Source organism: Beijerinckia sp. 28-YEA-48 (assembly GCF_900104955.1).
Classification (GTDB): domain Bacteria; phylum Pseudomonadota; class Alphaproteobacteria; order Rhizobiales; family Beijerinckiaceae; genus Terripilifer.
The window spans coordinates 5,868,794-5,924,003 of the sequence record NZ_FNSI01000001.1; the positions used below are offsets into that span (position 1 = coordinate 5,868,794).

The window sequence follows — 55,210 nt, forward strand, 5'->3', positions numbered from 1 at the left end:
AATCAATATCAGCGCCGCACTGACCTGATTCCCAATCTCGTGGCGACGGTGCAGGGCTACGCGAAACAGGAAAAGGACGTGCTGACCTCGGTGATCGAGGCGCGCGCCAAGGCGACTTCGATCCAGGTCAATGCGTCGCAATTGTCCGATCCGGACAAGATCAAGCAATTCCAAGAGGCGCAGAGCCAGTTGTCTGGCGCGTTGGGTCGCCTCATCGCCGTCAGCGAGAACTATCCTGACCTCAAGTCGAACCAGAACTTCCTCGCGCTGCAATCGCAGCTCGAAGGAACGGAGAATCGCATCGCGGTGTCGCGGCGCGACTACATCGAGGCTGTGCGCGCCTACAATACGGAGTTGAAGACCTTCCCAAGCCTGTTGTGGGCGATGACCGTCTTCCGTGGCAACAAGCCAATGGCTGAGTTCACGGCGGTGGACGGAGCGCAAACGCCACCTCCGGTCAAGTTCTGACGCCAACGGAGCCTGATATGCGATCAGCCTGCGCGGCCTCGTCATGAGCGCTCGTAGAGGCTTGTCCGTCCGTCACCATATCGGCGCGACATGGCTCGGCCTTTTGGCCGCGCTCTATGTCGCGTGCGTTGCCTATGCCTTGACGTTTCCGCCGCTCAGCGGACGGATTGTCGATCAGGCTGGCATCATCGATGCTTCGGCCGAACTCACTCTCGAAACCAAGCTGCGCGAGCTGGAAGATAAGTCCGGCATTCAGCTCGTCGTCGCCACGGTGAAATCGCTCGAGGACAACGACATCGAAACCTATGCCAACCAGCTCTTCCGCACCTGGAAGCTGGGCGAGGCCAAGAACAACAATGGCGTGCTGCTTCTGGTCGCGCCGAACGAGCGCAAGGTGCGCATTGAAGTCGGCTATGGGCTCGAAAAAACCCTGACTGATGCGCTGTCGAAGGTGATCATCGTCAACGCCATCACGCCGCGTTTCAAGACGGGCGATTTCTCCGGCGGCATCACGCGCGGTGTCGACGACATCATCACCGTGCTGACCACCGATGCCTCGGAATGGGAGAAGCGGCCAAGCCTGCGCGCCGAAAGCCAAAGCGATTTGATGGAACAGATCATGCCGTTCCTGATGATCGCGCTGTTCCTCTACGTCATGTATCTGATGTTCAGCACCACGGGCGGGCGGCGTGGGCGCTGGGTGCGTCGCAGTGGCGACACCATTTTCATTCCGTCGTCCGGCGGCAACTGGAGTTCCGGTTCATCCTGGGGCGGTGGTGGTTTGTCGTGGGGCGGTGGTGGCGGATCGTCTTGGGGTGGCGGTGGCGGCTCTTCGGGCGGCGGCGGCGCATCGGGGAGCTGGTAATGGCGATCACAATGACCAGCGTTGATCAGGAGCGGATCGTCACGGCGATCCACAAGGCGGAGACGGCGACGGCCGGCGAGATCGTCTGCGTGCTGGCGCGCGCTTCTTCCGACTATGCCTATGCGCCGCTCATCTGGTCTTCCTTCTGCGCCCTGGTCACACCCTGGCCGCTGATCGCCCTTACGCAATTGTCGGCGGAGCGCATTTTCCTGATCCAACTCGTGGTCTATGTCGCCGCCACGGTGCTGTTGTCGATCACTCCTATCCGGATGTTGCTGGTGCCGCGCCGGGTCAAGCGGGCGCGCTCCTATCGCGCCGCCGTCGAGCAGTTTCATATTCGCGGTCTGGCCCGCACGGTCGATCGCACGGGCGTGCTGATCTTTGTCTCGATGGCCGAGCATTATGCGCGTGTCGTCGTTGACGACGGCATTGCCGCCAAGGTGCCGCAGCATGAATGGCAAAGCGCGGTGAATCTACTTGTCGCTTGCATGCGCGAGGATCGGGTGGCCGATGGCTTCGTCGGCGCGATCGACTATTGCGCGCCGCTGCTCGCTCAACATTTTCCGCCGCGCGCCGACAACATCAATGAACTGCCGGATCGGCTCTGGCTGATCTGAGGATCAGATAGAGAGACTCTTGTTTAGAGATTGCTGCTCTTGCGCGCCGCCAGGATGGGGCCTGGCTTGCCGTTTTCGTAGGACTGCAGCATGACGATCCAGCCGTCAGCGTCATTGCCCAGAGTGTCCGCCTTGGCGATTTCGAACTGTTTGGCGCCGCCGCTCCAATCGCCGATGGGCACGCGGCCGCGGCCGATATTGGTATAGCTGAGCTGTTTGCCGGTGTTGTCGCCGCGCGCCACCTCGACCTCGCGTCGGCTGGCGACACGGACGAGACTGAGGGCAGCGTTGCCGCCGCCGGCACCGACGTCGATCAGCAGCTTGTCGCCGGCATCCTTGATCGTCATCGGAACCGAGAGCGCGCCATGTTTGCCAAAGGCGATCCTGGCTTCCTTGACCAGGGCATTGAGATCGCTGCCGACGACCTGCGCCACGCCGTTAATGACCGCTTGCGGCGTATAGACATGGCTGCCGGGGATCGTCTTGGAATAGCCCTTCTGCCGGCCGGTGTTGCCGTTGGAGGCGAAGGTGTCTTTCCAGCCGAGATAGTCCCAATAGTCCACGGCTAAGGTCAAAGCGATGACATTGGGTTGCCGGGCGATCTGCGACAGCACCCGATCGGCAGCCGGACAGGATGAACAGCCCTGGCTGGTAAAAAGTTCAATAAAAACAGGCTTTTCGAACGTTGGGCCGGACGTTTGGGCGTGGGCGCCGGCGCTGGCTGCTACCAGCGCGGCGCAGGCACCACCGGCCGCAAAAGCGCGACGCGACAGATAGGGCCCCTGGGGGGACCGAGCACTGGTTCGGGACTGGGACATGCTTCTGATTTACGCTTAACGCCCCTCACAGGCCAGTCAATTCGCGGTTACTTTTTCCGTGAGAATCCGTCACCGGCCGCCGCGCAGGGCGTCGAGAACGCGTCCACCCGGCCGCCCGTCACGCTGCAGGCCGCTCCGGCCCTGAAAATCCGCAATTGCCTGCCGGGTCTTGGCGCCGATCGCGCCATCGGCCTCGCCGATGTCATAGCCGCGCCGCAGCAAATGTTCCTGGACTTCCTTGCGCTCGGCCCGCGACAGGCCGCGGTCGTCGGTCGGCCAGGCGGCCTGGATGCCGCCACGGCCGCGCAGCCGGTCCGATAGTAGGGAAATGGCCAAGGCATAGGAATCGGCGCCGTTATAGGCATAGGCGGCGTCGTAATTCTTGAACACGAGGAAGGCCGGGCCGTTGGCGCCCGCGGGAAGCAGCAGGCCGGCGGCGCCGCTGCCGCTTAAGCCCGCGCCGTCGATGCGGCGGATGCCCAGCGCCGACCATTGCGCCAGCGGCGATTTGCGGGTGCGGCCCGAGGGGCCGGAATAGCCTTGCGGCAATTGTACTTCATAACCCCAGCCGGCGCCGGTCACCCAGCCGGATTTGGCCAGGTAGTTGGCGGTGGAATGCAGGGCATCGGCGGTCGAATCGACCAGATCGCGGCGGCCGTCGCCGTCGCCATCGACAGCGAGGCGCAGATAGGTCGAGGGCATGAACTGGGTCTGGCCAAACGCGCCGGCCCAGGATCCCCGCAGTTTCGAGGGGGCGATGTCGCCACGCTCGACGATCTTGAGGGTGGCGATCAGTTCGCCCCGGAAATAGGCCTGCCGACGATTGGCCGAGCAGGTGAGGGTGGCCAGCGACTGCGGCAGCATCCAGCGGCCGGCGATCTTGCCGTAATCGGATTCGACGCCCCAGACGGCGGCGATGGCGTAACGGTCGACGCCGAAGCGCTGTTCGGCGGAGGCCAGCGCCTGGGCATGACGCGACATCATCTGCCGGCCTTCGGCAACCTTCTGTTCGTCGACGAGGGTGGCGAGGTAATCCCAGATCGGGGTTTTGAACTCCGGCTGGGCATTCATCGATTCGATGACTTTGGGGTCCGGCTCGACGCCGGCCATGACCCGATCGAATGTGCTGCCCGAGACGCCCTGTTGGGCGGCGGTGGCGCGGATGCCGGCAAGGCAGGAATTAAAATCGGCCTGCGCACGCGCAATCCCGGTTGTCGCCAGGGTGGCGATACAAAGGGTGGCGGCAAAAGACAGGCGGTACATGGCGATCTTTCCTGTGCGATCTTTCCTGAGATGGACGATCCAATGCGCCCGATTATGTTTAACAAAACATGAAAGCGGGCGTGTCTCCAGTCGTGCTTCTACTCCTGCGACTCAATGCTCTTCTTGACGCTACGCTTCTTGGCTCTTTTTGGCGGTGATCTCGATTTCCACCTTCATCGCCGGGTCGAGCAGGCCGGAGACAATATAGATCGAGGCGGCTGGGCGAACGGTGCCAAGGTATTCGCCGCAGACCTCCATCACGGCCTGCGTGTCGACGGCGCTGGTGACGAAGATCTGAATGCGCGCCACGTCGGTGAGGCCGAAGCCGGCATCGGTAAGTACCCCACAGATGGTCTTGAAGATGTTGCGGGTCTGGACGCCGACATTCTTTGGAATCTGCATGGTGGCATAGTCGTAGCCGGTGGTGCCGGAGATGAAACACATGTCGCCTTGGACCACGGCGCGCGAATAGCCGTAGCGGCTTTCGAACGGCGAACCCGTCGAAATCAGTCGTCGTGTCATGTCTTTCGCCCCCCTAATGTGCTTCAGCGTGGATGTATATGCATGACCAATCGCTTGTCCGGCCGCAAGGTGATGCGTTGCAGCGGGCGCGGTTCCTGGCCCTCGACCAGGGACAGGCGCGCCTGACGAAGGATAGTAGCCAAAACGATGATCGCTTCCATCATGGCAAAACGCATACCGATGCAGACGCGTTGTCCACCGCCAAACGGCAGATAGGCGAAGCGGTCGATCTTATCTCGCGCTTCCGGCAGGAAGCGCTCCGGCATGAATGTGTCCGGCCGTTCCCACAGCAGGTGGTGGCGGTGCAGCAAGTAGGGCGAGATGACCATGAAGGCGCCCTTCGGCACGTCCACGTCGCCGAGCCGGTCGGCTTCCTGCGCTTGGCGGGTCAAGGTGGCGGCCGGCGGATAGAGACGCATGCTCTCTTCGAAAACGGCGCGGATGACAGGCATTTCGTCGAGCCAATTGCCGGGATCGGCGGAGGCTGCATCGGCTTCCGCTTCCGCCTCGGCGCGCCAGTGCGGCGAGCGCGACAGGAGATAGAGCGTCCAGGCCAAGGCGCGCGAGGTGGTTTCATGGCCGGCGACAATGAAAGTCAGCAGATTGGCGATGACGTCTTCGGTCGATAGGCCGACGCCGGTTTCCGGATCGCTGGCGCGCAGCAGCGCGGTCAGAAGATCGTCCGGCGCGTTGTCGTCGGCTGCGATCATCGCTTGCCGCTCTTTCACCATGCGTTCGGTGGTCTTGTTGAAAAAGGCCAGCGACTCGCGGGCGCGGATCGCCGAGACGCGCGGCAGCCATGAGGGGGCGTTGAAAACGTCGAGGGGGTCGATCGTGCCGATGGCATCGAGAAATTGCATCATCGCCCGCTCAAAACCGGCGCTGTCGCCGGCGATGGCATCGGAAAACAGCGTCGCCGACAAGATGTCATAGGTGACGCCGGTCATCTCGCGGTCGACTTCCAGGATCGCGCCGGGGCGGCGGTGCAGCCAGCGCTCGACCCGCTGCTGCGCCAGCCGCTGCATCATCGGGGCGAAGGCTGCGACGCGCTTGGGCGTGAACAGGGGGCTGAGGGTGCGCCGCGTGCGCCGCCAGGCCTCGCCGGTGGCGGTGAACAGACCCTCGCCGCCGGTCGAGCCGGTTTTAAGAATGCGCAATTGCAGCGGGTCGCGCTCGTAATTCGCCACATTGTCGACGAGGACGCGGCGCACCGCCTGGGGATCGTTGACGACCACCGTATAGCCAAACAGCGACGAGGGGCCGGCGAGCATCGGTTTTTCGAAATGCGCCTCGGTCCAGCTTTCCAGGGGATTGCGGGCGAGCAGCCACAAAGTCTTAAGCCGCCCGGCCGGTTTGGCGAGCGGCTTGGGTGCATAGGGGACGAAGGGGCGGGCTTCGGCGATCGTCAAAAGCTACTCCCAGGCTCCGATGTGAAAACGCCCGACGCGAGGCCGGGCGTTTGAGCTTCACATTAGCTCGGAAGGGAGGCCATTCGAAGGCGAGAGTTCGGTGTCAGAATCTCTCGCCTGAAAATACTCTGCTTAGAGCCAGGGACGCTCCGCCTTGGTCTTGCTTTCGAAGCTGCCGATGGTGGCATCCTTGGTCAAGGTGAGGCCGATGTCGTCGAGGCCTTCCAGCAGGCAGTTTTTGCGGAACGGATCGATCTCGAATTTGACCACGCCGCCGTCGGGGCCGCGGATTTCCTGTTTCTCCAGATCGATGGTGAGCGTGGCGTTGGCGCCGCGTCCGGCATCGTCCATCAGCTTGGCCAGATCTTCCTTGGAGACCTTGGCCGGCAGGACGCCGTTCTGGAAACAGTTGTTGTAGAAAATATCGGCGAAATTGGTCGAGATGACGCAACGAATGCCGTAATCGAGCAGAGCCCACGGCGCATGCTCGCGCGACGACCCGCAGCCGAAATTGTCTTCCGCGACGATGATCTGGGCCTTGCGATAGGCCGGCTTGTTGAGAATGAAATCCGGGTTTTCCGAACCGTCCTCTTTGTAGCGCAGCTCCGAAAACAGGCCCTTGCCAAGGCCGGTGCGGGCGATGGTCTTCAGGTACTGCTTCGGAATGATCATGTCCGTGTCGATATTGGTGATCGGCATGGGCGCGGCGACGCCGGTCAGCTTGGTGAATTTGTCCATGGGGCTAGCTACCCGTCCTCGGTTTCATAGCGTTTCACAGTTTGGCTTTCGCCAAACGCCATGAAGACGCGTCAAAATAGAGACCCTAGGCAAAATCGCGTTTCTAACGCGATTTGCCGTTGAGCTGGGGCCTTCTACACCGAACCCATCCGGTTGTCAGCTTTCCTGCAAAAGGTGGGCAGCAGCCATGCATTTAGCCCAACTGTGAACGACCTATCGAACCACGCTGCGGGCCGCTGGACGGTGAAAAAACCGACAGCTAGGGTCGTTCCCGGTGCGTCGGCCGGGAGGGGCATGGTGGCGACGCGCACAAGGTGAGGGAACAGAAGGCATGCAGGCGTCAGCCGCAGCACAAATCGTCGTCGATAAAATCACCCATATGTACCGTCCCGCTCATGGCCAGCCCGTGCTGGCCATCGACGATGTTTCGCTGGAGGTGCGTCCGCGCGAATTTCTCGCCTTGCTGGGTCCGTCCGGCTGCGGAAAATCGACGCTGCTCTATCTGATGGGGGGATTTTTGCCGGTCGAGGCCGGCCGTATTCTGATCGACGGCAAGCCGGTGACGGGGCCGGGGCCGGACCGGGGCGTGGTGTTCCAGCATTTCGCTCTGTTTCCGTGGAAGACGGTGCGCGGCAATGTGCTCTACGGGCTCGAGCGCGCCGGCATTCCAAAAGCCGAGCGGCTGAAGCGGGCGCAGGACTATATCGATATGGTCGGCCTGCAGGGCTTCGAGGACAGCTATCCGTCGCAATTGTCGGGCGGCATGCGCCAGCGCACGGCGATCGCCCGCACCTTGGCCATCGATCCGAATATTCTCCTGATGGACGAACCGTTCGGCGCGCTCGATGCGCAGACGCGCAGCCTCATGCAGAGCGAACTGCTCGCCATCTGGCGGCGTTCCCCCAAGACGGTGATCTTCGTCACCCATGACGTGCAGGAAGCCGTCTATCTGGCGGAGCGCATCGCGGTGATGTCGGCGCGGCCGGGGCGAATCAAAGCCATTATCGAGACCAAGTTCGATCGCAGCGATCCGCATCTGTTCAAACAGCCGGCCTTTATCGAAAAGGTCGACGAGATCTGGGATCTGGTGCGCAACGAGGCGATGCTGGCGCAGCGTTTGGCGGCCGGCTGATGCAACGGCTGATCCGCTATTCGCCCTTGCTGATCCTGGCGGTGCTGTGGGAAGCAGCGGCGCGTTCGGGGCTGGTGGCGCGCAGCGCCCTGCCGCCGTTGAGCGATGTCATCGCCGCCTGGTTTCATCTCGCCGCCACCTCGGATTTCTGGTTCAACGCGGCGGCTTCGCTCTATCGCACCTTCGCCGGCCTGATCCTGGCCGTGGTGATCGGCGCCGTCATCGGCATCGCCATGGCTTCGTCGAAGCCGGTGCGGGCTGTTCTCAATCCGATCGTCGAAGTGTTCTATCCGCTGCCGAAATCGGCGTTGATCCCGGTGACGGCGATCTGGCTCGGGCTCGGCGACGCCTCGAAAATCCTGCTGATCTTTCTGGGCTGCATGCTGCCGGTGACCTTGGGCGCCTATAATGGCGCGCGGGGCGCCGAGCAGACCTTGATGTGGTCGGCCCGCTCGCTGGGCGCCAGCCGGTTGCGCATGCTGTTTGACGTGGTGGCGCCAAGCGCCTTGCCGGAAACGCTCAACGGCATCCGCACGGCGCTGGCGACATCTTTCGTGCTGCTGGTCAGTTCCGAAATGATCGCCGCGCGCAGCGGCCTGGGCTTCATGATCGGCTTCTTGGGCGACGGCGGCAATTTCGACGCCATGTTCGCCGTGGTCTTCACGGTCGCCTTCATGGGCTTCCTCGCCGACCGGCTCTATCAGGCGGCCATGCAACGGGTGCTCAGATGGCGTTGACGCAAGCCTTCGCACGCACGAAGCGACCGCGCCCGTGGCGCTGGGCGACGCTTGGCTACAAAGTCCTGGCCTGGTCGCCCTTGATCATTCTGCTGGTCGCCTGGGAGGCGACGACACGGGCCGGCGTGTTCACGCCCTTCATGCTGCCCTCGCTCTCGTCCATCGCCGGGCGCATCGCCGATGATTACGCCTCCGGCGATCTGATGATGTCGATTGGCACGACCTTGTGGCGGGCGCTCGCGGGCTTTGCCATTTCAGCGGTTGGCGGCGTGCTGCTGGGTGTTCTGATCTCGCAATACCGGGTGGTGCGCTGGTTCTTCGATCCGATCATATCGGTCGGCTTTCCGATGCCGAAGATCGCCTTCCTGCCGATCATGATCCTCTGGCTTGGCCTGTTCGACGTGTCGAAGATCACCATGATCGCCTTCAACGCGATCTTCCCGGTGGTGACGGCGACGATCGCCGGCATCGAAGGGGTCGAGAAACAGATCATCTGGTCGGCGCGCAATCTTGGCGCCAGTCGTAAGCGGCTGATGTGGGACATTCTGTTGCCGGCGGCTTTGCCGCAGATCCTCACCGGCTTGCAGGTGGCTTTGCCGATCGCGCTCATCGTCGGCGTGCTGACCGAAATGGCGATGGGTGGCTATGGCGTTGGCGCGGTGATGCAGACCGCGTCGCGCATGGCCGATTCACCGGGCGTCTTCGCCGGCATCATTGAGATCGCCATCGTTGGCTACGTGCTGGTGCGGGTGATGAATGTGATCCGCCGTAGGTTGTTGCGCTGGCATCCCGAAAGCCTGGATGCGACGGCGGGTTAATCGCTTGACAAGAACGACAGGGCCGACCGACCCTGCGGGGAGGGGAAGCCGCAACGAGGAGGGAAGAATGAGAATAGCCAAATGGATCGCGCTCGCCGCGCTTGCGGCATTGCCGTTCGCGGCACCGGTGCAAGCGCAAGCTCCGGTCAAAATCCGCGTCGCCTGGGTGGTGCCGATCGCCAATTTGCCATCGCTCTTGATGGTGAAGCCTGAACTCATGCGCAACAACGGCAAGACTTATGTGTTCGAGCCGATGCGCTTCCAAGGCACGCCGCCGATGATCACGGCGCTGGCCACCGGCGAACTCGACATCGCCGACTTCGCTTATTCATCTTTGGCCCTCGCCATCCAGAACGCTGGTATGAACGATCTGAAAGTCATCGCCGATGAATCGCGCGACGGCTATGCCGACTATTATTCGGCGCCGTATTTCGTGCTGAAGGATGGGCCGATCAAGGAGATCAAGGACCTGAAGGGTAAGAGCGTCGCGTCGGTCGGCGCGGGCTCGGCGGTCGATATCGCGCTGCGCGCCATGCTGCGTAAGAACGGCCTTGAGGATAAGCGCGATTACAATGTGGTCGAAGCGGGCTTTCCCAACATGGCGGCCATGCTGACCTCGAAAAAGGTCGATCTGATTTCGAGCGTGTTGCCGTTCTCGCTCGATCCGGAATTGCAGAAAGTGGCGCGGCCGCTCTTCACCATCAAGGATGCGATTGGTCCGGCGCAGCTCGTCGTCTGGGCGGCGCGTGAGCCGTTTCTCACCAAGAACCGCGCGGCGGTCTTGGACTTCCTGGAAGATTCCATCCGCGTGCAGCAATGGCTGGTCGATCCGAAGAATCGTGATGAGGTGTTGCAGCTTGCTGGCAAAGTGGCCAATCAGCCGCCGGAACGTTTGTCGAGCTGGCTGTTCACCAAGGCCGACAATTATCGCGATCCCAATCTCGTGCCCGACATCAAGGCGCTGCAGGCCAATATCGATGTGCAAAGCGACTTGGGTTTCCTGAAGGGCAAGATCGACATCAGCAAATATGTCGATCTCAGCCTCGTGCAGGAAGCGGCCAAGCGTTATAGCCAGGGTAAGTAGCTCTCCGTGTCATCCCGGACACTTGCGCAGCAAGTGATCCGGGATCCATAGGCGTGTGGCGAATGCGAGTTAGGCTTGCGCGGCAATCACTTTCGTAATCCTGTCGCATGCCCTTGGGTCGCTTGCGAATGCAAGGGAAGTGAGCGCGGGAGCGGCCTTGACAGCGACCCTGCATGGGGTCGTTCCTCAGAATTGCGCGCCACCCCCCTCCTTGATGAGGCGGAGGCGGGTAGCGAGGTTCCGGCGGGTCGATCAAACCTGGCTCAGAATACGAAGGTAGGGCGGCGGAATTATGCTCTTGCTTCGCTCTTTGAGGCTGGGAGGCGTCCGCAAGACGATACCGACACCTTCGTGTCATTCCCGAGGTGCTGCGTCTGTCTTGGTGTCATCCCGGACGCGCTGAAAGCGCGATCCGGGAGCCAGGGGCAACGGCTTCTATGCTGGCGTAGCGTCTTTCTGTTGGGTGCGATGTGTTTGTTCGTCTCTACCACGCGCCCCTGGGTCCCGGATCACGCTGCGCGTGTCCGGGATGACACGAAGGCTGCGGCATTTAACGACTTGGTGACATCAAGGCCCCGGCAATACAGCCCTAATCCGCCTGTTTTTCTATGTTCTCCATGTCCTCGTCCGAGAAGCCAAAGTGATGGCCGATCTCGTGCACGAGCACATGGCTGATGATGGCGCTCAGCGTCTCGTCATGGGCCGCCCAATAATCGAGGATAGGGCGGCGATAGAGCCAGATCATATTGGGAAATTCGCCGGTCTGTAGCGTGGCGCCGCGCTGGGCGAGGCCGCGGCCCTGAAACAGGCCGAGCAGATCGAATTCGGTTTCGGCCTGCATTTCATCGAGGACTTCGTCGGCGGGAAAATCGTCGATGCGGATGACGAGCCCTTCGCACAGCGCGCGAAATTCTTCCGGCAGGCGGGCGAAGGCTTCATCGGCCATCGCCTCGAAATCTGCGAGCGTGGGCGCCATGGCGTTGCGCCAGTCAGGCTTGTTGGGATCAGCCATCAGAAAAACCAGCCCGTGGCGAGATTGATCGTCAGCACGACGAGGAGGATGAGGCCGATGATGCGGCCGGTGCGCTTGGCCCAAAATTCGATCCGGTCCGTGCCTTCCGAGAGCGGCGGCACGACGGTTTCGAGTTGAGTGGAGAAAAGATCGGCGTCGCGGGGCATTTTACCCCGCGACGGTACGTTCTGTGTGCGGTCTACTTCCACGTCCTGACGTCGACGAAGTGGCCGGCAAGCGCCGCTGCCGCCGCCATCGCGGGGGAGACCAGATGAGTGCGGCCACGGAAGCCCTGACGACCTTCGAAATTGCGGTTCGAGGTCGAGGCGCAACGTTCGCCGGGCGCCAGCTTGTCCGGGTTCATGGCCAGGCACATGGAGCAGCCGGGCTCGCGCCATTCGAAGCCGGCGGCCAGGAAGATCTTGTCGAGACCTTCTTCTTCCGCCTGCTGTTTGACGAGACCGGAGCCGGGCACGACCATGGCGTTGATGCGTTCCGGCACCTTCTGGCCACGGGAGATGGCGATGCGGGCGATATCGGCGGCGGCGCGCAGGTCTTCGATGCGGCCGTTGGTGCACGAACCGATGAAGGCGCGATCGATCGCCAGGTCGGTCATCTTCTCACCGCCCTTGAAGCCCATGTAAGCGAAGGCGCGTTCGAACTTGGCGCGCTGCTGCTCGGTCTTGGCGTCCTCGAGGCGCGGCACGTTACCACCGATGGTGGTGACGTCTTCCGGCGACGTGCCCCAGGTGAGCAGCGGCGGCAACTTGGCAGCGTCGAGCTTCACGTGACGGTCGAAATGCGCGCCGTCTTCGGTGCGCAGCGTATCCCAGTAACGCAAGGCCTTGTCCCAATCGGCGCCCTTCGGCGCTTTCGGGCGGCCCTTCAGGAATTCATAGGTCTTCTCGTCCGGCGCGACGAGGCCGGCGCGGGCGCCGCCTTCGATCGACATGTTGCAGACGGTCATGCGGCCTTCCATCGACAGCGAGCGGATCGCCTCGCCGTCATATTCGATGACGCTCGACGTGCCGCCGGCGGTGCCGATCTCGCCGATGATGGCGAGGATGATGTCCTTGGCGGTCACGTCTTCCGGCAGCTTGCCGTCGACGGTCACGCGCATGTTCTTCGACTTCTTCTGGATCAGCGTCTGGGTGGCGAGCACATGCTCGACTTCCGACGTGCCGATGCCGTGCGCCAACGCGCCGAAAGCGCCGTGGGTGGCGGTGTGGCTGTCGCCGCAGACGATGGTCGTGCCCGGCAGGGTGAAGCCCTGTTCCGGCCCGATGATGTGGCAGATGCCCTGACGGACATCGACACCGTCGTAATATTCAAGGCCGAAATCGGCGGCGTTCGTCGCCATCTGCTCGATCTGGGCCTTGCTCTCGGGATCGTCGATCGGCTTCGAGCGGTCGGTCGTGGGAATGTTGTGGTCGACCACGCACAGGGTCTTTTCCGGCGCGCGCACCTTGCGGCCCGACAGGCGCAGGCCTTCGAAAGCCTGCGGAGAGGTCACTTCGTGAACGAGGTGGCGATCGATGTAGAGGAGGGTGGTGCCATCCGGCTGAGCCTCGACGACATGGTCGTCCCAGATCTTGTCATAAAGCGTGCGTGCCTTGGCCATTGCGGTCGGGTCTCTCTACTTGCTGCCGTGCATCAAAGACGCGCGGATTTTTTCTCGGCGCGACTTCTAGCTGGTTGGATCGGCGGAAGGAAGAGGCCTGCATGGGTCGCAAAGCAGGTATTCCCGGGCCGATTTCAGTTAGATAGGCCCGAGATTGGTAAAATTCCAGAGTGTTAAGGTCGCCCGTAAAGCCGAGCTGGCGCTATTTGCCCAGCAATACTCGATATTTTTCGACTTCCTTGGGCACGAGCTGACGGACATATTCGGACGACAGTTCGTCGCCCGAGGCCGGCAGCGCCGACAGGTCGGTGAGGCGCGACTGCATCGTGTCGCTAGCGACGGCCTTGCGCAGAGCGTCGTTGAGCTTGGCAATAATTGGCTCAGGCAAGCCCGCAGGGGCGAACAGGGCGTTCCAGCCTTCCGCCTGGAAGGTGGGCACGCCGGCCTCCTGCGCCGTTGGCACGTTCGGCAGGACTTTCAGCCGATGGGTGGCGGAGACGACGAGACCCTTCACCTCGCCGCCGTTGATGGCGTTCGCGACCGAGGTGGCGGAATCGCAGATGCCATCGAGATGGCCGCCCATGGCGTCGTTGAGGGCGGGCGAGGCGCCGCGATAGCCGACGAGTGACACCTCGATCGCGGCAGCCTTCAAGAAGCTCATACAGATCAAATAGTTAGTTGAGCCGACGCCGGCATGGCCGAAGCTCATCTTGCCGGGATTCTGCTTGGCATAGGCGATGATCTCGGCCACCGTCGTGCCGGGAAAATTCTTGCGCAGAGCGACCACAGGCGAGGTTTTGGCGATCAATCCGACAGGAGTGAAAGACTCTGGGCTGAACTGCAGGTTCTCGGTCGTCCAATAGATGGCGGCAGCGTTGCCGGCATTGCCTATTGTCACCGTATAGCCATCGGGCGCGGCGCGTGAGGCGCGGGCGAGGCCAACGGCGCCGCCGGCGCCACCGACATTTTCGATGACCAGAGGCTGGCCTAGAGCGCGCGACATTTCTTCGGCGGTCAGACGTGCGATCACGTCCGACGTGCCGCCGGCGACGAAAGGTACGATGAAGGTGATCGGTTTCGACGGATAGGTTTCCGCCGTAGCCAAACCAGAGGACAGGCCACAAGACAGGCTCAAGCCCACCGCTGCAAAAAGACGTCCCGATCCGATCATGCGTTCCCCTCCGCTACACGCAACCAAGTGCTGGGAGGTTATGCAAGGACGCGGGGCATGACAATGCAACGGAAAGCGCAGATCGCGACAGCGCGGCGAACAAAAGCGTGGATGATGGGCGCGGCGCGGGGATTCCGCTCTCCGGCATGCGATAACGGCGTCATGAAATTTTCTCCGCCTCTCGTCCCGGGCCGCCTCGTTCAGCGCTACAAGCGTTTTCTTGCCGATATTGTCCTCGACAGTGGTGAGGAGATCACCGCCCATTGCGCCAATCCGGGGGCGATGTTGGGGCTCATCGATCCGGGTAATCGGGTGTGGTTGTCGAAGTCGAACAATCCAGCCCGCAAGCTCGCCTATTCGTGGGAGATCGTCGAAGCCGATTTCGGTCGCGGGCCGGAATGTGTCGGCATCAATACGTCGCATCCCAATGGCATCGTGTTCGAGGCGATCGGCCGGGGCTTCTTTCCTGAACTCACGGGCTATGCATCGGCGCGGCGCGAAGTGAAATATGGCCGCAATAGCCGGGTCGATATTCTGCTTGAAGGCAATGGTCGGCCGCTGTGCTATGTGGAGATCAAGAATATCCACATGATGCGCCAGCCGGGCCTCGCCGAATTCCCCGATTGCGTCACCGCGCGGGGCACCAAGCATCTTGTCGAACTGGGTGACATGGTCGAGGCCGGGCATCGCGCCGTCATGGTCTATCTGATCCAGATGCAGGCCGACCGCTTCACACTGGCCGCCGATATCGATCCGACCTATGCGAAAACCTTCGCGCAAGCGCGCGCGCGTGGCGTCGAGGCCATGGCCGTGTGCTGCTCGGTCAGCCCGCAGGCGATCGAAGTCGATCGTCGCGTTGAGGTGGTGTTTTAAAGGTCAGGGCCTGGTGTCATTCCCGACGCGCCGTAGGCGTGAGCGGGAATCCAGAGCGTGCGGTAAAGCGTTGCATCATTGCTGCACAGCATCTTAATGCCCTGCGTTAGTCAGCGCTCTACCACGCGCTCTGGATCCCCGCTCAGCCGCTATGCGGCTGTCGGGGATGACACCAGGGGTTTTCCGCGACCTCTCAGAGTCCAAAAACCCGCGCGGCATTGCCGCCGAAGACCGCGGCTTTGTCGGCCTGCGAGATCGACAGCGCCTCGACATGGGCCGGGCTCGCGCCGATGAACGGGTCGTCGGTGCCAAACAGCAATTGGCTTGTGCCAATGGTGCTGAGGGCGAAATCGAGAGCGTTCTTTCCGAAAGCCGTCGTGTCGTAATAAAGCCGGCTCGCATATTCGCTCGGCAGTCGTGAAATATGCTGGCGGCAATCGGGAAACAGACGGTAGCCGTTGTCGAGCCGCTCCAGCGCCATCAACAAAGCGCCACCCGTGTGAGCCAGGATATAGGGAAAGTTTGGGTAGCGTTCGAATAGGCCCGAATAGATGAAGCGCGTGGCGGCGAGCGTTGTGTCGAAGATCATGCCCAGGCGCAGGGGCAGTTCGTAGCCTTCGAACCCGTCGTTGCTTCTGGGGAACATCGGATGTTCGAACACCGGCAGCCTGAGACGATCGATCTTCTCCCACAGCGGTGCGAAGTGCGGAGCGTCGAGATAGGCGCCATCGACATTCGAGCCGATGATCACGCCTTTCATGTCCAGCTCTTGAATGGCGCGATCCAGCTCGATGAGCGAGGCTTCGACGTTCTTAAGGGGCAAGCTGGCGAGGCCGATGAAACGGTCGGGATGCTGCTTGCAGATGCGGGCTAGGGCGTCGTTGATGTGTCGCGCCATGGCGATCTGGTCAGGCTCGTCCCACAGATAGACGTTTGGCGTGCTCAGCGAGAGGATGCGCTGGTCAATGCCCTTGCTATCCATGGTCTTGAGGCGACCGCCGATGTCGAACATATCTTCCCGCGACCAGGCGATCGTCGCGCCGCGATGGCGGAAGAGCAATTGTCCATCGTCGGTTCTTTCCGTCTCAAGCGCCAAGGTGGACGAGAGTTCGTCCAGGTAGCGTCGGTCGACGATATGGGCGTGGACATCAATCTTCACGGGCATCGTCCATCGAGAGGTCCGAGCCCCACAGGCGGTGCGCCTGTGCCTGTAGTTTTTCGATCATGTTTTCAAACTCTCGGCGCTCGCGATCCGACAGAGCGGCCATGAGCGAGCGCTGGTGTTCAAGCGCGATCGGCACGATCTGATCGTAGATGCGCCGGCCCTTGGCGGCGAGCTTCAGCACATTGAGGCGCCGGTCTTGATCTGAAATGGAGCTCAGCACGAGACCCGCCGCGACGAGCCGTGTCACGGCGCGATTGACCTTGGCTTTGTCCATCTCGGTGCGCAGGCAAATGTCGCCGGAGGAGCAGGTGCCGACCTCTGCCAGATGGGCGATGACGCGCCATTCGGGAATGCTGATGCCAAGCGAGCGATATTGCTTCGCCAGGGCGGCACTGACGCCGCGCGCCAGCACGGCGATGCGATAGGGCATGAAGTGCTGCAGGGCCAAGTGGCCCGTCGCTGTCAGGGAGGGACGCGTGTTGTTGGCGGGGGGCATTTTCGTGTTCGTTGACCGGGCCGGAGAACTGTGTAATTGTTTCGATTGAAACGATATGATATGCATCTGTCAAGCGTGATCTGGATCACGCAACTGGGGAGGGGTGTCATGAAGCTAGGTACTATGACCGCCGTTGCGGCGATGGTTTGGATGACAAGCGCTGTCGCCCAGCAGGCTGGTGCTCCCGCAACCTCTCAGCCCAGCCCGCCGCCCGCGCCGCCCTTTGGCGCGCCAGTCACACTCGATCAAGCGATCAAAGCCGCGACAGCGGCGATGGCCAAGGCAAAAGACATCAACGTGCCCAATGCGGTCGCCGTCGTCGAACCCTCGGGCGACCTGGTTTATTTCGCCAAGATGAATGGCGCGCCCTATTCGGCGGTCCAGCTCGCGCAACAGAAGGCCGTGGCCTCGGCGCGTTATCGCCGGCCGACGAAGGTTTTCTATGACGCCATCGAGGGCGGCCATCCGTTCTATCTGACCTTCCCCGGTGTCGCTGGCGCGCCTGGCGGTGTTCCGCTGATCGTCGATGGCAAGCTGATCGGCGCGATCGGCGTCAGCGGCGGCAATGGCGATCAGGACATGCTGGTGTCGGGCGCCGGAGCCGATGCCCTGAAGTGATTTGAGTTGCAGTGAAGCGTTGCGTGAAGAGAGAGTGCCTGTGATCAATCCAGTAACAAAGTTTTTCGCTGCCGTTGGCGGCGCCTGCCTTATCGCGATGGCATCGCCGGCGGTGGCCGATAGCTATCCCTCGCGTCCGATCAAGATCGTCGTGCCATTCGCTGCTGGCGGCGGCAATGACGTGTTGGCGCGGCTCATCGCGCAACAGCTTTCCGAGCGTCTGAAACAGGGCGTGGTGATCGAGAACCGTCCGGGCGCCGGCACGCAGATCGGCGCGGAGGTCGTGGCGCGCGCTGAGCCGGATGGCTACACGCTGCTGTCGACGTCGATGACGACCTATGTGCTCAATCCGTTTCTCTACAAAAAACTCTCCTACGATCCGTTGAAGGATTTCGCGCCGATTTCCCTCACCGGTAATTTCGACCTGATGCTGGTGGCGCATCCGTCGTTTCCGGCTGGTTCGCTGGAACAATTCGTGGCGCTCGCCAAGGCGAAGCCGGGCGATCTTTCCTATGCCTCGGCCGGCCCCGGCAGTCCGCATCAATTGGCCATGGAACTGCTGATGCGTCGCGCCGATCTCAGCATGGTGCATGTCGCCTATCGTGGTGCCGCGCCGGCGCTGCAAGATGTCCTTGCGGGTCATGTCCCCATTATGATGCTGGACGTGGCGACGGCGCGGGAGCCTGTCAAAGCGGGCTTGCTGAAGGCTTTCGGTGCGGCGTCGTTGACGCGCTTTGCCGATTTCCCCGATCTGCCGACCATCGCCGAACAGGGCTTTCCTGGCTATCAGGCGTCCGCCTGGCAAGGCATTGTCGCGCCGGCGAAAACGCCGCCGGAGATCGTCGAGAAGCTCGGCAAAGAGATTGGCGCGGCGCTAGCTGACGCGCAGGTGCGCGAGAAACTGCGCGCGGCGGGGATCGAGCCGATCGCCAGCACGCCGGCCGAATTCACAGCATTCATGACCAGCGAAACGGCGAAATGGGCGGATGTCATCAAGGCGGCGAAAATCACGCTCGACTGAGATACCGGATTGAATTCGCGCTATTTTATTGAGCGAAAAGCAGCGCGCCGCGACCAGCGGCCGCTTTATTCGCGATCCGCATAGAGCGATGCACGATGCTCATTCGTGTTCGACACGTCAAAGAGTTACGGCAATCCTCATGAAAGAGGAGACGAACTCATGTTTGAACGCACCGTATCGGGGGTTACGTCACGGCGTTCTCCGTCTAACCCTTCGGCCGTAGCGCCACAGCCTTCAGGATCGGCGCCGCCGCTGGAAGCGCGCGCCGTCAGCCGCGTGATCGGCGATAAGGCCATCGTCAACAATGTCACCATCACGCTTCACCCTGGCGAAATCGTCGCCCTATCGGGGGCGAGTGGGGCGGGCAAGTCGTCGTTCCTGCGCCTGCTCAACCGGCTGGATGAATCGACCGGAGGCGATGTTCTGGTTGATGGCATCAACTACCGTCAGTTGAAGCCCAGTGAATTGCGCCGCCGTGTCGGCATGGTGATGCAGGCGGCGCATCTGTTTCCGGGAACGGTGAACGACAACATCCAGTTTGGCCCGCGCCAGCAGAACCTGTCGGTGTCCCGTGCGGATGTGGAGGCCTTGCTGGAGCGGATTGGACTGCCGGGCTACGCGGATCGCGATGTGCAGAATCTCTCGGGTGGCGAGGCGCAGCGTGTTTCGATCGCCCGAACCCTGGTCAATAATCCGAGCACGCTCCTGCTCGACGAGCCGACATCGGCGCTTGATGAAAATGCCGCGCGCGAGATCGAAGCGCTCGTCATGGGCCTGGTCGAGGAACGGCAGATGGCCTGTCTCATCATCACCCACAATATGCCGCAAGCGCTTCGCATCGCCCCCAAGGCGATGGTTCTAGCGGCCGGCGCCCTGGTTGCCGTTGGCGCGACGGAGGAGGTTCTTCATGCTCGCTGAACTCACGAATATTTCGCCCAGCGTCATCATTCTGGGGCTTGAGCAGACGGCGGCGGCGATCGCTATTTGTGCTGTTGTCGTGTTCCTGTGCCTGCGGGTGGGCGTAGATGTCCGGCGTGAGGCTGTCCTGTCGGCCGCACGTGGCTTCTGTCAGATGGTTGCTGTTGGCGCCTTGCTCGTCCTGCTTCTGCACGGCTCTTTGTTGATTGGCGCCTGCATTCTGTTCGCGATGGTGATCGCTGCGGCGGTGACGGCCTCGCGTCGCGGCAAGGGCGCGCAAGGCGCCTTTCTGACCTGTGTCTATGCGATCGGCGCAGGTGCTGGCGTCGTGCTTGTCGTGATGCTTTTGACCAAGGCGTTGAGTACGGATGTGGCGGTTCTCGTTCCGGTCGGCAGCATGATCATCGCCAATGCGATGAATTCCTGCGCGCAGGCGATGGAAAGGTTGAGGGCTGACGTCACCAGTCACGTCGGTGAGATCGAGGCGGCTTTGTCGCTCGGCGCGACACCGGCGGTGGCGGTGCGGCCATATGTCAACAATGCGGTTTATGCGAGCCTGCTGCCCCGGCTCGACATGCTCAAATCCTTGGGCCTGGTTTGGATCCCCGGCGTGATGGCCGGCATGATGGTGTCGGGCGCCAATCCGATCTACGCCGGGATCTATCAATTCGTCATCGTGGCGATGATCCTCGCTGCCTCCGGCATGACCGGCCTGATCGCCACGGTGTTGAGCCGCCGCGCCGCCTTTTCGGTGGCCGATCAACTGTTGCTGCGGCGCGCCTGACGGGCGCCGCCGATAGTGCTTTGGCGCGCGCCTGCCTATGATGGTTTCCAGAGTTGGAGGCCGTCATGGCAGGTCAGGCGCCGAACTGGCGAAATTTGGATTTGAATCTTCTCGTCGTCTTCCAGGCTGTCATGGAGACGAAGAGCGCGACGGCGGCGGCGGGCAAGCTCAATATCAGCCAACCCGCCGTGAGCCATGCGCTGACCCGGCTGCGCGGCAGCCTCAACGACGAACTGTTCGTGCGCACGCCGGGCGGGTTGGAGCCGACGCCCTTCGCGCTCAATCTGTCGAAGGGTGTGCGCACCGCGCTCGATGAGCTTCAGGTGGCGCTCGACGGCGCGGCCGAATTCGTGCCGGCGACGGCCGAGCGGGAGTTCACCATCGCGCTCAATAACCATGCCGCCCTGGTGCTGGCTGCGCCGCTTGCGGCGGCCATCGCCAAAGAGGCGCCAGGGATTGTGCTTAATCTGCGCCCGAGTGGGACGCTCGACATCGCCGAGGCGCTCGACCGTGGCGACATCGATGGCACGATCAGCCAGCTGGCGGCGCCGGCGGAGCGATTTGCCGATGTTAAACTGTTCGATGAGACCTTCGCCGCCATCGTTCGCGCTGACCATCCCTCCATCGGGCAGGCCGATCAGATCTCTCTCGAGGCTCTGAGCGCACTGCCGCACCTTCTCGTCACGTCGACGGGCGAGAATACGGATTTCGTCGACAAGGCGCTGCGCGAGAGGGGGCTTTCCCGCAAGATCGTCCTTCGCGCCCCGCTGCTCGCGACAGAGAGCATTCTGCTGCGCTCGGACATGGTGGCGATCGTCGGCCGGCGCGCGGCGCAGGCATTCGCTCTGAACGCCTCGCTGCGCGTCCTCGATCTGCCCTTCGAGACGCCGTCGTTTCCCATCGCGCTGCTGTGGCACCGCCGCTTCGACCATCTGCCGGCGCATCAATGGTTGCGCGGGCTGATTATCGGCGTGGCGAAATTGGCGCGTCGGTAAGCCCGCGCAGGCTGGCGTGAGCATCATGGCCGAGACAAATAATCTCACTGGAGTTGGCTAATGCTTTTGGCGTCTGATGATGTGACGCAAGTCGGTGCTCAACGCATCCAGAACGATACGGATTTTCGGGGGCACGAAGCTCCGAGACACGTATGCAAGCGTAACCGTCAGCCCCTCAGGACGAAATTGCGGCAACAGACGTTTGACTTGACCCGTACGAAGCTCTTCTTGGAACAGCCATTCAGGCATCAGCGCAATCCCTCCGCCACTGAGGCAGGCTTGTTTGACGACATCGGCGTTGTTCGACTGCAATCGGCTCGTGACCGCTATCCTGCGTCGTCCGGACGGCGCGGCGAAAGTCCAGTCCGATCCCGCATCTGGATTTAAGTAAACGAGACATTGATGGCTCGTTAGAGCTTCCGGTGTCATGGGCTCACCGGCGCGATTGAGATATTCCGGGGATGCGACGAGCACTCGCGTAGCATTGCCGACGCGCTTGGCGATCATGCTGCCGGAGACCGTTCCGAAACGGATGGCGATGTCTATCCCTTGCGTGACAAGGTCTTCTGCGAGATCGCCCGTAACGATCTCGAGACGGAGCGCGGGATATTTATCCAGGATGCGGTTTGCGCTCTGGACGAGGTAACGTCGCGCGAAAGCCGAAGGACTGCCTATTTTTACAAGACCGCTCGGCAGACCGCTCGCGCTACCAATTTGGGCTTCGACTTCGGCGAGACCGTCCAGCATACGAAGAGCGAAGGTCAGGAAATGGCTGCCCTCTTCGGTTAGCCGCACGCGACGGGTTGTTCGGCTGAGCAATCTGACGCCGAGGCGTGTTTCCAGCATCGTGATCTGCTTGCTTACGCGAGACTGCGTGACGTCGAGTTCCTCTGCGGTGCGAGAAAAGCTGTGAGACTGTGCCACCCGTACGAAGGCACCGACAGCGGCAAGGAAATCCATGATGTCTCCAACTCATTCCAAATAGGAATATATATTAGTTCTCAATCCATCTTTTTTGGCAATCCATGGCTGTTCATTGTCGCTGGGGCATCGTTCTTGGAGGCGACATGGTCATGCTGACGCTCTATCACCACAACATCTCGGTCTGCGCACAAAAGGTGAGGATCGCGCTCGACGAGAAGGAGATCGCTTACGTGGGGCGGGAGGTCGATTTGATGGCAGGCGAGCATCTGGAGCCTGCGTTTCTCGCCATCAATCCCAAAGGTCTGGTGCCCGTTCTTGTCCACGACAAGGAAACGATTTGCGAGTCGACCGTCATTCTCGAATATCTGGAAGATGTTTTTCCTGAGCGCCCCCTGCGTCCCGTCGCGCCGGCTGCGCGCGCCAAGATGCGGACGTGGACCAAGGTGCCCGACGAAGGGCTTCATATTGCCTGCGCTTCGGTGACCTATGCGTCCGCCTTCGTTCATCAATTGCGCGCCCACCATGATAAAAAGCAATGGGAAGAGCGGATCGCCAAGTTGCCAGACCGGTTCAGGGCGGCACGGCAGAAGCAGATCCTCGAACAGGAGTTCGACGCGCCGTTCGTCCGGGACGCGATATTGCTCCATGACAAGATTTTGAAAGACATGAACCTGACGCTCGACAGCCAGTCCTGGCTCGCGGGCGAAGAGTTTTCTCTCGCCGATGTCGCGATCATTCCCTATGTCACGCGACTTGAACGGCTGGGTCTTTCCGGCATGTGGGCGGATCGGCCGAATGTCGCGCGGTGGTTCGAGGCCATGCGGGCGCGTCCGACTTTCGACACCGCGATTACCGCCTTCCGCTCCAATGCATACGACGACGAACTTAAGAAACATGGGGTGGACGTTTGGCCCTTGGTTGAACGGCTACTTGCCGCGTGAGCTGAGAATGGCAGGGGAACATCCGCCTCGACGGAAAAGTCCCCAAAGCAGACTTGAACAACCACTCAAGCGATCGGGAGACAGCTCCATGAGAGCATTGCGAATTGGCGCGATGGCGGCGGTTTTGGCTTTGGCAGCGCCTGTGCAAAGCCACGCTCTTGAAAAGATCAATTTTCTTATCGCTGCGCCTTTAGCCCTGCCGGCATTCGGTCCGCTGATCATGGCGGAGGAAAACGGCTACTACAAAGACGCCGGATACGAAGTGGAATTCCATACCGCACGGGGCGGACTCGATATCGCCAAGCAAGTGGGGGTTGGAAACGCTGAATTCGGATTATCGCTGGGAGATGCGCCGATCGTCGTTCGTGGCAATGGAATTCCAATTAAGGTTGTGGCCACACTTGGTGGCGGTGCGCTCGGAGTTTTCGTCGCGCGTAAAGATCGCAACATCGAGAAAATCGAAGACCTACGGGGTAAAAAAATATCCGTAATGTCATTCCAGGAAGCGAATTTCTATGCCGCCTTGGGGGCTTTGGAAAAGGTTGGTATCAGAAAAGATGATGCCAATATTCAGGCCGTTGGACCTGCTGGCGTGGTGGGTTTGGTGATCGCGGGTGCGGTTGACGCCTGCATTTGCACGCCGGATTGGGAGGTCGCGGTACAAGACGGTGTCGCCCAGACAGTCTCAATTCCTCTCAAGGATCATACAGCGACTACGGCGCAGGCTATTGTTGCATCAGACGAGATGATTGCGAAGAAACCCGACATGGTTCGAGCGATTGTTCAAGCCACGTTGAAGGGCATGAAGTTCATTATGGACAACCCGCAAGCGGCAACAAAAATCTATATCCGCAAGGTCCCCTCTTTTGAAGGGAGGGATGATGTGGTTCTCCGCATGTTCAAAAATTTTATTGAGCGCGCCTACAAAGGACAGCAGGTTGTCGGTGAAACCGACCCGAAGCTTCTGAAGCAGATACAGAAGAGCTACATGGATCTTGGCCTGGTCAATATGGAAGCGCCCGTGGAGACATTTTATTCAAACGCATTTGTAAAGTGACGAGAGTCTGTTGGCGCGCGCGGGTATCTTTGTCGTGGCGCGGCCTTGCCGCAAGGTCCCAGCGTTGAGGTGATTGTGTCAGATGAGCTTCAGCGCGCGCAGGCTGGCATGACCATCGCGGCCGATGATGATGTGGTCGTGCAGGGCGATGCCGAGCGATTGGGCGATGTTTTGGATGTCGCGCGTCACCGTAATGTCGGCTTGCGAGGGCGCGGGATCGCCTGAAGGATGGTTGTGGACCAAAATAATTGCCGTGGCGGCGAGCTCCAGCGCCCGGCGCATCACTTCCCTGGGATAGACCGGTGTGTGGTCGACCGTGCCGGTGCCATGCACCTCGTCGGCGATCAGGCCGTTGCGTTTGTCGAGAAAGAGGATGCGGAATTGCTCGCGGTCGGCGAAGGCCATGGCGGCGCGGCAATAGTCGAGCACATCCTTGCCGGAGGCGAGCACGCGTTTCTGCTTCACCTCGCCCAGCGCCAGGCGCCGGCCGGCGGCTTCGACGATTTTCAGATCGGTCGCGGTGCTGTCGCCAACGCCGGAGATTTCGAGGAGACGTTCGCGCCGGGCGCCGAGCACTTCGGCGAAAGAGCCGAAGCGGGCGATCAGCGCTTTGGCGAGCGGCTTCACATCACGCTGCGGGATCGAGCGCATGAGGATGAGTTCGAGCAGTTCGTAGTCGGGCAGAACTTGATTGGATTGCCCTTGATCGCCGCCCTCGATGAAACGGGCGCGCAGGCGCTCGCGATGGCCTTTGTAATGCGGCTCTTCGCTCACGCCGCCGGCAGGATATAGGGCGGCTGGGTAAAGCCGGCGGGCGAGTTGGTGAAGATTTCGACGCCGGTCGCCGTCACGCCGACGCTGTGCTCGAACTGCGCCGACAGCGAGCGGTCGCGTGTCACCGCCGTCCAGCCGTCGGAGAGGATTTTCACCTGCGGCCGGCCGAGATTGATCATCGGCTCGACGGTGAACAGCATGCCTTCGCGCAACACGATGCCTTCGCCGCGCCGGCCGTAATGCAGGATGTTCGGCTCGTCGTGAAAGAGCTGACCGAGGCCGTGGCCGCAGAAATCGCGCACCACCGAGCAGCGCTCGCCTTCGGCGAATTCCTGGATGGCGGCGCCGATGTCGCCGGTGGTGGCGCCGGGGCGAATGACGGCGATGCCGCGCATCATCGATTCATAGGTGACTTCGATCAGGCGTTGGGCGCGGCGGTTGACCTCGCCGACGCAATACATGCGGCTGGAATCGCCGTGCCAGCCATCGACGATCAAGGTCGCGTCGATGTTGACGATGTCGCCGTTGCGCAGCGGCTTGGAATCGGGAATGCCGTGGCAGACCACATGGTTGATCGAGGTGCACAGGGACTTGCGATAGCCGCGGTAGCCCAGGGTCGCCGGATAGGCGTTGTGATCCATGGCGAACTCGAACATCAGGCGGTCGAGTTTGTCGGTGGGGGTGCCCGGTTCGACGTGGGCGCTCAGCATGTCGAGGGCGGCGGCGGCCAATTGGCCGGCCTTGCGCATGGCGGCAAAGGCTTCCGGCCCGTGCAGCTTGATTTGTCCGGTTTTTCGGGTGGGCGCGCGGGCCGCGTCGACGAAGGTCATGGCTTCCAGTATTTTCGCAGTGTTTTCGAGCGAGACGAGAGATTTAAGCAATTTGGCCGGCGGCGCAAGGGTGTGCGGGACGGGTGGCAACAGGGCAGATTGCCCCATGGCAGCGGGGTGGTGGTCCTTCCGGCTGGCTTTTGGCCGGATCCGCGTGCTATGGCCGCGCCCATGAAGCCTTATCCTAACGACACTGGGCCGTTCGGCGCCTATGCGCCCGGCGCATTGGTGGCCAGCATTATTGCCCGCACCCGTCGGGCCTCCCTGAGCTGGGCCGGCCGGCGCGGCGCCTATGCCCTGCGCAAGCTTGGCCTGCGCCTTCTGGCGGGCCGCCCGGTCGATACCGAAGCGCTTGGCGCCCGTATGCGGCTCTATCCCTACAATAACGTTTGCGAAAAGCGCATCCTGTTCACGCCGCAATATTTCGACGAGCCGGAGCGGGCGCTGTTGGCAGCGGCTATGAAGCCAGGGTTCATCTTCATCGACATCGGCGCCAATATCGGCGGCTATACCCTGTTCGTCGCGGCGACGGCGGGGCGCGATGCGCGCATCCTGGCGATCGAGCCGCAGCCGGAGATTTTCGAGCGTCTCGTCTACAATATCCGCCAGAACGAATTCGCCTCGGTGAAGGCGCTCGATTGCGCGGTGTCGGATAAGGATGCCGAGATCACTCTGTTCCTGCCGACGCACAATCGCGGCGAGACCTCGATGCGGATCGTCAATTCCGATGCCAGCGGCCAGCAGTTGCGGGTGATGGGGCGCACGCTGTTGGGCCTGGTTCAGGACGAGGGCTATAACCATATCGACGCGATCAAGCTCGACGTCGAAGGCGCGGAAGACCTGATCCTGGAGACGTTCTATCGCACGGCGCCGAAGGCGTTGTGGCCGAAGCTTGTGCTGATGGAATATTCCAACGGCCGCTGGGCGATCGACCTGCCGCGCATCATGCGCACCAACGGCTATCGGGAAACGCTGCGCACCAAGTCGAACGTCGCCTGGGTGCTGGATTAGCTTTTGGCCGTCCGTAGAGCAGCGAGGGCGTCGGGCGTATCGACGTCGGTGGCGATGGCTTCGTTGTCCATCGTTACATAGATGATGCGCTCGTTCTTGGCGGCGGCGTCCAGGATCGGCCGGGCGCCTTGGTCGCCTTTCAATTGCATGATCGCAGGAAACAGCGCCTGGGCGAGCAGCACCGGATTGCCGCGCGTGCCGTTATAGACCGGGACGATCGCGTCGGCATCGGGATGGCTGATGAAGATCTCGATCAGCCGGTTGATGATGGCCGCCGACACTTTCGGCATATCGGCGAGAAGGACGATGGCGCCCTGGCTGTTGACCGGCAGGCGGCCGATGCCGCGTTTCAGCGAGGAGGCGAGGCCGGTCTCGTATTCGGGATTGTTGACGAGATTGACATCGGCGTCGGCAAGAGCCGCTTCGACCGCCTCATGGGCATAGCCGGTGACGACCACGATCGGCGCGCAGCGCGAACACAAGGCTTCGTCGATGACATGGCGGACCAACGGCCGGCCGTCGAGATCGGCCAGCACTTTGGAGACGGTATTGGCATCTTGCGCCCGGTAGCGGGTGCCAAGGCCAGCGGCGAGAATGACGGCAGCGATATGAGCCATGGGAGAGGGGGTCTTTGTTTTGACGCGTCTTCATAAGTTCGGCGTCGCCGAACACTGAAACGCCGAACCTGAAACGCTATGTATCAGTCCGACGGCGGGATGGCACGTGGCTGGCCGCGCTGGACGATTTCCATGAGCAGGCCGCCCGCACCCATGCGGCGGATGTCGCGGGCCTTCACGTCCAGGCCGGCGAGCAGGCGTTGCAGCACCCAGTCGAAACCATTCTCCTTGGGCGAGCGGGCGCAACCTGGCGCGCCGAGCACGGGCTTGCGTTTGCCGTTGTCGTCGATATCGCCGACGAGCAGCAGATTGCCGGGATCGACCGGCATGCCGAGTTGTTCGATGCGGCCGCCGGCCGCTTCCAACGCTGCCGGAATGACGTCGCGCCGGTCGGTGATGGCCGAGGCGCCGAAGACGACGATGATATCGCTCTCGTGCTTGACCTCGTCGATCGCCGCCGCCAGCGGTGCCGGCTCATGCGGCACCCGCAGGTCGGCCACGAGGGTGGCGCCGGCAGGCGCAACGCGCTCCTGCATGACACGCAGGGTCTTGGCGACGGTCGCTGGCTTCAGGCCAGGCAGAATCGTCGAGACGACGCCGATCCGCATCGGCCGATAGGCGGCGACGCGCACTGGCGCTTCCTCGGCCGCTGTGATGGCTTTCAACAGCAGGGTTTCTGGCACGGCGAAGGGAATGATCTTCACGGTGCCGATCATTTCGCCCTGCACCACGGCCCGCCACGGCTCCAGCGTCGCGACGGTGATGGATTCGTCGATATCATTGATGCTGTCGATGGCGGCTGTGTCGATCATCAACACGCCGGCCTTGTCGGCGAATAGATTGGAGCGGCCGGTGAACGGTTTTTCGACGGTGACGTGATCGCCGGCCACGGTCTTGGCCAGGCGCAGGGCGGCATCGTCTTCGCCGACGTCGCCGGTTTCAGCCTGGGCGACAACGATATCGGACACACCGGCGGCCTTGAGTGCGTCGATCTGGGCGGCGCCGATGGTTTCGCCCTTCTTGAGGACGAGGCCATCCATGCGCACCGCATGGGCAACGATGCCGCCCAGGGCTTTATCGACCGGGATGGCACCAAATTTCACGCCGAGGCTCCGATCGCCGCGCCCGCCCGCTTATCCGTTTCTGTACGGAGCGGTTTCTTGCGCAAGGACAGGATGATCTCGGCCAGAACCGAGACAGCGATTTCAGCCGGGCTGACCGCGCCGATATCCATGCCGATGGGGGCGCGGATGCGGGCGATCTGTTCTTCGGTGAAGCCTTTGGCCTGCAAGCGTTCGACGCGGCGCGCATGGGTTTTGCGCGAGCCGAGCGCGCCGACATAGAAGCAGTCGGCCGAGAGCGCCAGTTCCAAGGCCGGATCGTCGATCTTCGGATCGTGGGTGAAGCAGGCAAGGCCGCTATAGCGATCGAGCTTCAGGCCGGGCAGGACATCCTGCGGCCATTCAGCCAGCAGCTTCACGTCGGCGAAGCGCTCGGGCGTGGCGAAGGCGGTGCGCGGATCAATGACGGTCATGTCGAACCCAGCGACACGGGCGAGCGGCGCCAGCGCTTGCGAGGCATGTACGGCGCCGATGACGAAGAGCCGCACCGGCGGCACCTGCACGGTGAGGAAATAGTCCTTGCCGTTCACTTCCACCGTGCCGCTCTTGCCGGAGCGCAGCGCTGCGTCCAGCACATAGGCAAGGCTGTCAGTGGCGATGTCGGCGCCTTTCACAAGGCGCTGCGTGCCATCGGCGGCATCGGTGACGAGAATGCAGGCCCGACGCGCGGCGCGTTCAACATTCATGGCGGAAAGAAGCGCGAGGTCCATTAGTCCACCTTTTCCACATAGACCTTGATGCGGCCGCCACAGGACAGGCCAACGCGCCAGGCGGTCTCGTCGGCGACGCCGAACTCAAGCGTGCGGGACTTGCCGTCGCCGATCACGTCGAGCGCCTCGGTCACCACTTCGCCCTCGACGCAGCCGCCGGAGACGGAGCCGAGAAACAGCCCGTCCTCGTCGATGACGAGATGGCTGCCGACGGGGCGCGGGGCGGAGCCCCAGGTTTGGGTGACGGTGGCGATGGCGACGCCTTTTCCGGCCTTCCGCCATTCCTCGGCTTTGGCGAGAATGTCTTCATCGGTTGCGAGCATGGTGATCCTCACATGTCGGTCGGCGAGCGCGGCCTTGGGGCCGCTATATACCCAAGTATATAGCGTGGCGATGGAAAAATTTCCACCCAGGCCATAGCGTTTCACAGCTCGGCGGAAAGGCCGAGCGCCATGAAGACGCGTCGAAACAGAGGTTATAAGCAAAATCGCGTTTCCGTCGAAACGCGATTTGCGCCAAGTCTAGCCCTTGCGGCCATAAGCGGCGAATTGCGCGAGAACTTTCTTCATCTCGGCCTTGTCCAGGATAACAGGTTTCAGGCCGGCCGCGAGCAGATCGAGATATTCGCCGCTGAGATTTTCAACTTCCTTGGCGACGGTGAGAGCGGCCTCGAGCGTCGTGCCGAGGGCGATGACGCCGTGGTTCGACAACAGGGTCGCTTTGCGGTCTTTCAGGGCGCGAACCGCATGATCGGAGAGGGCTTGCGTGCCGAAGGTCGCATAGGGCGCGCAGCGGATGTCGTGGCCGCCGGCGATGGCGATCATATAGTGAAAAGCCGGCAGGCCGCGCCGGGCGCAGGACAAGGCCGTGGCGCGCGGCGAATGGGTGTGAACGATGGCGTTCACCTCCGGCCGGGCGCGATAGATGGCGGCGTGAAAGCGCCATTCGGACGAGGGCGGTTGTTTGCCTGCTAAAACCTTGCCATCCAGATCGAGCAAGACCAGATCGGCGGGCTTGGTCTGGGCATAGGGCAGGGCCGAGGGCGTGATCAAAAGGCCGTGAGGCGCGCGCGCCGAGACATTGCCGGATTTCGATGGCGCGAAGCCGAGATGATCCATCTCCTGCGCGATGCGGATGATGTCGCGGCGAAGGGACGTATCCGTCGTCATACGCGCTCGGCCTGGGGGTAGAGCGCGGCGAGCCCCGCTGCTGTCGCCGGCGTCACACCACGCTCGGTGATCAATGCGGTGACGAGGCGGGCGGGTGTGACGTCGAAGGCGGGGTTCGCGGCATTCGATCCGGGCGCGACAATGCGGATGGTGCGCCGCGTGCCGTCGGCATCGATGCCGGTCATGTCCGTGACTTCGCCGGCGGCGCGTTCCTCAATGGGGATTTCGTTGATGCCGTCACCAAGCGACCAGTCGATGGTCGAGAATGGCAGCGCCACATAGAAGGGCACGTGATTGTCGAAGGCAGCGAGGGCCTTGAGATAGGTGCCGATCTTGTTGGCGACATCGCCCTGCGCGGTCGTGCGGTCGGAGCCGACGATACACAGATCGACCTCGCCGTGCTGCATGAGATGGCCACCGGCATTGTCGGCGATGACGGTATGTTTGATCCCGTGGGCGCCCAGCTCATAGGCGGTCAGGGACGCGCCCTGGTTGCGCGGGCGGGTTTCATCGACCCAGACATGCACATCGATGCCAGAATCGTGAGCGAGATAGATCGGCGCCAGCGCCGTGCCGTAGTCGACGCAGGCGAGCCAGCCGGCATTGCAATGGGTGAGAATGTTGAGGGTGGCGCCATCTTTGCGTGCCGCTGCTTGACGCAACAAGGGCAGGCCTTGTTCGCCGATGGCGCGGCAGGTGGTGGCATCCTCGTCGCACAGATTGATGGCTTCAATGCGGGCGCTTGCGGCGCGTTGTTCTGGTGGGAGCGGCAGCAGCACGCTCTGCATGCGGCGCAGCGCCCAATGCAGGTTCACCGCCGTCGGCCGTGTCGCGCCCAGCGAAGCGAGGGCATAGGCCAGCGCCGCGTCGGAGGGATCGTCGCGCATGGCAAGGGCAACGCCCCAGGCGGCGGTGGCGCCGATCAGCGGCGCGCCGCGCACGATCATGTCCTTGATTGCACGCGCCGCGTCGGCGGAGGTTTTGAGCGTGAGGGTTTCCAAGGCGAACGGCAGTTTCGTCTGGTCGATGACGACGACATTTCGCCGTTCGTCTTCCCAAATGGTGCGATAGTGCCGGCCGCCGATCTGCATCAGTGACCGTCGAAAGTCATCAAGGTGCGCACGGGCACGCCAAGCGCCCGGATCTTTTTGGCACCACCGAGATCCGGCAGGTCGATGACGAAGCAGGCGGCGACCACATCGGCGCCGATGGATTTCATCAGTTTCACCGCGGCTTCCGCCGTGCCGCCGGTGGCGATGAGATCGTCGATGATGATGACGCGCTCGCCAGCGTGGATGGCGTCGCTGTGCACTTCCATTTCATCGACGCCATATTCGAGCGAATAGGCGATGGAGGCGGTCTTGTGCGGCAGCTTGCCCTTCTTGCGGATCGGCACGAAGCCGGCCGACAATTGATGCGCCACGGCGCCGCCGAGGATGAAACCGCGCGCCTCGATGCCGGCCACTTTGTCGATCTTGGTGCCAGCCACGGGCTGCACCAATTCATCGACGGCGCGGCGGAAGGCCCTGGCATCGCCGAGCAGAGTGGTGATGTCGCGGAACTGAACTCCAGGCTTGGGATAATCCGGAATAGTGCGGATCGCCTGTTTCAGATCGTTCGAATAAGGTTCGTTCATCGAGGTTCCAGTTGCGGTTTAGGCGGCAGTCGTGCGCGCCAGGATGATTTTCAGTTTGTCGAGTAGAGCGGGATCGCGCGCCGAGGGCGCGGTGATCAGGGCCGCGTCCAGCGCCCGGTCGGAGCCGATCGGGCAGGGTTCGTGTTCGGCCGGGAAATCGCGCAACACACGCGCCAGAAGTTTCGCGGCCTTGCCGGCGTTTTCATGGACGGTTTTGATCACCGAGGCGACATCGACCGCATCGTGTTCAGGATGCCAGCAATCATAATCAGTCACCATCGCTATGGTGGCGTAGGAGAGTTCCGCTTCGCGCGCCAGTTTTGCTTCGGGCATCGCGGTCATGCCGATGACGTCGTAATTTTGCGCCTTATAGGACAGGGATTCCGCATAGGAGGAGAATTGCGGCCCCTCCATGCAGACATAAGTGCCGCCCTTGATGACCGGCACGTCTTCTGCCTGCGCCGCCTGGAGTATGCGTTCGCGCAAGAGTGGCGCGACTGGGTGGGCCATGGAGACATGGGCGACGCAGCCATTGCCGAAGAAGGTCGAGGCGCGGCCATGGGTGCGATCGACGAATTGATCGACGAGGACGAACAGGCCTGGCACCAGTTCCGGCTTGAACGAGCCGCAGGCGGAGACGGAAATGACATCGGTCACGCCGACCTGTTTGAGCGCATGGATATTGGCGCGATAATTGATGCCCGAGGGGGACAGCACATGGCCACGCCCATGACGCGGCAGGAAGACCGCTTCCGTCGCGCCGATCCGGCCGAAACGCAGCGCGTCCGACGGGTCGCCGAACGGGGTCGTCAGCCTTTCCTCGCGCAGGTTTTCAAGACCTGGCAGGTCATAAATGCCCGATCCGCCGATAATGCCAACAATCGCTTTGGTCATGGGTTCCGCCTCGTCCGCCGAGTTATCCCGTCAATCGCGCTCGAATCAAGCGCTATGGGCCACCGAAGAAGCCAGCGATGACAGCCTCGTGACACCAGCTTCGGCTTCGTGATTTGCCGTGAACGGCGCTGGGTCTTAGATTCCGGGCCGGAAAACGGGCCTATTCGCGCATCCAAGCAGGCATTGCGCGCAAAAGCCCATCGGAGGCCGTTATGAACGTCATTCACCGTCGCGGGTGGGAGATTCCCGAACGTGAGGCGACGCCGGAACATTTGTTTTTCGATCGCCGTAATCTGTTGAAGGCCGGGCTGACCATCGGCGCGGGGTCGATGCTGCCGAATGTGGCCGCTGCGCAAGCTGAGAATCCATCGGCGGCGTTGTTTCCCGCCAAGCGCAACGAGACCTATACGCTCGATCGGCCGCTGACGCCGGAAGACACCGCGGCGCGCTACAATAATTTCTATGAATTCGGCCAGGTGAAGAACATCTATCAGGCGGCGCAGCGTCTGGAGACGCGGCCGTGGCTGATCAAGGTCGACGGCCTGGTCGAAAAGCCCTTCGAGATCGGCATTGACGATTTGATGGCGAAGATGGGGCTTGAGGAACGGCTCTATCGTCTGCGTTGTGTCGAGGCCTGGTCGATGGCCATTCCCTGGACCGGTTTTCCGATGAAGAAACTGGTCGAGCTGGCGAAGCCGCAATCGGGCGTGAAATATATTCGCATGGAAACCTTCCTCGATCCGAAGGTGGCGCCGGGACAACGGCAGGTCTGGTATCCTTGGCCCTATGTCGAGGGCGTGACCATGGCGGAAGCGATGAACGAGCTGACGTTCGTGGTGACGGGCGCTTATGGCAAGCCGCTGGCGAAACAGCATGGCGCGCCGATCCGTTTGCATTCACCGTGGAAATTTGGCTTCAAGGGCGTCAAGTCGATCAAGCGCATCAGCTTCACCAATGAGCGACCGAAGAGCTATTGGGAAGCCTTGCAGGCGTCTGAATATGGCTTCTGGGCCAATGTGAATCCGGAAGTGGCGCACCCCCGCTGGAGTCAGGCGACCGAGGAAGTGCTCGGCACTGGCAATCGCGTGCCGACTCTGAAGTGGAACGGCTACGGCGACTATGTCGCCGACATGTACAAGGGGCTGGAGGGCGAGAAGCTCTATATGTGAGCGATCAGGTTCGCCATCTTGGTGTCATCCCAGACGCGCGCAGCGCGATCCGGGAACCAGGGGCGACAGTTGAAGGCTCTGTTAGGTTTGCCCTTCTGACGCATCAATCAGCAGCAGTGGGCCTTTGACTCCTGGATCCCGGATCACTTGCTGCGCACGTGTCCGGGATGGCACCAAGCTGTCGGGTATGGCTCGGAAGCCGCTTACTTCTCACTTTCCGCCAAAAGATCCGCCTGATGCTGGGTGATCAACGGATCGATCACTTCGTCGAGCGCTTCGCCGGTGATGATCTTGTCGAGCTTGTAGAGCGTCAGGTTGATGCGGTGGTCGGTGACGCGACCCTGCGGGAAATTATAGGTGCGGATACGCTCGGAACGGTCGCCCGAGCCGACCTGCGATTTGCGATCGGCGGCGCGGGCGTTGTCGAGTTTCTGGCGCTGCTCGTCGTAGATGCGGGAGCGCAACAGCGCCATGGCGCGGGCGCGGTTCTTATGTTGCGAACGTTCCTCCTGCACGAAGACGATCGTGCCGGTGGGAATGTGGGTGATGCGCACGGCGGAATCGGTCTTGTTGACGTGCTGGCCGCCAGCGCCCTGGGCGCGCATCGTGTCGACCTTGAGATCGGCTTCGTTGATATCAATGTCGACCTCCTGCGCTTCCGGCAGAACGGCGACGGTAGCGGCCGAGGTGTGAATGCGTCCCTGGGTTTCCGTGTCGGGCACGCGCTGCACGCGATGGACACCGGATTCGAACTTGAGCTTTGCGAAGACGCCGCGCCCTTCCACCTGGGCGACGATTTCCTTGAAGCCGCCGGCCGTGCCTTCGCTGGTGGAGAGAACTTCCATCTTCCAGCCATGCAGTTCGGCGTAGCGCTGATACATGCGAAACAGGTCGCCCGCGAAGAGGGCGGCTTCATCGCCGCCGGTGCCGGCGCGCACTTCCAGGATGGCGCCGTGCTCGTCGGCGGCGTCCTTGGGTAACAGCGCCAGGCGCAAGGCCTGTTCAATCTGCTCGAGCCGGGCTTGCGCGTCGCGCTTCTCCTCCTCGGCAAGGGCGCGCATTTCGCCGTCGATGGCGGGATCGGCCAGCATGGCTTCGACGCCGGCGATGTCCGACTGGGCCGTGCGCCAATTGTCGACGGCGGTGGCAACCGGATCGAGCTCGGCCAGTTCGCGCGACAGCGCGACGAATTCCGCGCCGGTGGCGCCGCCGGCAAGGCGTGCGGAAATCTCCTGGTGGCGGCGGGCAATGAGATTGAGTTTGTCGGCGGGCAGCATGGAAAAACCTGAAGGCTGAGAAAAGAGAAAAGCCTGGGTTCACAACCTAGGCGCGAGACTGGGACGAGCGGAAGTAGCGTCGCTACAGCGGCACGCCTTTGGCCTCGGCGAAGGCGATCAGGTCGGGGCGCAGGGAGGTCTGGCCGGTGCGCCGATCGAGCAAGTCGCCGATGAATTCGGTGATCTCGCCGGCATTGAGCCCAAGCAGCATGGCTTTCACTGGGCCGATGCTCGCCGGCGACATGGAAAGCGAGCGATAGCCGATGCCGATGAGGGCCATGGCTTCGAGCGGCTTGCCGCCGATTTCGCCGCAGAGCGTGAGCGACTTGCCGGCCAGATTGGCGCGATCGGCGATGCGCTTGAGGGCGCGCAGCGCCGGCGGGCTCATGGGATCGTAGCGCGATGACACGCGCTTGTTGTCGCGATCGGCGGCGTAAAGATATTGCATCAGGTCGTTCGAGCCGACCGAGAGGAAGTCGGCGCGCTGCAGCAATTCATCGAGCTGCCAGAGCAGCGACGGCACTTCGATCATGACGCCGAGTTTGAGATCGGACGGCATGATATGGCCATGGCGGCGCAGATGGTCGATCTCGCGATAGACGCAGGCGCGCGCCGCATCGAACTCCTCGACCGAGGCGACCATGGGAAACATGATGCGCAATTGCCGGCCGGCGCCAGCCCGCAAAAGGGCGCGCAATTGCAGGCGCAACAGGCCGGGGCGATCGAGGCCAATGCGGATGGCGCGCCAACCCAGCGCCGGATTCTCTTCCTCGAAGGTCTTCATATACGGCAGAATTTTATCGCCGCCGATGTCGAGGGTGCGGAAGGTGACGAACCCATCCTGCACCTGTTGCATCACCGCGTTGTAGAGCGCGTATTGCTTTTCCTGGCGCGGAAACTGCGGCGCCAGCATGAATTGCAGTTCGGTGCGGAACAGGCCGATGGAGGCGACGCCGGCTTCCGCCATCAGCGGCAGATCGACCAACAGGCCGGCGTTCATATGCAGGCCGATGTCGACACCGTCCTGGGTTTTCGAGGGTGTGTCGCGCAAGGCGCGATACTGTTCCTGGCGGCGGGCACGCAGCCGCGCCTTTTCGCTATAGGCCAGTTCGACGTCGTGCTGCGGACGTAGCTGCACTTCGCCGACACTGCCATCGACGATGATGGCGTCGCCTTGTTCGACCAGGCTAGTGATATTGGCGACATCGCCGATGGTCGGAATGCCGAGCGCGCGGGCGACGATGGCGACATGGCTCGACGAGCCCGCATCTTCGAGCACGAGGCCGCGCAGACGCTTGCGATCATAGTCGAGCAAAGCAGCCGGTCCCATGCTGCGGGCAACGAGAATGGCGTTGTCGGGTAGGTTTTCGGGTGCGGTGACGAGTTCCTGCCCGGTGAGCTGATGCAGCAGCCGGTTGGCCAGTTCATCAAGGTCGTGCAGGCGCTCGCGCAGATAGGGATCGGCCTGGCGTTGCAAGCGGGCGCGCGCTTCGTTCTGCACGCGCTCGACAGCGGCCTCGGCGGTGATGCCGCCGCGCACCGCTTCGCGCAGGCGACGCAGCCAGCCGCGATCGTTGGCGACCATGCGGAAGGTTTCAAGCACTTCGCGATGTTCGCCGCCGCCCATGCCGTCGTTTTCGAGCAGTTCGTCGAGGTTGGCGCGCATCGCCTCGATGGCGGTGTTGAGGCGTTCTTCCTCGCGCTGCGTGTCCTCGGCGATGATCTGGGTAACGATGACGCGCGGCTCATGCAAAACCACATGGCCAAGGCCGACGCCTTCGGAAATCGCCGTGCCGCGCAACGCCATGGGGCGGCGATTGCCGATGTCGATGCCGGGACGGACGATCGACTGTAATTCACCCGACGCGATCATCTCGGCCAGCAGCATCGAGATGGTTTCTAGAACCTCGATCTCTTCTTCCGAATAGGTGCGCCGCGCGCGGTTCTGGACGACGAGAACGCCAAGCGTGTTGCCGCCGCGCAGGATCGGCACGCCGACGAAGGACTGGTAAATTTCTTCGCCCGTTTCCGGCTTATAAGAGAAGGCCGGATGAGCCTGGGCGTCGGTCAAGGACAGCGGTTCAGCGCGCTGGGCGATCAAGCCGACGAGACCTTCGCCAATGCGCAGGGTGGTCAGATGGACGGCTTCGCGGTTCAGACCTTCGGTGGCGAAGAGTTCGAGCCGGCCGTCGTCGCGAAGCACATAGACCGAGCAGACTTCGGCCACCATGTTGGAGGCGATCTGAACGACGATCTTGTCGAGGCGCGCCTGTGCCGTCACCGGCTCCGCCATGACCTCGCGAAGCCGGCGCAGCAGAAGGCGGGGCCCGCCAATCGCGCCGCGCGTCGTCATACGGTTAACGCCCTCACATGCGGCCCAAAATCGGCCAAATCCCGCCAATCTCTCGAAAATCGTCGACGGTGCATCGATTCACCGTCCAGATAGGAGGACTGCCCGGCCCGTATAGCATGCAAGAGCCGTGCGGCAAGTCGTCGACCAAGCGCGGATTGCCGCCGGTGAACCCGACAATTGAACCATTTTTAGTCTTTTGCGTTGCAGTGACATAGGGCCAGCCACCTTTGTCTTATATCGACTTTCGGTGGGTCACGTGTAAACTACTGATGCGGTCGGAAGGGGCCCAGAGGAGACTTCCATGAAGAGTATTTACGGTCTTGCCGTCGGCGCTTCGCTCGCAGTCGCGGCTTTTGCGTCTGCCCCGGTCGCGGCCATGCCGTTGTCCGCGGGTATGGCGCCTTCAGTTGCCGATGCTCATGCTTCGGCCTTGACTGAGCAGGTGCAATATCGCCGCGGTGGCCCGCGCGCCTACGGCGGCCGGGTGGTTGTCGGCCCGCGCTATTATGGCGGCCCGGGCTATTATCGCCGTGGTGGTATCGGCCCGGGTGGGGCGATCGCCGCTGGCGCCGCGATTGGCATTTTGGGTGCCGCTGCGGCGGCTTCCGCCGCGCCGAGCTATTATCCGGCTCCTGCCTATGGTTACGGCGGCTATCCGGCCTACGGCGGTGGCTGTTATTGGGAACGCCGGCCGGTTTATGACGCGTGGGGCAATCCGCGCGGCACGCATCCGTTCCAAGTTTGTCGCTGATTATCGGCGCATTGTAGTGGCAGGCCGCTGTTATCCGACAGCGGCCTGCTTTTTAGTTTAATCGGAACGAATGTTCTTCCCACGGGTTTTGACCGTGACGCCTACGCGTCGGGGGGTACCCCTGGAGGAATTATGAATATTTTCGCAAAAGCCGCCGTCGCTCTCTCTTTCCTGGCGGGCGCATCCGTCGCCAGCTTAGGGATCGCGCAGGCCGCGCCAGCAAGCCCCAGCGTTGGCGGTTTCGAGGCTGGATTGGTTCAGCCCGTTCAATACTACAACCCCGGATACCGCCATGACCGCGAGCGCCACGAAATGCGCCGCCACATGATGCGCCGGGAAATGCATCGCGAGATGAGGCGCGAGGGCATGCATCGCGATATGCGGCATGACCGGATGCGGCGCCAGATGTATCGCGGGATGTAATTTAATAAATTCAATGAGTTAATGGCGCTCCGGCCGAGGGTTGGGGCGCCCTTTTCCTTTTTGGCAACACGGCGCGAGCAAATTGACGTGCTTTCCGCGCTCTGCGGCTTTCCGCCGAGCTCTGCATCTATTACATAACTGGGACGCCTCAGCGGCCGGTCAGGCCGCCCATTCCCCGTTTTCATGCATTCCGAGCCCATAAGATGAGCAATAAGCAAGTTCCCCAGCATGCAAAAATGATCATCGTTGGTTCCGGCCCTGCGGGTTACACCGCCGCCATCTACGCCGCGCGCGCGATGTTGGAGCCGGTCATGATTTCGGGCTTCGAGCCCGGTGGTCAGCTGATGATCACGACGGATGTCGAGAACTATCCGGGCTTCGCCGATCCGATCCAGGGTCCGTGGCTGATGGAGCAGATGAAGGCGCAGGCCGAGCATGTCGGCACGCGCATGGTCTCCGACCACATCACCGCGGTGGATCTGTCGCGCCATCCGTTCCGCCTCAAGGGCGACAGCGGCGTCGATTACACCTGCGATACACTGGTGATCGCCACGGGTGCGAAAGCCAAATGGCTCGGCATTCCCTCCGAGGAGAAGTTCAAAGGCTACGGCGTTTCGGCCTGCGCCACCTGCGACGGCTTTTTCTATCGCGGCAAGGAAGTGATCGTGGTCGGCGGCGGCAATTCGGCGGTCGAGGAAGCGCTTTATCTCGCCAATCTCGCCTCGAAGGTCACGGTCGTGCATCGCCGCGACGGGTTCAAGGCCGAGCGCATCCTGCAGGAGCGGCTGTTCAAACATCCCAAGATCGAGGTGGTCTGGGATCACGCGCTCGACGAAGTGACCGGCACGGCGACGCCGCCGGGCGTGACCCATGCGCGCCTGCGCAACGTTAAAACCGGCGAAGTGACGGAGAGGGCTGTCGACGGCGTTTTCGTCGCCATCGGCCATGAGCCGGCGTCGGAACTGTTCAAGGGGCAGATCGAGATCAAGCCGAACGGCTATATTCGCACCGCGCCCGATTCGACGGCGACCAATATTCCAGGCGTTTTCGCCGCCGGCGACGTGACCGATGACATTTACCGCCAGGCTGTCACAGCAGCCGGCATGGGCTGTATGGCGGCCCTGGAAGCGGAGCGCTGGCTTGCCGCCCACGAAGTGACCAAGGTGGCGGCGGAGTAAGCGCAGCGGGCAATCTGAAGGGCTGACACGGTGGACTGGGACAAACTGAGAATATTCCACGCGGCGGCAGAGGCCGGGTCGTTTACCCATGCCGGCGAGGCACTGGGGCTGAGCCAGTCGGCCGTTAGCCGTCAGATCAGCGCGCTCGAGGCCGATCTGCAGGTACCGCTGTTCCACCGCCATGCCCGAGGGCTGATCCTGACCGAGCAGGGCGATGTTCTGTTTCGCACGGTGCGCGATGTCGTGGTCAAGCTGGACGCCACCCGCACCCGACTGTCGGACAGCCGGGAGCGGCCGCACGGCGACTTGCGCGTCACCACGACGGTGGGAATCGGGACCAATTGGCTGACGCCGCGAATCGGTGAGTTCCTGGAGCTTTATCCGGACATCAAACTGTCGATTCTATTGTCGGACGATGAGCTTGACCTGTCGATGCGTGAGGCCGACGTAGCGATCCGGGTGCGTGAGCCGGTGCAGGCCGACATCATCCGCCGACGCATTTTTACGATGCATTTTCATGCTTATGCATCAGTGGCTTACCTGAAGCGTTTCGGCGAGCCGAAGTCGCTCGAGGATCTCGATCACCACCGCATCCTGACCTATGGGGTGTCGGCGCAAAACTACTTGAGCAGCGTCAACTCCCTGCACTTTGCCGGCCGTGATGCAAAGAACCCGCGTCCCTCGACGCTCACCGTCAACAATATCTCGGCCCTGCGCCGGGCTGTGGAAAACGGTGTCGGCATCGCGGTGCTGCCCGACTATATCGCGCTCGCCGACACCCAGCTCGTTCGCATCCTGCCGCAGGCGGATATGCCCGAGCTTGAGTGCTATCTCGCCTATGCGGAAGAAATGAAGAATGTCGCAAGGGTTCGTGTGTTCAGGGACTTCCTGGTCGCGAACGCGCAGCGGTGGGACTATTAAGCCTGTGCATGGCTGGAGCCAAGTTTGGTTACTCGCTATGCATTATCTGCACAGGCACCATGCACATTGCGGCGTTGCGACGCACGACTGCACCGCGCAATATGTCTGGGTCGGCTGAGGTTTGAGCCAAGCCCCCTCCCTTCCGGTGAGGCTCACAAAAGAACTTCATGCCGTTCCCCTCTGGAGACATCCGGCTTCCCCGCTGGATTGTCGGCCGGGCAGCAATGCCCGGCCTTTTTTTATGCAAAATTTCCCTCAAATGCCTCCGTTTGTGCGGTGTACGACTTGTCCGCTCGAAAATTCATGCTAGCGATCGCGTTGGTATGAAGAGGGAGGGAAAAGTTATGACGATGCATAGCTCGCTCAGCGACAAAACGGCTGCGTTTGTCACGCGACTGGTCGGAGCGACCGTCATTCTGGCGTTCGCCGGCAGCTTATCGGCAGCCCAAGCCCAAAGCCGCGAGGAATGGATCGCGCTCGGCACCCGCGTGCACGGTGGCTTCGGCGCGTTCATTCCCGTTGGCATTCGCATCGGGCTCGATGCCCTCCAGAAGCTCAACGCCAAGCCGCGTGAGGTCAATGTGACCTTCTGGGCCGGGCCGAAGGCGCCTTGCGCCTGCCCAGCCGATGGCATTCTGATCGCCACCACCGCCAGCCCCGGCCAGGGCTCGCTCACCGTGGCGTCGGACAAGGCGCCCGAGGGCCTGTTTGCCGTCGCGGTCATCACCCACAAGCAGAGCGGCGCCTCGGTGAAATATACGATCGCTGAGAGCTGGATGCCCCGCCTGGTGGAGATGAACAAGACGCTCGATCCGGCCGGCCGCTTCGATGCGGTGATGCAGGCCGAGGGGCTCTTTCAAGCCGAGCTGACGCCGGCAAAGCCATAGCTCAGTCAAAGCCCGCGCTGTCTGGGCTTAGGCTGTCTGTAGCCACGGTCTTGCTGGACCCGATGATCCTGCCTGGGATATGAAATAAAGACCAGGGGAGGACAATCATGATCACCAGACGCGCATTCGCGCTGTCGGGTGCGGCGGCAGCGACAACGCTGGCCGCGCCCGCGCTCGCGCAAGGTCCCACCAAAGTCAAACTCGGCGTCCCAAACGCAGCCACGGATGTGGGCTATTTCGTTGCCCATGCACGCGGCTATTTCAAAGACGAAGGACTCGACGTCGAGATGATCCCCTTCGACTCGGCGGCGCGCATGATCGCGCCGATGGCATCCGGCGATCTTCAAGTGGCGGCGGGCGGGCCGTCGGCCGGGTTCTATAACGGCTTCACGCGCGGCCTCGACATTCGCATGGTCGCCGACAAATCGCGCAACATCGTCAACCGCAGCAGCATCCGGCTGATGGTGCGCACGGCCTTGGTCCAGTCAGGGCGGGTCAAGACGATCGCCGATCTGAAGGGGCTGACCTATGCCAATGGCGCACCGGGCAGTTCCGCCAGCACGCTGTTCTACCTGCTGTTCAAGAAGGCCGGCATCCCGATGGACCAGGTGCGGGAAACGTCCATGAGCTTCCCGCAGCAGGTGGCGGCGTTGGAAAGCGGCGCGATCGATTTCGCCATGCCGCCCGATCCGGCCGGCACGCTGGCGGTGAAACGCGGGGCGGCGGTCGCTTTGATGCCGAGTTGGGAATTGATGCCGTCGCAACAAGTGGCAGTGACGCTTTATGGCGGCAAGTTCATCAAGGAGCAGAGCGAACAGGGCAAGCGCTTCCTGCGCGCCTTTCTGCGGGGCGTGCGCGATCATAATGACTCGCTCGACGACACCGGCAATTTCTCGGGCGCCAAGGGCGATGCGATCATCGACATCCTGGTGAAATACGGGCCGTTCCGCGACCCGCAGATCTATAAGTCCTTCGTGCTCGCCTATTGCGATCCCGACGGCAAGCTCGACATGCAAGCGCTGCAGACCGACATCGACATTTTTGGCGAACTGAAAATGCTGGAGCGACCAGTGGAGCTCGCCAAGGTCGTGGATATGAGCTTTCTCGATTGGGCCCTGCAGCAGCTCGGGCCCTACAAGAAAGCGGCCTAAGCGTTGAGCGTGGAGCAGATATGATGCGCGGGCGTTTGAACGTTCGCGCATCATCTATCTATAAGAATGCGTGGTGATCATCCAACAACAACAAACGCCACGATAAAAACAGGAGGAAACGATGCAGAACTTGTCTCGCCGGCACGTCATCCAGGGATTGTCGGCCGCGACCGCCATGCCCACACTCGCCGTTCCCCTTCTGACCTTGCCGGCCATCGCCCAGGATTATCCGACGCGCGATGTGAGTTTTGTCTGCGCCTTTCCAGCGGGCAGCGGCGCCGATGTCATCGTGCGCTGGTATGCGGAGAAAATGCGGCCGCTGCTCGGGCGCACTGTCATCGTCGAAAACAAGGTTGGCGCCCTCGGCAATCTGGCAACGGAATATACGGCCCGCTCAAAGCCCGACGGGCACACGATCTACGTGCATGGGGCGACGGCGCTGGCAGCCAACATGAGCCTGTTCAAAAAGCCGCCGGTCGATGCCGAAAAGGAAATCCAGATCGTCGCCACCATCAACAGGCAGCCGACCATGCTGGTGGTGCGCCCCGACGCGCCTTGGCAGACGCTGGCCGAACTCACCGCTTTTCTGAAGCAGAAGGGCGCCAAGGCGAGCTATGGCACGTCCAATCCGCTCGGCCGGGTGATGGGCTCGATCTATAACCAGACCATGGGCCTTGAGGCCGTGGAGGTCATCTATCGCACCGCCGGCGATTCATTGAACGACCTGACCAGCGGCGCGCTCGACTTCGCCACGCTCGACAATATTTTCAGTATCTCTCAAGAGCGCGAGAAGCGGGTCCGCATTCTGGCGATCAGCCCGCCCGAGCGGATGCAGGTGGTGCCGCAGTTTCCGACCATGACGGAGCTTGGCGTGCCGATGAAGATCGTCGGGTGGTTCGCGGCGATGGTGCCGATGGCGACGCCGCGCCCGATCGTCGAGCGGCTGAACCAGCTGTTCAACGAAGTCACCGGTAGCGCCGAAGGCAAGGTCTTCCTCAACAGCGTCGCCAGCGATCCCTGGATCACGACACCGGACGAGGGCCAGGCTTTCCTGCGCGAACAAATCGTCGACTGGAGAGCCTGGATCGACCAAGCGAAGATCGAGCCGCAATAATGCTCGGTCTTCGCTGAATGATGTCGGGCTGTTTGGGGATCAGCCGCGGGCGAGGCGGACGGCGACGCCGCTGACGATAACGCGCTTGAGATCGCAGGCGGACAGATCGCAGCTCTTCACGCCATCGACGGTGTAATCAACGTCGACGATGGCGTCGGCTTCGTAGTCCTTGGCCTGGTCGATGAGACGCTTGAGGGCCTGGGCTCGCAATTCCTCCGAGGTGGCACTGACCGTACCGCCCCAGCTGGTAGCCGCCGAAATGCGCCCGATCTCCCGGACAACGCGGCTGCCTTGGATTTCATGACTCGAACTGACTAACACGATACTTCTCCTGAACCCCCAACCATGCTGCTACGCGCAGCTGGTTTCTATCCCATTAATGGCAAGTTTGCGTCCGCAGTCGGTGCGAAGCCGCACCGTGCGATCACTAATAGTGAATGTGCGTGAACCGGGCCTGAACGCTGCATAGCGTTTCGCAGCTCGGCGGAGCCGCCGAGCGCCATGAAGACGCGTCAAAATAAGAGAATCTCGGCAAAATCACGTTTCTACCGAAACGTGATTTGCTCTAGTGCCGGAAGTGGCGATGTCCGGTCATCACCATGGCGAGGCCAGCCTCGTCGGCGGCCTTGATCACCTCGTCATCACGCATCGATCCGCCCGGCTGGATGATCGCGGTGGCGCCGGCTTCGGCTGCCGCCAAAAGCCCATCAGCAAAGGGGAAAAATGCATCGGAGGCGACGACCGAGCCCTTCGCCAGGGTCTCGGATAGGCCGGCCGCCTTGGCCGCTTCTGCGGCTTTCCAGGCGGCGATACGCGAGGAATCGACCCGCGACATCTGGCCCGCGCCGATGCCGACCGTGGCCCCGTCTTTGACATAGACGATGGCGTTCGACTTCACGTGTTTACACACTCTGAAAGCAAATTTGAGGTCGATCAGTTCGTGTTCGGTCGGCGCGCGCTTGGTCACAACGCGTAGATCCATGTCGTCGACCACCGCATTGTCGCGGCCCTGGACGAGCAGGCCGCCGGCGACGGTGCGTACTGTGAGCCCCAGGGCGCGCGGATCAGGCAGGCCGCCGGTCACCAGCAGGCGCAGGTTCTTCTTGGCGGCGACGAGGGCGATGGCCTCATCGTCGGCTTCCGGCGCGATGATGACCTCGGTGAAGGTCTTGACGATCTCGCGGGCCGCTTCGGCATCAAGCCGGCGGTTCAGCGCCACGATGCCGCCAAAGGCCGAAACCGGGTCGCAGCGCAGGGCTTTTTCATAGGCCTCGCGCAGCGATGCGCCCTCGGCGACGCCGCAGGGATTGGCATGTTTGATGATGGCGACGGCGGCGGTGCGGGCGGGATTGAACTCGGCCACGCATTCGAAAGCGGCGTCGGTGTCGTTGACGTTATTGTAGGAGAGCGTCTTGCCCTGCAATTGCCGGGCGGTGGCGACGCCGAAGCGGCTGTCGGGCGTGCGATAGAAGCCGGCCGACTGGTGCGGGTTCTCGCCATAGCGCATCTTCTCGGCGAGCTGGCCGCCGATGGCGCGATAGTCGGGTGCTGTTTCGCCGATGGCATTGGCGAACCAGTTGGAGATCGCCGCATCATAAGCAGCGGTGCGCGCGTAGGCTTTTTGGGCGAGGTGCTGGCGCAGCGCCAGCGTGGTGGCGCCGTCATTGGCCTTCAGCGCGTCGAGCACCGAGGCATAGTCGGCGACATCGACGATGACGGCGACATCGGCATGGTTCTTGGCGGCGCCGCGGATCATCGCTGGACCACCGATGTCGATGTTCTCGACGCAATCGTCATAGCCCGCGCCCTTCGCGACGGTCGCCTCGAACGGATAGAGGTTGACGACGAGGAGATCGATCGGGGCGATGCCATGGGCCAGCATGGCCGCCTCATGCTCCGGGTTCTCGCGAATGGCGAGCAGGCCGCCATGGACCTTCGGATGCAGGGTCTTGACCCGCCCGTCCATCATCTCCGGGAAGCCGGTGACGTCGGAGACGTCCTGCACCTTGATGCCCGCGTCGGCGATGGCCTTGCAGGTGCCGCCGGTGGAAATCAGCTCGATGCTAAGGCCGGTGAGGGCGCGGGCGAAATCGATGAGGCCGGTCTTGTCGGAAACGGAAATAAGCGCGCGGGCGACGCGGCGAAGATCGCGGGGCATGGCGGGGGATCTCGGGCAGCAGGGTGAAGCAATTGGTGGCCGGCGCTTAGCATGCGCCGGAGCCGGGGGAAAGCTTGGCTATTACGGTTACTGTTATTGTGACCGGCTCAGCACCCAGGGCACTTCCGACTGGGTGGCGGCATTGCCGTGTATGACGATCTGGGTGGTGGCGCGGGGGCCGTCGAAACCGGCGAAAAAGACGCTTTCTTCCAGGGCCAGGGGCAGGCCGGAGGCGTGGAAAATCCAGGCTTCGCCGGTGGGAAGGGCGAGCAGCACGCCCTGGCCGTTTTCGATCAGTCCAGCCCGAACCTGGGGGTGCAGGTGAAAGCGCAGGGCATAGTCGACGGAATCGAGGCCCTGGGCGTTGTTCTTGCCGATCCGCGACAGGGTGTCGGCGCCCTCCAGCCGCCAGCCGTCAGCGGCCAACGTCAGCCGGCGGCGGTGTAGGGCGCGGAAAGCGGCACTGTAGCCATCGTGGCTGACGTCGATCTCGCTCGCCAGCTCATCGTCGTTGCGACGGGTTTCGACCTGCGAGGGACCGGCGACAATGAAAGTGTCGCAGATGGCGCGGGCGAGGCTGCTGGTGGCGAAACGGCACGATGAGGTATCGGCGAGAATCAAGGTCGAATGGGCGGCCGTCAGGCGCGCCGCCTCGCGCATCGCGCCACGCATCTGGGACGGCGCGCCGCAATTGACGATGATGCGCTGCCCCTGGCTCGACAATTCAAACGACAGCGTGCCGGCATGCGCCCGGCTCGAATATTCCGGCGGCGGCGGCGCGCCAGCGTCGCAGACGACGATGGTGGTGCCACCTTCGAGCCGTTGATAGCCGGCATAATGAGCATTCAGCACGGGCTGGGCACGGGCATCGTCATAGGCGAGCACGGTGGCCAGCGTATCAGGCGCCGTCACGCCCATGCCATTGAAGAGCGCCAAGGTCGCATCGCCATGGCGCATCATGCGCAGCATCGGCATCACGCGGTCGACGCAGGAGATGAGTTCTTGCGGGATCGACAGACCACGCGCGGCGAAGGCCTGGCGCAGCGGCAGGAGATCGAGCAGGAGATCGACCAGAACCTGCGGGTTGCGCGAGATGTGGCCTCCGTCCGGCAGCACCTGGGCCTGTAGCGTGTTGACGAGCAGTTTCTCGAATTTGCGCCGGGAGCTTTCCAGGCCCGTGGCGCAAAGGCTTGCCTGCATCAGGGCCAGAACGACAGTGAGCTTTGCTTCGCCACCGAGCCCGTCGGCCACTTGACGCGACAGGAAGGTGACGTGGCGGCCGATGCTCTTCATGAAGCGGCGATAGAAATTGGCGTCGGCGCCTTCGAGCAACAGCGGCGAATGGGACAGCCAGGAGATAAGCCGGCGTGCCGCTACCTGCGGCTGCCAAGCGATGCCGCTGGTCTGGCGATTTTGTCGCGTGATCCATTCGTCGACGAGCGAGCGGGCGTTGGCGCGCGCCAGCGCGGTTTCGGCGGCGCGCAGATGGCGCAGCCAGGCAAAGCCCATCAGCGCCGTTTCCCATTCCTGCGGCGCTTCGGTGAAATCGAAGGGTGACGTGCCGTGTGAATCGACGATGCGGCCGGCGAAATGGAAGTGACCGGCGTAGATGTCGTCGGCGATGGCCGGGTCGGTGGTGCGGATGTCCTGCGGTGCGATCGCCAGGGCGCGGGGGCCCCGGGTGCTGAAATCGGCGATTTTACGGCCTGGCCACGCCAAAGCGCGCCGCGTTGTACGCAAGCCAATTCCCCACGCCAGACGAGCAACCGTCAGGCGTTCAGCAACAGACACCGCCGTCACCGCGCCAAACCTCCTTCGCAACCAGGCTGAAAGATCACCATGACCCTCTTGTCTCGACGACTCAGAGCCATTTTCTTACCTGATTGGAGGGCATTGGGCGAATGGAAGCAAATCAAGCTGGTGAGAGAAGCTGTCAGCTCGGCCGCCGTTGCAGACGAACGGCGAAGAATCCGTCAAGCCCGGCCATTCGCTTGTCCGCATGGGGCAGATGCGATGGCAGCGTGCGCACTTCGCCATCGGCATTGATGCACTCCGCCAGTCCGCCGATCTCGTCCGCCGTCACCGGTGCGCGCAGCATATCGGGATTGCGACGCAGCAGGGCGGCAATGTGCTGTTCGCCCTCCTCGGGTTCGAGCGAACAGGTGCAATAGACCAGACGGCCACCGGGCTTGAGCAGGCCGCAGGCGCGATCGAGCATTTTGGCTTGTAGCGTCGCCAGCGCGGTGATGTCGCTGATGCGCTTGGTCCAGGCCACATCAGGATGGCGGCGGATGGTGCCGGTGCTGGAGCAGGGGGCATCGAGCAGAATGGCATCGAACGGCGCTGCATCGAAGCTCAGCGCATCGCCGATGTGCAGTTCCGCCGAAAGGCCAAGGCGGGTGAGATTTTCGGCGACACGCTTCATCCGTTCGGCGGAACGGTCGAGCGCCACCACATGGGCGCCGTGAAGCGCAAGCTGGGCGGTCTTGCCGCCTGGCGCGGCGCAAAGATCAGCAACGCGTTCGCCAACGGCGACGCCGAGCAGGCGCGCCGGCAGGGCAGCGGCTGCATCCTGCACCCACCACTCGCCATCGGCATATCCGGCCAGCGTCTCGATCGGCGCATGGGTGGAGAGACGCACCGAGCCGGTCGGCAGAGCGATACCGCCAAGCCTTTGCGCCCAGCCTTCGGCGTCGGATTTCACCGTGAGATCGAGGGTCGGTTCCTGCCCATGCATCGCGGCGATGGCCTGGGCGGTCTCCTCGCCATAGATCTTGTTCCAGCGCACGGCGAGCCATTGCGGCGTGTCGACGAATGGATCGTCCTGCACGATCTCGCCGGCTTCGTTGGCGCGGACGATGGTGCGCAGAACCGCATTGGCGAGGCCCGCGAAGGCGGCCGAACGGGGATCGCGCTTGACCGCATGCACGGCTAGATCGACCGCGGCACGGTCAGGCACGTCCATAAAGAGGATTTGCGCAACGGCGGTGACAAGATGCCATTCCAGGGCGCCCGACTTCTTCGGCAGGCCTTTCTCAAGTCCCTGAGCCAGGCGTGCGCGAATGGAGCCGAGATGGCGCAAAGCCGTCGTGGCGATGGAGCGCGCCAGTGCGCGGTCGCGGGCATCGAGTTCCGATGTGCGGGTCGCGGCGAAGCGATCTTCAACCGCATGTCCCGAAGCCAGGATATCGGCGAGCGCTTGAGCGGCGGTGAGGCGTGCGGACAATCCGGGTGGCGGCGGTGGCACCGGCTCGGCAGAACGAGCACCAAATCCACCGGAACGCTTTTTTAAGTCTGGCAACCCGCACCGTCCTACAAAGTCTGTCCCGGCATCATGTGCGGGGACGGGTGAAGAGGCCGGTTGACGAATCAACTCCGCTCACCGGTTCAATCATGTTCAAGCTCTTGCGCGAAAGGCAACGCGTTGCGCCGTGTTTTGTTCCCGCTGGAGCCAATATGCACGCATCATCGGCGGTAAGTCAGGCCCATTTGTGACCAGCTGCGAAGTTGCACCCGCAATTCGCAGCTATCCCCAAGGTCCTGCTCCAAGCTCTTGCTCCAAGCTCTTGCTCAAGGCTGTAGCTCAAGGACGCTGCAAATGCGGGCACGTGATTCAAATCACAGGCAATTATCCCCAGGGTCGACTATCCCCAAGGTCCTCGACGCGGGGCCAGTGGATCGCCACCGCCCAGAAAGCCGCCGGAACGGGAAGGCGGAGGAGCGCCACGGCCGATGCCCATGCGCTGCGCCAACTCATCGAGCGCAGCGATGCGGTTTTCCACATTGGGATGGGTGGAGAAGAGATTGTCCATGCCCTGGCCGGTCAGCGGATTGACGATGAACATATGCGCCATCGCCGGATTGGCTTCCGCCGCTGCGTTGGGAATACGTTCGGCCGCGCCGGAAATTTTCGCCAGCGCCGAGGCCAGCCAGCGCGGGTTGCCGCAGATTTCCGCGCCAAGGCGGTCGGCTTCATATTCCCTCGACCGGCTGATCGCCATCTGCACGATCATGGCGGCGAGCGGCGCCAGAATCATCAAGGCGATCGAGCCGATGATGCCGAGACCGTTATTGTTGCGGTTGCCGCCAAAGAACATGCCCCACTGGGCGATGGACGAGATGGCACCGGCCAATGTGGCGGTGACGGTCATCGTCAACGTGTCGCGATGTTTGATATGCGCCAGCTCATGGGCGATGACGCCGGACAATTCCTCGCGGCTGAGCATGTTGAGCAGCCCGGTGTGCACGGCGACGGCGGAATTTTCCGGATTACGGCCGGTGGCGAAAGCGTTCGGCTGCGGATCCTCGATCACATAGACGCGGGGCGGCGGCAGGCCGGCGCGCTGGGCCAGGCCATGGACCATGTTGACCAGATCCGGCGCCGAGGTGGCGTCGACTTCATGGGCGTTGGTCGAGGCCAGCGCCATGTGGTCGGAGTTCCACAACGCGTAAAGGTTGGTCGCGGCTGCGATGGCGAGTGCGATGAGCATGCCGGTTTTGCCGCCCATCAGGGCGCCAACAACGGCAAAAATGGCAGTCATGGCAGCAAGCAGTATTGCCGTGCGCATGATATTCATGGGTTTATTCACCTCCGATGGGCCGGCTGGAAGCTTTGCCGGTCGCGTCTTATGTGGGGAGGTAAGGGGGATGAGGGCAAGCTTAGCAGTTTGCTTTGCCCGACACGCCTGTTAAAAAATGCTGTTGAAATGACCCGTAAAACTACCTGGAATTGGCCGAAAGCCCGATTTTTCGGCCGGAGACGCTGGAAATGACTGAGCCGATCGAAAAGTCCGAGTCCGTGGCGGCGCAGGCCGAGCCGCGCAAACCCTTGAGCGCGGCCGCCCAGCGCGCCCTGGCAGAGGCGCAGGAGCGCCGGCGTCAGGCCGAGGCAACGGCCAAGGCCGAGCCGGTGGAAATCAACGGTCGCGGCGGTCTCGACCCGGTGCGCTATGGCGACTGGGAGAGCAAAGGCATCACCAGTGATTTCTGAGGCCGGATTTCCGAGGTCGTTATGGACGATGTGAGTGGGATGGACGGGACGGAAGCGGTCGGCGGCACCCTGGCGCAGAACATCCTGTATTTCGCCCGGGCGCTGCGCGCTGCGGGCCTCCCCGTCGGTCCCGGCGCGGTGCTCGATGCCGTGCGCGCTGTCGAGATCGCCGGCGTGCGCCATCGCAGCGATTTCCGTGCTACGCTCGAAGCGGTGTTCGTCAACAAGCGCGAGCATTTGGTGGTGTTCGATGCCGCCTTCCGCATGTTCTGGAAGCGACGCGGTTTCTTGGAAAAGCTGATCGCGATGATGTCGCCCTTGGCGGAGCCGCAGCAGGAAGATCAGAAAGCCAGCAAACCGGAAGCGGCGGCGGCGCGCGTCGCCCAGGCCTTGATGCCGCAGCGCGAACCCGAGCAGGTGGAGCAGGAGTTCGAACTCGATCAGAGCTTCACGGTCTCGGCGTCCGAGGTGTTGCAGCAAAAGGATTTCGCCCAGATGACCGCCGAGGAGATCGCGGCGGCGGTGCGCGCCATCGACCGGCTGGATCTCAGCGACAATGAAGTGCGCACGCGCCGCTTCGTCGCCGATACGCGCGGCACGCGGATTGATCTGCGCCGTTCACTGCGGCGCTCGCTGCGTGCGGGCGGCGCGACGATTGAACTGGCGCGCCGCTCGCCGGCGGTGCGTCATCCGCCGATCGTCGCCATCTGCGATATCTCCGGTTCGATGAGCGACTACACGCGCGTGTTCCTGCATTTCCTGCATGCGCTCACCAATGAACGGCGACAGGTGCAGACATTCCTGTTCGGCACCAGGCTGACCAATGTGACGCGCGCCTTGCGCTATCGCGATCCCGATGAAGCCTTGAGCCAATGTTCGCTTGAAGTGGCCGATTGGTCGGGCGGAACGCGCATCGGTTCCTGCCTGCATCGTTTCAATCGGGATTGGTCGCGGCGGGTTCTGAGCCAAGGCGCCATCGTGCTTTTGTTCACCGATGGACTTGAGCGCGAAGGCACGGAAGAGCTGGCGCTGGAGATGGAGCGGTTGCACAAATCCAGCCGTCGCTTGATCTGGCTCAATCCGCTGTTGCGTTTCGATCGCTTCGAGGCGCGCGCCTTGGGCATTCGCGCCATGCTGCCGTATGTGGATGAATTCCGCCCGGTGCACAATCTGTCGAGCATCGCGCAATTGTGCGAGGCGCTGTCGGCGCACAGGCCGACAGCCAGTATCGATCCTAAACGCTGGCTCAAGCGCGCGGCCTGATCCAGCGTTCAGAGTGGTATTCTTAGAGGTGCGCCATCTGCATGACGGAGCGGCCATAGGCCGAGCATGTCGGGCGGGCATAGACGCCACGCTCATAGAGGCTGACGCCGGCGCATCCTGCACCGCCGCGTGCGATCGCAATCTTGAGATAGCGCGCCGCGGCTTCGACGCCGTTGCTGCAATCATAAAGCGAGCCGTGAATGCCGACGGAACGCGCCGTCGCGATCTTGAGCTGGCCGACGCCATGGGCCTGCCCGCGGCCGTTAAAGGCGTTGCAACGATAGTTGCTTTCCTTGCGGATGACGCCATGCAGCAGAGCGGGGGGAACGCCATTGCGAATGGCGGCGGCGGTGACGAGCGCATGAATGCCGGTAGCGGCAATGGGAGAGGCGCGACGCGTTGTAAACCTGGAGACCGGAGCGGCCTGCACTGGCGATGCCTCATTCTGCACCGGTGACGCATCATTCATGGTCGTGGAGAGACTGGCGAACCTGACGCGGCTCTTTCTGCTGACCTTGCTGCTCACGCGTTCCTTGCGGCTTGGTTGCGCAATGTTGGCAGGCTGCGTGTGGGTTTGAGCAAAGGCAGCGCGGTCGCGGGCGAAATATTCCGCTGACGATTCCTCTGCGCTGAGGTGAGTGGAAGCCAGCGCGAGGAGTGCAGCCGGAATCATTGCCGAGGCCATGCGGCCGCGGCGGAACAAAGTGTCCCGCATTCGTGTGGTTTCCTTAGTCGATGTGATTGGATGAAGCCGCAGAATGCCGCAGATCAGTCAGGCGGCGCGGCGGAACACGGGAGAGAACATTGCCTCTCGTCGCAGCGAAGGTGGCGAGCTTTTGCGGGCCACATGGGGCGAGAATGTGACGTGCGAGTCAAAAAGTGCCTGTGCCGCAGCGGTAATCTTTCCTAAGCTGCGTTAATGTATTATTATATCGTTGTTTTTATTAAATAAATTCTGTCGTCTTGCGTGTTATATGCGACAAGTCGAAGCATTCAGCGGGCGAGGTTTTTGCCCGCCAGCCAGGCGTTTCCTTCGCCATAAAGGCGCTCGATCTCGGCTCCATGCAGGCCCGGAAGGGAAGGATTGACCGTCCGGCCCTCCTTCGTCTGCGCGTAACCCATGAAGCGATAGCCGACCGGAAAGCGGTTCAGCAGCTGCGGATCGAGCTTCGGCTGGTGCGCGGGATCGAGCATATCGAAGCGATCTTTCTCATAGATCGGCTGCCGCAAAACGATGGCCCAACGGCCGTTACGCTCTTCGAAGAAGTCGTAGAAACGGCCGACGCAGGTGGTGTCGCACGGCATGTCTTCGAGGCTCGATCGCGACAGGATCATCATCTTGGTTTGCGCGATGGCGCGTGTGCCGGCAAGCGAGATCGAGACGCCGCCGAGAAAGTGCTGCACGATCGCGCCTTTCTCGAAGCCGGCTTTGCACCCGGCGATGAATTGCGCGGCGGAGCCTGCGAACCATGTGGCGATCATACGGCCGTCGTCATGAAAGCAGGTGGCGAGGTTTTCGAAATCGCCGCTGTCGCGCCAGATGGCCCAGTTCTCGATCACTTCGCGGATTGCGACTTTCGCTTCAACTTGCGCTTCGGCTTCGCTGCCCATGACGTTCCCCCCAAATTGTATTCGTCTTCGTCGATTATCCCCGCAGTGGCCAGAGACTCGAACTGGTAAACTCGAACACTTTATCGCCGTTCTGGTTGAGGCCTTCGTTGCGATGGAAGGCTATGCCCCAGCCTTCACGCGAGATGTTGCGCTTTTCGAGCGGCGTCGTCGAATAGCTGATGACGTCGCCGAGATAGACCGGCTGCAACCATTTGAGATCGCGGAAACCAGGCGAAGGACCAGCCGGCGTGCGCGGCAGATTGCGCCGGCGCGCTTCCGCCGCATAGGCGCTGCGAGAGGCGACAAGGCGGCTCATGCAGGCCGAAGCCGTGTGCCAGCCCGATGCCGCGAGCCCACCGAAGAAGGAGTGTTTCGCGGCTTCCTCATCGACGTGAAAGACCTGCGGATCATAGGCGCGCGCGAAGCGCAGCATGTTGTCGCGCGTGAAGGCATAGGAGCCGGTTTCAATGCGAAAGCCGACGACGAGATCATCGAGCCAGCCGGTGAGAACACCATTGGTGTCGTCGATGGTCAAGAAATCCGGCGCGAAATCCGGTAGTGCGGCGGGGGCCGGACGCTCAGGCGGCGTGCGGGGCGCCAGTGGCGGCGTGTCGCGCGTGCCCAGCATCATGAGCGAGCGCTGCCACATCACTTCCTGGCCGTCTTGATCGCGCACACCGAAACGCCACGTCAGAATGCCCATGCCGGGACGTGAGCGCGACACGCGCGCATCGAGCACTTCTGCGCGTAGGCTGAGAATATCGCCAGGACGCACGGGCTTCAGCCAGCGCAGTTCCTCGACACCGGGTGAACCGAGGCTGGCGGCATCGTGCAGAATGGTCTCGTAGATGAGGCGCATGGCAACGCTGGCGGTTTGCCAACCGGAGCCCGAAAGGCCGCCCAGAATGCTTTTCTTGCCGGCTTCCTCATCGAGGTGGAAGGGCTGGGGATCGAACTCGCGGGCGAATTCGATAATGCTGTCCTTGGTGACGTGATGGGCGCCGTATTCGCGCACGAAGCCTTTCGGGAAATCCTCGAAATACAGCGACGGCATCGGGCCTCCGTTATTGTGTTCTTGCCGTTATTGCATTGTGGCGTTTGATCGAAGCATCAAACGCCACACGGAAACGTCAAA

58 protein-coding genes (1 of these 58 only partly in view) are annotated in these 55,210 nt (G+C 62.3%); 26 read left to right on the plus strand and 32 right to left on the minus strand.

Annotated elements, in window-relative coordinates; translation table 11 throughout:
- The 3 genes in view from BLW50_RS27530 to BLW50_RS27540 are tightly spaced (at most 43 nt apart) and all read left to right on the plus strand, a layout consistent with a single transcriptional unit that may run on beyond the window.
- Window positions 1–468: the 3' portion of a LemA family protein gene (locus tag BLW50_RS27530; protein ID WP_090708327.1), read on the plus strand. 132 nt of this gene lie to the left of the window's left edge; only the last 468 of its 600 coding nucleotides appear in the window; its start codon lies off the left edge, out of view; its stop codon occupies window positions 466–468.
- A gap of 43 nt (window positions 469–511) precedes the next feature.
- Window positions 512–1,333: a TPM domain-containing protein gene (locus BLW50_RS27535; RefSeq protein ID WP_090708329.1), complete on the plus strand. Its 822-nt coding sequence runs from the start codon at window positions 512–514 to the stop codon at window positions 1,331–1,333.
- Window positions 1,333–1,950: a TPM domain-containing protein gene (locus BLW50_RS27540; RefSeq protein WP_348272875.1), complete on the plus strand. Its 618-nt coding sequence runs from the start codon at window positions 1,333–1,335 to the stop codon at window positions 1,948–1,950. The genes BLW50_RS27535 and BLW50_RS27540 overlap by 1 nt, the downstream gene beginning before the upstream one ends.
- A 23-nt stretch (window positions 1,951–1,973) precedes the next feature.
- On the opposite strand, the gene BLW50_RS27545 is transcribed toward BLW50_RS27540, so the two are convergent.
- The 5 genes from BLW50_RS27545 to leuD form a co-directional block, all read right to left on the minus strand.
- A complete protein-coding gene (locus BLW50_RS27545; protein ID WP_090708332.1) occupies window positions 1,974–2,768 on the minus strand; it encodes a DUF1223 domain-containing protein in 795 nt (264 codons plus the stop codon).
- Between the two features lie 69 nt (window positions 2,769–2,837).
- Window positions 2,838–4,031, minus strand: a complete 1,194-nt coding sequence (locus tag BLW50_RS27550) for a lytic murein transglycosylase (RefSeq protein ID WP_090708335.1) — start codon at window positions 4,029–4,031, stop codon at window positions 2,838–2,840.
- Window positions 4,032–4,160: 129 nt separating this feature from the next.
- A complete protein-coding gene (locus BLW50_RS27555; protein ID WP_090708337.1) occupies window positions 4,161–4,553 on the minus strand; it encodes a RidA family protein in 393 nt (130 codons plus the stop codon).
- Between the two features lie 23 nt (window positions 4,554–4,576).
- Window positions 4,577–5,962 (minus strand): cytochrome P450, encoded by a 1,386-nt coding sequence (locus BLW50_RS27560; protein ID WP_090708340.1) that lies wholly within the window; start codon window positions 5,960–5,962, stop codon window positions 4,577–4,579.
- Between the two features lie 132 nt (window positions 5,963–6,094).
- Window positions 6,095–6,700, minus strand: coding sequence for a 3-isopropylmalate dehydratase small subunit (gene leuD / locus BLW50_RS27565; protein WP_090708343.1), 606 nt, complete (start codon window positions 6,698–6,700; stop codon window positions 6,095–6,097).
- 331 nt (window positions 6,701–7,031) lie between these two features.
- Here leuD and BLW50_RS27570 point away from each other — a divergent pair, with 331 nt between their 5' ends.
- The 4 genes from BLW50_RS27570 to BLW50_RS27585 all read left to right on the plus strand — a co-directional run bounded on the left by BLW50_RS27570 (window position 7,032) and on the right by BLW50_RS27585 (window position 10,471).
- On the plus strand, window positions 7,032–7,832 hold the full coding sequence (locus BLW50_RS27570; RefSeq protein WP_244544419.1) for an ABC transporter ATP-binding protein: 801 nt from the start codon (window positions 7,032–7,034) through the stop codon (window positions 7,830–7,832).
- Window positions 7,832–8,569, plus strand: coding sequence for an ABC transporter permease (locus BLW50_RS27575; protein WP_090708345.1), 738 nt, complete (start codon window positions 7,832–7,834; stop codon window positions 8,567–8,569). The genes BLW50_RS27570 and BLW50_RS27575 overlap by 1 nt, the downstream gene beginning before the upstream one ends.
- On the plus strand, window positions 8,560–9,387 hold the full coding sequence (locus BLW50_RS27580; RefSeq protein WP_090708347.1) for an ABC transporter permease: 828 nt from the start codon (window positions 8,560–8,562) through the stop codon (window positions 9,385–9,387). The genes BLW50_RS27575 and BLW50_RS27580 overlap by 10 nt, the downstream gene beginning before the upstream one ends.
- A gap of 67 nt (window positions 9,388–9,454) precedes the next feature.
- A complete protein-coding gene (locus BLW50_RS27585) occupies window positions 9,455–10,471 on the plus strand; it encodes an ABC transporter substrate-binding protein (RefSeq protein WP_170850380.1) in 1,017 nt (338 codons plus the stop codon).
- 589 nt (window positions 10,472–11,060) lie between these two features.
- Here BLW50_RS27585 and BLW50_RS27590 read toward each other — a convergent pair.
- The 4 genes from BLW50_RS27590 to BLW50_RS27600 all read right to left on the minus strand — a co-directional run bounded on the left by BLW50_RS27590 (window position 11,061) and on the right by BLW50_RS27600 (window position 14,275).
- Entirely contained in the window at window positions 11,061–11,483 is a 423-nt protein-coding gene (locus BLW50_RS27590; RefSeq protein WP_090708351.1) for a metallopeptidase family protein, read from the minus strand.
- Window positions 11,483–11,650, minus strand: a complete 168-nt coding sequence (locus BLW50_RS30795; RefSeq protein WP_170850381.1) for a hypothetical protein — start codon at window positions 11,648–11,650, stop codon at window positions 11,483–11,485. The genes BLW50_RS27590 and BLW50_RS30795 overlap by 1 nt, the downstream gene beginning before the upstream one ends.
- Before the next feature lie 32 nt (window positions 11,651–11,682).
- Window positions 11,683–13,104 carry a 3-isopropylmalate dehydratase large subunit gene (gene leuC / locus BLW50_RS27595; protein WP_090708353.1) on the minus strand — a complete coding sequence of 474 codons (1,422 nt, stop codon included), beginning with the start codon at window positions 13,102–13,104 and terminating at the stop codon, window positions 11,683–11,685.
- A 202-nt stretch (window positions 13,105–13,306) separates the two neighbouring features.
- Window positions 13,307–14,275 (minus strand): tripartite tricarboxylate transporter substrate-binding protein, encoded by a 969-nt coding sequence (locus tag BLW50_RS27600; RefSeq protein ID WP_090708359.1) that lies wholly within the window; start codon window positions 14,273–14,275, stop codon window positions 13,307–13,309.
- Window positions 14,276–14,437: 162 nt separating this feature from the next.
- On the opposite strand from BLW50_RS27600, the gene sfsA reads away from it, so the two are divergent.
- Window positions 14,438–15,148 (plus strand): DNA/RNA nuclease SfsA, encoded by a 711-nt coding sequence (gene sfsA / locus BLW50_RS27605; RefSeq protein WP_090708361.1) that lies wholly within the window; start codon window positions 14,438–14,440, stop codon window positions 15,146–15,148.
- Between the two features lie 193 nt (window positions 15,149–15,341).
- On the opposite strand, the gene BLW50_RS27610 is transcribed toward sfsA, so the two are convergent.
- Window positions 15,342–16,307 (minus strand): amidohydrolase family protein, encoded by a 966-nt coding sequence (locus BLW50_RS27610; RefSeq protein ID WP_170850382.1) that lies wholly within the window; start codon window positions 16,305–16,307, stop codon window positions 15,342–15,344.
- Window positions 16,297–16,809: a MarR family winged helix-turn-helix transcriptional regulator gene (locus BLW50_RS27615; RefSeq protein ID WP_170850383.1), complete on the minus strand. Its 513-nt coding sequence runs from the start codon at window positions 16,807–16,809 to the stop codon at window positions 16,297–16,299. Before BLW50_RS27615 ends, BLW50_RS27610 begins: the two co-directional genes overlap by 11 nt.
- Window positions 16,810–16,917: 108 nt before the next feature.
- Here BLW50_RS27615 and BLW50_RS27620 point away from each other — a divergent pair, with 108 nt between their 5' ends.
- The 5 genes from BLW50_RS27620 (at window position 16,918) to BLW50_RS27640 (ending at window position 21,145) form a co-directional block, all read left to right on the plus strand.
- Window positions 16,918–17,427 (plus strand): GlcG/HbpS family heme-binding protein, encoded by a 510-nt coding sequence (locus tag BLW50_RS27620; RefSeq protein WP_170850384.1) that lies wholly within the window; start codon window positions 16,918–16,920, stop codon window positions 17,425–17,427.
- A 40-nt stretch (window positions 17,428–17,467) separates the two neighbouring features.
- A complete protein-coding gene (locus BLW50_RS27625) occupies window positions 17,468–18,448 on the plus strand; it encodes a Bug family tripartite tricarboxylate transporter substrate binding protein (RefSeq protein ID WP_139267770.1) in 981 nt (326 codons plus the stop codon).
- A gap of 159 nt (window positions 18,449–18,607) precedes the next feature.
- Complete coding sequence (locus BLW50_RS27630) at window positions 18,608–19,366, plus strand: ABC transporter ATP-binding protein (protein WP_090708372.1); 759 nt, start codon at window positions 18,608–18,610, stop codon at window positions 19,364–19,366.
- Entirely contained in the window at window positions 19,356–20,150 is a 795-nt protein-coding gene (locus tag BLW50_RS27635) for an ABC transporter permease (protein ID WP_090708375.1), read from the plus strand. The genes BLW50_RS27630 and BLW50_RS27635 overlap by 11 nt, the downstream gene beginning before the upstream one ends.
- Window positions 20,151–20,215: 65 nt before the next feature.
- Window positions 20,216–21,145 carry a LysR family transcriptional regulator gene (locus tag BLW50_RS27640; protein WP_090708377.1) on the plus strand — a complete coding sequence of 310 codons (930 nt, stop codon included), beginning with the start codon at window positions 20,216–20,218 and terminating at the stop codon, window positions 21,143–21,145.
- Window positions 21,146–21,202: 57 nt separating this feature from the next.
- Here BLW50_RS27640 and BLW50_RS27645 read toward each other — a convergent pair whose 3' ends face one another.
- Complete coding sequence (locus tag BLW50_RS27645) at window positions 21,203–22,105, minus strand: LysR family transcriptional regulator (RefSeq protein ID WP_090708379.1); 903 nt, start codon at window positions 22,103–22,105, stop codon at window positions 21,203–21,205.
- A gap of 107 nt (window positions 22,106–22,212) precedes the next feature.
- On the opposite strand from BLW50_RS27645, the gene BLW50_RS27650 reads away from it, so the two are divergent.
- Together BLW50_RS27650 and BLW50_RS27655 are read left to right on the plus strand one after the other, a co-directional pair.
- Window positions 22,213–23,010 carry a glutathione S-transferase family protein gene (locus BLW50_RS27650; protein ID WP_170850385.1) on the plus strand — a complete coding sequence of 266 codons (798 nt, stop codon included), beginning with the start codon at window positions 22,213–22,215 and terminating at the stop codon, window positions 23,008–23,010.
- An 88-nt stretch (window positions 23,011–23,098) separates the two neighbouring features.
- Complete coding sequence (locus tag BLW50_RS27655; RefSeq protein ID WP_170850386.1) at window positions 23,099–24,067, plus strand: ABC transporter substrate-binding protein; 969 nt, start codon at window positions 23,099–23,101, stop codon at window positions 24,065–24,067.
- 78 nt (window positions 24,068–24,145) lie between these two features.
- Here BLW50_RS27655 and radC read toward each other — a convergent pair whose 3' ends face one another.
- Together radC and map are read right to left on the minus strand one after the other, a co-directional pair.
- Window positions 24,146–24,841 (minus strand): RadC family protein, encoded by a 696-nt coding sequence (gene radC / locus BLW50_RS27660; RefSeq protein WP_090708385.1) that lies wholly within the window; start codon window positions 24,839–24,841, stop codon window positions 24,146–24,148.
- Window positions 24,838–25,671: a type I methionyl aminopeptidase gene (gene map / locus BLW50_RS27665; RefSeq protein ID WP_090709838.1), complete on the minus strand. Its 834-nt coding sequence runs from the start codon at window positions 25,669–25,671 to the stop codon at window positions 24,838–24,840. The genes radC and map overlap by 4 nt, the downstream gene beginning before the upstream one ends.
- Before the next feature lie 159 nt (window positions 25,672–25,830).
- On the opposite strand from map, the gene BLW50_RS27670 reads away from it, so the two are divergent.
- Window positions 25,831–26,682, plus strand: coding sequence for an FkbM family methyltransferase (locus tag BLW50_RS27670; protein ID WP_090709840.1), 852 nt, complete (start codon window positions 25,831–25,833; stop codon window positions 26,680–26,682).
- Here BLW50_RS27670 and BLW50_RS31175 read toward each other — a convergent pair.
- The 8 genes from BLW50_RS31175 to BLW50_RS27710 form a co-directional block, all read right to left on the minus strand.
- Window positions 26,679–27,299, minus strand: coding sequence for a nucleotidyltransferase family protein (locus BLW50_RS31175; protein ID WP_090708387.1), 621 nt, complete (start codon window positions 27,297–27,299; stop codon window positions 26,679–26,681). The two genes, BLW50_RS27670 and BLW50_RS31175, sit on opposite strands and share 4 nt — an antisense overlap.
- Window positions 27,300–27,382: 83 nt before the next feature.
- A complete protein-coding gene (locus tag BLW50_RS31180; protein WP_090708389.1) occupies window positions 27,383–28,402 on the minus strand; it encodes a molybdopterin-binding protein in 1,020 nt (339 codons plus the stop codon).
- Window positions 28,399–29,130 (minus strand): XdhC family protein, encoded by a 732-nt coding sequence (locus tag BLW50_RS27685; protein WP_090708391.1) that lies wholly within the window; start codon window positions 29,128–29,130, stop codon window positions 28,399–28,401. The genes BLW50_RS31180 and BLW50_RS27685 overlap by 4 nt, the downstream gene beginning before the upstream one ends.
- A complete protein-coding gene (locus BLW50_RS27690; RefSeq protein ID WP_090709842.1) occupies window positions 29,130–29,453 on the minus strand; it encodes an XdhC family protein in 324 nt (107 codons plus the stop codon). Before BLW50_RS27690 ends, BLW50_RS27685 begins: the two co-directional genes overlap by 1 nt.
- A 198-nt stretch (window positions 29,454–29,651) precedes the next feature.
- Window positions 29,652–30,299 carry a class II aldolase/adducin family protein gene (locus tag BLW50_RS27695; RefSeq protein ID WP_090708393.1) on the minus strand — a complete coding sequence of 216 codons (648 nt, stop codon included), beginning with the start codon at window positions 30,297–30,299 and terminating at the stop codon, window positions 29,652–29,654.
- Window positions 30,296–31,390, minus strand: a complete 1,095-nt coding sequence (gene mtnA, locus BLW50_RS27700; protein ID WP_090708395.1) for an S-methyl-5-thioribose-1-phosphate isomerase — start codon at window positions 31,388–31,390, stop codon at window positions 30,296–30,298. Before mtnA ends, BLW50_RS27695 begins: the two co-directional genes overlap by 4 nt.
- On the minus strand, window positions 31,390–31,935 hold the full coding sequence (locus tag BLW50_RS27705) for an adenine phosphoribosyltransferase (RefSeq protein WP_090708397.1): 546 nt from the start codon (window positions 31,933–31,935) through the stop codon (window positions 31,390–31,392). The genes mtnA and BLW50_RS27705 overlap by 1 nt, the downstream gene beginning before the upstream one ends.
- Window positions 31,936–31,953: 18 nt before the next feature.
- Window positions 31,954–32,829 carry an S-methyl-5'-thioadenosine phosphorylase gene (locus BLW50_RS27710; RefSeq protein ID WP_090708399.1) on the minus strand — a complete coding sequence of 292 codons (876 nt, stop codon included), beginning with the start codon at window positions 32,827–32,829 and terminating at the stop codon, window positions 31,954–31,956.
- Window positions 32,830–33,041: 212 nt separating this feature from the next.
- Here BLW50_RS27710 and msrP point away from each other — a divergent pair, with 212 nt between their 5' ends.
- Complete coding sequence (gene msrP, locus BLW50_RS27715; RefSeq protein ID WP_090708401.1) at window positions 33,042–33,998, plus strand: protein-methionine-sulfoxide reductase catalytic subunit MsrP; 957 nt, start codon at window positions 33,042–33,044, stop codon at window positions 33,996–33,998.
- Window positions 33,999–34,201: 203 nt separating this feature from the next.
- Here msrP and prfA read toward each other — a convergent pair whose 3' ends face one another.
- Window positions 34,202–35,275, minus strand: a complete 1,074-nt coding sequence (prfA, locus tag BLW50_RS27720; RefSeq protein WP_090708403.1) for a peptide chain release factor 1 — start codon at window positions 35,273–35,275, stop codon at window positions 34,202–34,204.
- Between the two features lie 82 nt (window positions 35,276–35,357).
- Window positions 35,358–37,628, minus strand: a complete 2,271-nt coding sequence (ptsP, locus tag BLW50_RS27725) for a phosphoenolpyruvate--protein phosphotransferase (RefSeq protein WP_244544420.1) — start codon at window positions 37,626–37,628, stop codon at window positions 35,358–35,360.
- Between the two features lie 301 nt (window positions 37,629–37,929).
- On the opposite strand from ptsP, the gene BLW50_RS27730 reads away from it, so the two are divergent.
- From BLW50_RS27730 to BLW50_RS27760, 7 genes are all read left to right on the plus strand, one after another.
- On the plus strand, window positions 37,930–38,379 hold the full coding sequence (locus BLW50_RS27730; protein ID WP_244544421.1) for a hypothetical protein: 450 nt from the start codon (window positions 37,930–37,932) through the stop codon (window positions 38,377–38,379).
- A gap of 132 nt (window positions 38,380–38,511) precedes the next feature.
- Window positions 38,512–38,802, plus strand: coding sequence for a hypothetical protein (locus BLW50_RS27735; RefSeq protein WP_090708405.1), 291 nt, complete (start codon window positions 38,512–38,514; stop codon window positions 38,800–38,802).
- Window positions 38,803–39,038: 236 nt separating this feature from the next.
- Window positions 39,039–39,980, plus strand: coding sequence for a thioredoxin-disulfide reductase (gene trxB / locus BLW50_RS27740; RefSeq protein ID WP_244544422.1), 942 nt, complete (start codon window positions 39,039–39,041; stop codon window positions 39,978–39,980).
- 30 nt (window positions 39,981–40,010) lie between these two features.
- Window positions 40,011–40,901, plus strand: a complete 891-nt coding sequence (locus BLW50_RS27745) for a LysR family transcriptional regulator (RefSeq protein WP_090708409.1) — start codon at window positions 40,011–40,013, stop codon at window positions 40,899–40,901.
- A 344-nt stretch (window positions 40,902–41,245) separates the two neighbouring features.
- Window positions 41,246–41,788, plus strand: a complete 543-nt coding sequence (locus BLW50_RS27750; RefSeq protein WP_170850387.1) for an FmdE family protein — start codon at window positions 41,246–41,248, stop codon at window positions 41,786–41,788.
- Window positions 41,789–41,895: 107 nt separating this feature from the next.
- The gene (locus BLW50_RS27755; protein WP_090708414.1) at window positions 41,896–42,939 is read left to right on the plus strand and encodes an ABC transporter substrate-binding protein; all 1,044 of its coding nucleotides are present in this window, start codon (window positions 41,896–41,898) and stop codon (window positions 42,937–42,939) included.
- A 121-nt stretch (window positions 42,940–43,060) separates the two neighbouring features.
- Window positions 43,061–44,053 carry a Bug family tripartite tricarboxylate transporter substrate binding protein gene (locus BLW50_RS27760; RefSeq protein WP_090708416.1) on the plus strand — a complete coding sequence of 331 codons (993 nt, stop codon included), beginning with the start codon at window positions 43,061–43,063 and terminating at the stop codon, window positions 44,051–44,053.
- 39 nt (window positions 44,054–44,092) lie between these two features.
- Here BLW50_RS27760 and BLW50_RS27765 read toward each other — a convergent pair whose 3' ends face one another.
- The 5 genes from BLW50_RS27765 to htpX form a co-directional block, all read right to left on the minus strand.
- Window positions 44,093–44,374, minus strand: a complete 282-nt coding sequence (locus BLW50_RS27765) for a heavy metal-binding domain-containing protein (RefSeq protein WP_170850388.1) — start codon at window positions 44,372–44,374, stop codon at window positions 44,093–44,095.
- Between the two features lie 244 nt (window positions 44,375–44,618).
- Window positions 44,619–46,211 carry a bifunctional phosphoribosylaminoimidazolecarboxamide formyltransferase/IMP cyclohydrolase gene (gene purH / locus BLW50_RS27770; protein ID WP_090708420.1) on the minus strand — a complete coding sequence of 531 codons (1,593 nt, stop codon included), beginning with the start codon at window positions 46,209–46,211 and terminating at the stop codon, window positions 44,619–44,621.
- Between the two features lie 93 nt (window positions 46,212–46,304).
- Window positions 46,305–48,011, minus strand: coding sequence for a heparinase II/III family protein (locus BLW50_RS27775; RefSeq protein WP_139267771.1), 1,707 nt, complete (start codon window positions 48,009–48,011; stop codon window positions 46,305–46,307).
- 133 nt (window positions 48,012–48,144) lie between these two features.
- Window positions 48,145–49,512 carry an RsmB/NOP family class I SAM-dependent RNA methyltransferase gene (locus BLW50_RS27780; protein WP_244544423.1) on the minus strand — a complete coding sequence of 456 codons (1,368 nt, stop codon included), beginning with the start codon at window positions 49,510–49,512 and terminating at the stop codon, window positions 48,145–48,147.
- 343 nt (window positions 49,513–49,855) lie between these two features.
- Window positions 49,856–50,788, minus strand: a complete 933-nt coding sequence (htpX, locus tag BLW50_RS27785) for a zinc metalloprotease HtpX (protein ID WP_090708429.1) — start codon at window positions 50,786–50,788, stop codon at window positions 49,856–49,858.
- Between the two features lie 191 nt (window positions 50,789–50,979).
- Between htpX and BLW50_RS27790 the strand changes: the two genes are divergently transcribed.
- Both BLW50_RS27790 and BLW50_RS27795 read left to right on the plus strand, forming a co-directional pair.
- Window positions 50,980–51,201, plus strand: a complete 222-nt coding sequence (locus BLW50_RS27790) for a DUF1674 domain-containing protein (protein ID WP_170850389.1) — start codon at window positions 50,980–50,982, stop codon at window positions 51,199–51,201.
- Between the two features lie 21 nt (window positions 51,202–51,222).
- On the plus strand, window positions 51,223–52,464 hold the full coding sequence (locus BLW50_RS27795) for a vWA domain-containing protein (protein ID WP_090708432.1): 1,242 nt from the start codon (window positions 51,223–51,225) through the stop codon (window positions 52,462–52,464).
- A 22-nt stretch (window positions 52,465–52,486) separates the two neighbouring features.
- On the opposite strand, the gene BLW50_RS27800 is transcribed toward BLW50_RS27795, so the two are convergent.
- The 3 genes from BLW50_RS27800 to BLW50_RS27810 all read right to left on the minus strand — a co-directional run bounded on the left by BLW50_RS27800 (window position 52,487) and on the right by BLW50_RS27810 (window position 55,129).
- A complete protein-coding gene (locus BLW50_RS27800) occupies window positions 52,487–53,179 on the minus strand; it encodes a lytic transglycosylase domain-containing protein (RefSeq protein WP_090708434.1) in 693 nt (230 codons plus the stop codon).
- A gap of 278 nt (window positions 53,180–53,457) precedes the next feature.
- On the minus strand, window positions 53,458–54,075 hold the full coding sequence (locus BLW50_RS27805) for a nuclear transport factor 2 family protein (protein ID WP_090708437.1): 618 nt from the start codon (window positions 54,073–54,075) through the stop codon (window positions 53,458–53,460).
- Window positions 54,076–54,109: 34 nt separating this feature from the next.
- Entirely contained in the window at window positions 54,110–55,129 is a 1,020-nt protein-coding gene (locus tag BLW50_RS27810) for a MaoC family dehydratase (RefSeq protein WP_090708439.1), read from the minus strand.
- Window positions 55,130–55,210: the final 81 nt, after the last annotated feature.

Bases quoted from the DNA above. Each gene is read 5' to 3' on its own strand.
- BLW50_RS27535 (WP_090708329.1), top strand. From the start codon at position 512: ATGAGCGCTCGTAGAGGCTTGTCCGTCCGTCACCATATCGGCGCGACA.
- BLW50_RS27540 (WP_348272875.1), top strand. From the start codon at position 1,333: ATGGCGATCACAATGACCAGCGTTGATCAGGAGCGGATCGTCACGGCG.
- BLW50_RS27545 (WP_090708332.1), bottom strand. From the start codon at position 2,768: ATGTCCCAGTCCCGAACCAGTGCTCGGTCCCCCCAGGGGCCCTATCTG.
- BLW50_RS27550 (WP_090708335.1), bottom strand. From the start codon at position 4,031: ATGTACCGCCTGTCTTTTGCCGCCACCCTTTGTATCGCCACCCTGGCG.
- BLW50_RS27555 (WP_090708337.1), bottom strand. From the start codon at position 4,553: ATGACACGACGACTGATTTCGACGGGTTCGCCGTTCGAAAGCCGCTAC.
- leuD (WP_090708343.1), bottom strand. From the start codon at position 6,700: ATGGACAAATTCACCAAGCTGACCGGCGTCGCCGCGCCCATGCCGATC.
- BLW50_RS27570 (WP_244544419.1), top strand. From the start codon at position 7,032: ATGCAGGCGTCAGCCGCAGCACAAATCGTCGTCGATAAAATCACCCAT.
- BLW50_RS27575 (WP_090708345.1), top strand. From the start codon at position 7,832: ATGCAACGGCTGATCCGCTATTCGCCCTTGCTGATCCTGGCGGTGCTG.
- BLW50_RS27580 (WP_090708347.1), top strand. From the start codon at position 8,560: ATGGCGTTGACGCAAGCCTTCGCACGCACGAAGCGACCGCGCCCGTGG.
- BLW50_RS27585 (WP_170850380.1), top strand. From the start codon at position 9,455: ATGAGAATAGCCAAATGGATCGCGCTCGCCGCGCTTGCGGCATTGCCG.
- BLW50_RS27590 (WP_090708351.1), bottom strand. From the start codon at position 11,483: ATGGCTGATCCCAACAAGCCTGACTGGCGCAACGCCATGGCGCCCACG.
- BLW50_RS30795 (WP_170850381.1), bottom strand. From the start codon at position 11,650: ATGCCCCGCGACGCCGATCTTTTCTCCACTCAACTCGAAACCGTCGTG.
- leuC (WP_090708353.1), bottom strand. From the start codon at position 13,104: ATGGCCAAGGCACGCACGCTTTATGACAAGATCTGGGACGACCATGTC.
- BLW50_RS27600 (WP_090708359.1), bottom strand. From the start codon at position 14,275: ATGATCGGATCGGGACGTCTTTTTGCAGCGGTGGGCTTGAGCCTGTCT.
- sfsA (WP_090708361.1), top strand. From the start codon at position 14,438: ATGAAATTTTCTCCGCCTCTCGTCCCGGGCCGCCTCGTTCAGCGCTAC.
- BLW50_RS27615 (WP_170850383.1), bottom strand. From the start codon at position 16,809: ATGCCCCCCGCCAACAACACGCGTCCCTCCCTGACAGCGACGGGCCAC.
- BLW50_RS27620 (WP_170850384.1), top strand. From the start codon at position 16,918: ATGAAGCTAGGTACTATGACCGCCGTTGCGGCGATGGTTTGGATGACA.
- BLW50_RS27630 (WP_090708372.1), top strand. From the start codon at position 18,608: ATGTTTGAACGCACCGTATCGGGGGTTACGTCACGGCGTTCTCCGTCT.
- BLW50_RS27635 (WP_090708375.1), top strand. From the start codon at position 19,356: ATGCTCGCTGAACTCACGAATATTTCGCCCAGCGTCATCATTCTGGGG.
- BLW50_RS27640 (WP_090708377.1), top strand. From the start codon at position 20,216: ATGGCAGGTCAGGCGCCGAACTGGCGAAATTTGGATTTGAATCTTCTC.
- BLW50_RS27645 (WP_090708379.1), bottom strand. From the start codon at position 22,105: ATGGATTTCCTTGCCGCTGTCGGTGCCTTCGTACGGGTGGCACAGTCT.
- BLW50_RS27650 (WP_170850385.1), top strand. From the start codon at position 22,213: ATGGTCATGCTGACGCTCTATCACCACAACATCTCGGTCTGCGCACAA.
- BLW50_RS27655 (WP_170850386.1), top strand. From the start codon at position 23,099: ATGAGAGCATTGCGAATTGGCGCGATGGCGGCGGTTTTGGCTTTGGCA.
- map (WP_090709838.1), bottom strand. From the start codon at position 25,671: ATGACCTTCGTCGACGCGGCCCGCGCGCCCACCCGAAAAACCGGACAA.
- BLW50_RS27670 (WP_090709840.1), top strand. From the start codon at position 25,831: ATGGCCGCGCCCATGAAGCCTTATCCTAACGACACTGGGCCGTTCGGC.
- BLW50_RS31175 (WP_090708387.1), bottom strand. From the start codon at position 27,299: ATGGCTCATATCGCTGCCGTCATTCTCGCCGCTGGCCTTGGCACCCGC.
- BLW50_RS27685 (WP_090708391.1), bottom strand. From the start codon at position 29,130: ATGGACCTCGCGCTTCTTTCCGCCATGAATGTTGAACGCGCCGCGCGT.
- BLW50_RS27690 (WP_090709842.1), bottom strand. From the start codon at position 29,453: ATGCTCGCAACCGATGAAGACATTCTCGCCAAAGCCGAGGAATGGCGG.
- BLW50_RS27695 (WP_090708393.1), bottom strand. From the start codon at position 30,299: ATGACGACGGATACGTCCCTTCGCCGCGACATCATCCGCATCGCGCAG.
- mtnA (WP_090708395.1), bottom strand. From the start codon at position 31,390: ATGCAGATCGGCGGCCGGCACTATCGCACCATTTGGGAAGACGAACGG.
- BLW50_RS27705 (WP_090708397.1), bottom strand. From the start codon at position 31,935: ATGAACGAACCTTATTCGAACGATCTGAAACAGGCGATCCGCACTATT.
- BLW50_RS27710 (WP_090708399.1), bottom strand. From the start codon at position 32,829: ATGACCAAAGCGATTGTTGGCATTATCGGCGGATCGGGCATTTATGAC.
- msrP (WP_090708401.1), top strand. From the start codon at position 33,042: ATGAACGTCATTCACCGTCGCGGGTGGGAGATTCCCGAACGTGAGGCG.
- prfA (WP_090708403.1), bottom strand. From the start codon at position 35,275: ATGCTGCCCGCCGACAAACTCAATCTCATTGCCCGCCGCCACCAGGAG.
- ptsP (WP_244544420.1), bottom strand. From the start codon at position 37,628: ATGACGACGCGCGGCGCGATTGGCGGGCCCCGCCTTCTGCTGCGCCGG.
- BLW50_RS27730 (WP_244544421.1), top strand. From the start codon at position 37,930: ATGAAGAGTATTTACGGTCTTGCCGTCGGCGCTTCGCTCGCAGTCGCG.
- BLW50_RS27735 (WP_090708405.1), top strand. From the start codon at position 38,512: ATGAATATTTTCGCAAAAGCCGCCGTCGCTCTCTCTTTCCTGGCGGGC.
- trxB (WP_244544422.1), top strand. From the start codon at position 39,039: ATGATCATCGTTGGTTCCGGCCCTGCGGGTTACACCGCCGCCATCTAC.
- BLW50_RS27750 (WP_170850387.1), top strand. From the start codon at position 41,246: ATGACGATGCATAGCTCGCTCAGCGACAAAACGGCTGCGTTTGTCACG.
- BLW50_RS27755 (WP_090708414.1), top strand. From the start codon at position 41,896: ATGATCACCAGACGCGCATTCGCGCTGTCGGGTGCGGCGGCAGCGACA.
- BLW50_RS27760 (WP_090708416.1), top strand. From the start codon at position 43,061: ATGCAGAACTTGTCTCGCCGGCACGTCATCCAGGGATTGTCGGCCGCG.
- purH (WP_090708420.1), bottom strand. From the start codon at position 46,211: ATGCCCCGCGATCTTCGCCGCGTCGCCCGCGCGCTTATTTCCGTTTCC.
- htpX (WP_090708429.1), bottom strand. From the start codon at position 50,788: ATGAATATCATGCGCACGGCAATACTGCTTGCTGCCATGACTGCCATT.
- BLW50_RS27790 (WP_170850389.1), top strand. From the start codon at position 50,980: ATGACTGAGCCGATCGAAAAGTCCGAGTCCGTGGCGGCGCAGGCCGAG.
- BLW50_RS27795 (WP_090708432.1), top strand. From the start codon at position 51,223: ATGGACGATGTGAGTGGGATGGACGGGACGGAAGCGGTCGGCGGCACC.
- BLW50_RS27800 (WP_090708434.1), bottom strand. From the start codon at position 53,179: ATGCGGGACACTTTGTTCCGCCGCGGCCGCATGGCCTCGGCAATGATT.
- BLW50_RS27805 (WP_090708437.1), bottom strand. From the start codon at position 54,075: ATGGGCAGCGAAGCCGAAGCGCAAGTTGAAGCGAAAGTCGCAATCCGC.
- BLW50_RS27810 (WP_090708439.1), bottom strand. From the start codon at position 55,129: ATGCCGTCGCTGTATTTCGAGGATTTCCCGAAAGGCTTCGTGCGCGAA.